A 57,671-nucleotide genomic window follows, 5' to 3' on the forward strand; every position below is an offset into this window, starting at 1 on the left:
TTGAATCTACGCTGGCAAGCTTTGGAGTGGGTGCAAAAGTAATAAATGCAAGTGTCGGGCCGACTGTCACAAGATTTGAACTCAAACCGGAAATCGGTGTAAGAGTCAGCAAAATCGAAGGTTTGTCAAATGAACTTGCTATGGCACTTGCAGCCACGCATATCCGCATTGAGGCGCCAATTCCAGGTAAGTCAGCAGTTGGAATAGAGATACCAAACAGCAAAATTATCCCTGTACCGCTCAGGGATGTTCTTGCAAGTGATGAATTCCAAAAGGGGAAGGGACATATTCTGGTCGCCTTAGGGAAAGATATCACGGGAAAACCAGTTGTTACCGATTTGTCAAAGATGCCGCATCTGTTGATTGCGGGTTCTACAGGAAGCGGCAAGAGCGTATGCATTAATTCCATCATCACGAGTATTATTTATAAGAGCAAGCCAAGCGACGTGAAATTAATGCTGATCGATCCAAAGGTCGTTGAACTCAGTGTCTATAATGGAATTCCGCATCTGCGTACGGAAGTTGTTACGGACATGAAGAAAGCACAGGGAACCCTGAATTGGGCCGTGCGTGAAATGGAATCGAGATATCAGCTTTTCGCCGGCAGTAAAGTCAGGAATATTGAAGGCTATAATAATCTGAATCCTGATAAGAAGATGCCTTATATTCTGATCATAGTCGATGAATTTGCTGATTTGATGAATGTGGCGGCCAAAGAAGTTGAAGTTCTGATCCAGAGACTTACACAAAAAGCGAGAGCGGCCGGAATCCATCTGATACTTGCAACGCAGCGCCCGTCTGCAGATGTCATTACAGGGGTTATCAAGTCTAATATTCCAAGCAGAATTTCCTTTATGGTTGAATCCAATCTGAACTCCAGAATCATCCTTGATGAAGGGGGCGCTGAATCATTACTCGGGGAAGGTGATATGTTGTTTAAACGCGCAGGCGCACTCAACCTTGTGAGAATCCAGGGAGCTTTCATTTCCGATGAAGAAGTTGAGAACGTTGTCAATTATGTGAAGAACGAGTGCCTGAAGCAGGAATCTGAGCCTGTAAAATATGAGCCGATTGATTTGTCCATTCCTGAAAAATCTTCGCCTGAGGCAAATGCGGAAGATATGATGGATGATCTGCTTCAAGAGGCTTCCGAATGGGTTCTGGACACCAAACGTGCATCGGTATCTGCCCTTCAGAGAAGATTCCGTATCGGATACACGCGTGCAGGCCGGCTTATGGATTCCATGGAAAAAATGGGAATCGTCGGACCTGCGGAAGGCGCCAAGCCGCGTGAGATCCTGGTGACTAAAGATAAAGTATCTGAAATGTTTATGAATATGGAAAATTCGAAGGATGAAGAACAACAATAGCTCTATTGCTGCGGATTGCTATTAGTAATTGGCTGCTGGAGATGGTATGATATAATTCTTATTGGGAATCGGGGTGAAAAATATGAAGCGTCTGCTTTCCGTTATCCTGTTTCTGATACTTGCGGGGGCAGCATTTCTGGGCATTTTCCAATATGCAAAAAATCAGGAAAACCTGAAAAAACAGAGATCGGATACTACGGAAAAAGTCGTAGTATATACCGATTTGCAGTCAGGAATGCTGGAACCGCTGAATGCGCCTTTTTATAAAGAAACCGGAATGAAACTCGATATCGTATATTTGACCTCGAATCAGATGGTACAGGGCTCTTCAGATTCTGATAAAATTCCCGATGTCTATATCACATCCCAGGATACTCTGGTCAAATTGAAAGATAATAAAATGTTAGAGCCATATTTTTCATCACGCACAGATACAGCTTTGAATGTTTTTCGAGATGATGATTCATACTGGACAGGCATCTGGATAGATCCGGTTATATTTGCAGTCAATAAGGATTTCTTTCTGAAGCATCCTGCATTCAGCTATACATGGACAGAGGTGTTTACCAGGAAATCGGTTCAGTTATCAATGACAGATTTCATTGCTGCAGATATGGCTGAAGACCTGCTTATGTGCCTGGCAGAACATTTCGGTATCAATGAAACCTTCCAGCTTTTATACCAGGCGCAGGGGCATGTGGTTCAGTACGGCAAGTATCTGTCTACCCCTTCAAGAATGGCTGCCATGGGAAAATGCGATATTGGTATCTCGGGGCTTAATGAAACGCTTCGTACAAGAAATGAGAACATGCCCGTTACTATTATTTACCCGGAAGATGGTTCTCCATGGTATCTTTATGGGGCAGGTCTTTCAAAAAGCAGTCTCAATCCGGACCGGGGCAGGCAATTCATAGAATGGCTGCTTAATCCGGAAGGATACAAGAAGATAATGGAACAGAATCAATATTATTATGTTTATGTTAATGATGAAGATATGAAGCCGGACGTTATTGGCGGCGATCTTCGCTTCTGGGATTTGAAGAAGATGTATTTTGATGAAGGGAAAAAGGATTTGCTCAACCAATGGGCTGACAAAATTCGTTTTGGAGGAACAAATAATTGACAGTTAAAACTTTAGGAGTTGTAAGCTTAGGCTGCTCTAAGAATCTCGTTGATACGGAAATGATGGTAGGCATTCTTGAAAAAGATGGCTATAAGATGGTAGATGATCTGGATGATGCACAAGTTATTCTTGTCAATACCTGTACGTTTATTGATGCAGCCAAAGAAGAATCCATACAGACAATTTTGCAGGCAGCCGAATATAAGAAGTCGGGAATTTGCGAAAAATTGGTTGTAGCAGGCTGTCTTGCACAGCAATACAAGAAGAGCCTCAGTGCTGAACTGCCGGAAGTGGATATTTTCATCGGAACCGAATCATGGCAGCTTATTTCCGAAGCATTAAAGGAATCCTATGCTGAACAAGGGGAAAATGTTTTCAAGTTCAACATGAAACCCTGCAATAATGAAGAGTCCATGCCGAGAGAAATATTGACTCCAAAATATTCTGCTTATGTGAAAATTGCAGAAGGATGCAGCAACGGATGCACATTCTGCTATATCCCATATGTTCGCGGCCCCATGAGAAGCCGCCCCGTCGCATCTATTGTGCATGAAGTCAGAAGACTGGCTGCTGATGGCGTAAGAGAGTTCAATTTAATAGCACAGGACTTAAGCTGCTACGGAAGAGATTTGAGTGAACCGGCAAGTCTTGCCAAGCTTTTAAAAGAGCTTGTAAAGATTGAAGGCGTAAAATGGATAAGACTTTTCTACCTTTACCCGACTTATTTTGATGATGAACTTTTGCAGATCATTCTGACTGAACCAAAAATCTGCAAATATGTTGATATTCCATTGCAGCATATAAGCAATAATGTGCTGAAACGCATGAACCGCAAGGATTCAACTGAAAGTATCAGGAATTTGTTGTCAAAGATACGTTCATCTTCTCCGCGCATGACAGTCAGGACTACTTTGATGGTCGGCTTCCCTGGAGAAACAGATCAGGATTTCCAGGAACTTTGCGATTTCATCAAGGAAGTAAAATTTGATGATATGGGTGCTTTCATGTTCTCGCCGCAGGAAGGCACACCGGCTGCAAGAATGGCAGACCAGATTCCTGAAGAGGTTAAGGAATCCCGTTATCATGAATTAATGTCTATTCAGGCTGGCATTTCTGAAGAAAACAATGAAAATCTGATTGGCACTGAAACGGAAGTCCTTGTCGAGGAACTTATTGATACCGGTGACGGGAATATCCAGGCAAAAGGACGTGCATCTTTCCAGGCTCCGGAAGTTGATGGAAATGTGTATATCGATCAGCCGGATAACCTTCAGCCCGGTGATTTCGTAAAGGTAAAGATTGTTGATGGCTATGCATATGATTTAATTGGAGAAAAGATCTAATGACCTTCTGAGAGGGAATCATGATAACTGAAATCATAACCACGGGCACTGAGCTGCTTTTGGGAGAGATCGTTAACGAAAATGCGCAGTGGCTTGCATCTTTTATGAATGAACATGGTTATACTGTGGCATATTTGACCACAGCAGGGGATAATCCGAAACGTCTGGAAGAGACATTCAAGACTGCTTTGGCAAGAGCGGATATTGTTATTACTTCAGGCGGACTGGGTTCAACTATGGGGGATATTACAAAGAAGGCCGGAGCTGACGCATTAGGGATTCCATTCATGCTAAATGCTGACGAATCCATTCGGCTTAAGTCATATTATGAACAGAAGAAGCGTAAATACCTTCCGTCTCTAGAAAGGCAGGCCTGGTTTGCCAAAGGGGCTGTTTTACTAAAAAACGAGTATGGTTCCGCTTCCGGTTCAGTAACAGAATACAATGGCAAATTGTTGATTCATCTGCCCGGACCTCCATTTGAAATGAAAATGATGGCACAGAATCAGATGATGCCATTCCTTGAGGAAAAGTTTGGAAATCAGGGGGTAATTCGTTCTGCTGAACTGCCGGTCAAAGGATTATCGGAAGCAGAAATAGAAACAAGGATCATCCATTTATTAAAAGCCCAGAATAATCCTACAATCGCGCTCTTGGCAAGACCGGGATATATTCTGGTCAGGGTGACTGGAAAGGGATGCAGTGCAGATGATGCCTATCATCTGATGGAACCCGTCATAAAGCAGATAGGAGAATTGCTGCCTGTCTCAAGTTATCATATAGAAAAGAACGCAAGGGAAGATTTAGTTAAGGAAATCCGAAACAATAAGCTGACGATAAGTGCTGCAGAATCTTGCACAGGCGGATTGATTGGGAAGCTTCTCACGGATCTGCCCGGCAGTTCTGATTATTTCAAAGGCAGTGCGGTGACGTACTGGAATGAAGCGAAAGAAAATATCCTGCGTGTCGACCCTGAAGTGCTTGAAAAATACACAGCAGTCAGTGAAAATGTGGCAAAAGAGATGGCTGAAGGAGCACGCAGACTTTATAAGAGTGATATATCCGTTTCTACTACAGGTTATGCCGGACCAGGCGCCGGAGAAAGGGGAGAACCTGCCGGGCTTGTTTATATCGGGGTTTCAGGGCCAATCGGGACTGCTGTTTACGAAGAACATTTTATGGGTTCACGTAAGAGCGTCCGTTATGCCGCTGCAGAGACGGCTTTCTATTATGCTATGAAATACATTAAGAAGTTAGTGCAGGAAGAGAGGGAAAAAGATGGCAACAGATAGTAATGCAGAAAAGAGAAAAGCTCTTGATAATGCAATCCATCAGATTACTCGTGAATTTGGCGCCGGATCGATTATGCGCCTTGGCGATATGGGGAATAAATTAGATATTGATGTTATTCCTACAGGTTCCTTAGCGCTTGACATTGCTGTCGGTGTTGGCGGATATCCACGCGGCAGAGTGATTGAGATTTATGGTCCGGAATCTTCCGGTAAGACCACACTGGCACTTCATGCAATTGCTGAAGCCCAGAAATTAGGCGGAGTAGCTGCTTTTATTGATGCTGAACACGCATTGGATCCAATGTATGCTCATCGGCTTGGCGTTGATACTAAAGATTTATTAATATCCCAGCCGGATAGTGGTGAACAGGCGCTCAGCATTTGTGAATCTTTGGTCAGAAGCGGCGCTGTTGATATCGTAGTCATCGACTCCGTTGCTGCATTGGTCCCGAAACAGGAAATTGAGGGCGATATCGGCGATCAGTCTGTCGGCCTTCAGGCAAGACTGATGAGTAAAGCTCTCAGAAAACTGACCGGCATCATAAGCAAATCCAAAACAATCGTTATTTTCATTAACCAGATTCGTGAAAAAGTCGGCGTTATGTTCGGCAACCCGGAAACCACCACAGGCGGACGCGCACTTAAATTCTATGCATCCATGCGTATTGAAATAAGAAGAGCGGAAGCCATAAAGAATGGTACGGATGTTATCGGCAACAGGACAAGAGCAAAGGTTGTAAAGAACAAAGTGGCTCCTCCGTTTAAGGTAGCTGAATTTGATATCATGTATGGGGAAGGCATTTCTGTAGAAGGAACACTTCTTGATATTGCTGTAAATATGGATATTATCCAGAAGAGCGGAGCCTGGTATTCCTATAATGGAAGCAGAATCAGCCAGGGACGTGAAGCAGCCAAGACATACTTGAAGGAACATCCGGATGTTGCTGCTGAGATTGATAAAACCATCAGGGATACACTTGTCGTTGAACCGGGCCATTTTGAAGATGGCGTATTATCTGAACAAGATGAAGAGGACAAATAAGACTGCATATGAATCAGCAATTCATTTATTGAATTACAGACCCCAAAGTGAATATGAACTTAGAACCAAACTGGCCCGCAAAGGATATGATCCTGATGAGATAGGCAAAGTCATGGATAAGTTAAAGCACTATGGGTATCTGAATGATTCTGAACTCGCGGATGATTTGTTTGATTCATTCCGGAACAGAAAATGTTATGGGGATACCTATATTCATCAGAAGCTTAAATCCAGAGGGCTCCATACTAATAAGCATTTAACACCTGAAGAAGAAATAGATATTGCAGTTTCCTTACTGGAAGAAAAAGGACGGATCAAACCGGAGTTATTAATTAATTACAGGAAGGCCGCCGCATTTCTTCTGAGGCGCGGACTCTCGCAAAGTGCAGTGATGACAGCTTTAAGAGAAGTAAGAACATTCGAATACGAAGAGTAGTCTCTTATAGTACCCGGTACATTCATAAAGAGTCCCGTCATTTTGGGGATTTTAGAAGTTTCAAATTTGAATTGATAAAGCCATGCTGAAATTCAGCATGGCTTTTCATATTTAGTAAATAGATATACGGCTGGTTTTAATCGTGATTTACGGGGGAAATTGTCTCTTGATGGAATAGTATTGATGAAATAAAAAAATAATCAAATAGTTTACTTTGACCTATTGACTTTTTGATTTATTGTTTTATAATATAGAAAAGAATCAATAGAAGGGAGGGCTGGCAAGCAATGAATAATTCAATGTTATCTGACAGGATTGAAAAGTTTATTTTGGAAATGCTGGGTAAACAGTCTACTGATGAAATTTTACTGAAAAGGAAAGATGTGGCCGATTTATTAGAATGTGCTCCTTCTCAAGTTACGTATGTAATTAATACCAGATTTTCTCCCGATAATCGTTTTGTCGTGGAATCAAGGCGTGGAAGCGGAGGATATATCAAGATATCGTTAAGGGAAGATAATGCACCTTCACATTCTAAGGATCAGGCTTCATCCAAGATCAGAAGCAGTACCAGCACAGGAGGGAAACAACGAACCAATGAAATTCATCCCAATAGTATTACAGAAATAGAGAATGGATTAGATAGCTATTTCAGAATGCTCTTAGATTATGAAATTATCTCATCTAGAGAATACAGATTAATTTGTACACTAACTCATACAATGCTGGAGTATTGTCCTGAAAGCCACCGTCGTGAGGCAGCCAAGACAATGATTCATAGAATTGAATGGGTCACGAAAGGAGAATAAAATGCTTTGTGATTCTTGTCATCAAAAAGAAGCTGTCATTCATATGACGCAAGTGGTTAATGGCAGAAGATCTGAACGGCATTTATGCCGGGATTGTGCCAGGAAAGAAAATTTGATCAACGATCCGTTTGATCTTTGGAATCAGGAAGTTTTTGCTCATCCATTTGATTCCTTTTTCGGTAATGACTTCGTCAATCCGTTCCAGCATGCAGAGCAGAACCTGCAGCCTGGTTTGTCATGTTCCAATTGCGGAAAGACTTATCAGGATTTCAGGAAAGATGGTCTGCTTGGCTGCGAGGAATGCTATAACCAGTTCCGTTCCAAATTGAAAAATTTCCTGAATAAAAATCAGGGAACCGATCAGCATATCGGAAAGGCTCCGGGCAAACAGGACGAGGAAAAAACGGAAGGAATGTCTGAAATCGATCGGCTGAAAAGCGAGCTCAAGAAGTGCATCAAGGAAGAAAACTATGAACAGGCAGCTGTAATCAGAGACCAGATTAATAAACTTGAGGGAGGAAGCTCCAAATGAAATTAGAGGAGTTTTTAGCCGGCCCGGCAGGCGGCTTGACTGATGGAAACCAGGATCGATCAGAATTTGGAAAGAGAATCTGCATCAGGAGAAATATAAGCGGATTTCATTTTCCTGAGAAGCTTTCCATGCAGGAAAGACAAAAGGTCTTGTCTGAAATACAAAGGGCTCTTGATGCAGCTGGACTTGATGCTGAAGAGTATCCGCTCTCAGGCATGGATTCAAACCAAAGGCAGGTACTGCTTGACAGAGGAATGATTCCGAAAAACAGTCTGCGGAATTTAAATGGAATCAGTTTGTTCCTGATTGGAGACGGACATATTTCTCTCCTGTCTAATGCATTGGATCATATATGCCTCAATGCAGCCGGTCATGCGGATTCCTTCTCTGACAGTTGGAAAGATTTAACTCAAATTGATGACAAATTATCTAGATCAATCCGCTATGCTTATGATAATCAATTCGGCTATTTAACAGGATCCATTTTTAATACGGGTACTGGATTAGCTGCTGAGGCAATACTCTTCCTTCCAGGCCTTACTGCTAACGGCAGAATCAGGGATCTGGCCAGGGCTGTTGAGCGTCAGGGATTTTCCATCAGGAGCCTGACAGGTAATGATTCCTGGAATAGTGCCTTTTATGAAATAAAATCTACACAGACGATAGGTGTCCAGGAAGAAAAGTATATGCAAAGGTTTGATTCGCTTCTTTCGGATATCAATGACATCGAAAGCCAGTACTGGGAAAAGATGTTCAAAGGTTCTGAGATAACGATCAGGGATCAGATCTGGAGGGCATTGGGAACTTTGAAATATGCCCGGCAGATTGACGAACAGGAAGCGATGAAACTGGCAGGTCTTATAAAAGCTGGCGTAAAAGAGAAAATGATACCAGATAAGAATGGGTTGTTGTTTCATCAAATTTTTTCCCTGATTTCAAATAACCAGGTCGCTTATACAACGCATAAAGAGATGGATGATGCTCAATCCATCAATGCATGGCGCGCTGCTTTACTGAGAGATGCAGTTAAAGAATTATAATGAAAGATTATTTACCCTTATAAGGAGGGATTAATATGGAAGATAGATATACTGATGGTGTTAAGAATGCCTGGAAATTTGCAGCACAGGAAGCTGCAAAATTGGGCAGTGATTACATCGGTACTGAGCATTTGCTGATCGGCATTGCTCATGAAGGAGATTCCGCAGGCGGAAAGATTTTAAATTCGCTGGGGATTACTGTAGGTACTCTGGAAGAGCTTTTGTCCGGCAGCAGAAATACATCCCTGTTCAGGAGATCTGAACTGTATGTTGCACCGCGTACAAAACGCGTACTGGAGATGGCTGTTGAAGAAGCCAATGAGCTTGGCAATTCTTATGTCGGGACGGAACATCTGCTTCTGGCAATCCTGCACGAAGGCGGCGGTCTGGCTGTAAGGATTTTAGAGCAGCTGGGAGTCACTGAAGATAAACTTCAGAAAGCATTTGAAGATGTGCTTTCTGAGGATAATTCCAAGGGTGATCAATCGGCTTCCCTTGGTGATTTGAGCGATTTTGCCATCGATTTGAATGAACGTGCCAAACAGGGGAAAATCGATCCTGTCATTGGCCGCGAGGAAGAAATCAACAGAGTTATCCAAATCTTGTCCAGAAGAAATAAAAACAACCCTGTGCTGATTGGCGAACCTGGCGTTGGTAAAACTGCTATCGCTGAAGGCCTGGCTCAGAGAATCGTAAACAATGATGTGCCTGAAATATTAAAAAACTGCCATATTATTTCACTGAATATGGCGGCAGTTGTTGCTGGTACCAAGTACAGGGGTGAATTTGAGGAAAGGCTGAAAAAGGTGCTGGATACGGTCAAGCAGCATTCTGATTGGATTCTGTTCATTGACGAACTCCATACACTGGTAGGAGCAGGTTCCAGCGAAGGCTCCATGGATGCAGCAAATATCATGAAGCCTGCACTTGCAAGAGGCGAGCTTCACTGCATTGGTGCCACCACTTTGAAAGAATATAAAAAATATATCGAAAAGGATGCCGCTCTGGAAAGACGTTTCCAGCCTGTAAAGGTCGGAGAACCAAATCCTGCAGATACTCTCCGTATTCTGGAAGGCCTGCGCGACAGATATGAGGCATTCCATAAGGCCAAAATTACCGATGAAGCATTGAAGGCTGCAGTTGAGCTTTCCGGACGTTATATTACGGATAGATTCCAGCCGGATAAATCAATTGATGTAATCGATGAAGCGGCTGCAAAAGTACGTATGGAAGCTTCTTCAGCACCAGAAGGACTCAAGAACAAAGAAGCCCAGCTTGCGTCCCTGCAGAAAGAAAAAGAAGCAGCAATCTCTACGCAGGATTATGAACGCGCTGCTATTTACCGTGACCAGTCAAAGAAGCTTGAAGCAGATATTGAACAGATGAAGAAAGAATGGAAAGGCGCTGACCATGATCATCTTACTGTAACTGAAGAAGATGTTGCAGAAGTTGTTTCCAAATGGACAGGTGTTCCGCTCCAGAATCTGAAGAAGAGTGATTCCGAACGTCTGCTTCATCTGGAAGATGAACTTCATAAGAGGGTAATCGGACAGGATGATGCTGTTCATGCGGTTGCTACTGCAATCCGCCGTGCGAGAGCAGGCATGAAGGATCCGAAACGCCCGATCGGTTCTTTCCTGTTCCTCGGTTCGACCGGTGTCGGCAAAACGGAATTGGCACGTGCGCTGGCTGAGACAATGTTTGGCAGCGAAAAGAATATGATTCGTTTTGATATGTCCGAATACATGGAAAAGCATGAAGTTTCTCGTCTGGTTGGTGCACCTCCAGGATATGTCGGATATGAAGAAGGCGGTCAATTGACTGATGCCGTCAGAAAGAATCCTTACAGTGTCATTCTCTTTGATGAAGTAGAAAAAGCTCACATGGACTTCTTCAATATCCTCCTGCAGGTATTGGATGACGGCCGCTTGACGGATGGTCAGGGACGTACGGTTGATTTCACAAACTGTGTCATCATAATGACAAGCAACCTGGGATCCAATTATCTCAAGGGACACGTAAAGAAACTGGGCTTCTCTTCTGATAGTGATGATAAGAAGGATGAGGATTTCGAATCGATCAAGGAAACGATCCTTGCTGAAGTAAAGCGTACCTTCAGACCGGAATTCATCAACCGTATCGATGAAATCATTGTTTTCCATCCATTGACGGAGGAAAACCTTTCCGCCATCGTAAATCTGCTTTTGAAAGATGTAGAAAAGAAACTGGAACATTTCAATGTAAGTCTTGAAATTTCTGATTCCGCGAAGAAGCTTCTGATCAAAGATGGTACAGATATCGAGTATGGCGCCCGTCCTTTGAAGAGGGTTATCCAGAAAGAAATCGAAGATCCGGTTGCCAATCTGATTCTGGAAGATGGGTTGGAAGGCAAGTCAGTACTTCAGATCAATACGGATGACAAGAATAAATTAACTTTTACAGCTAAATAATTTCAGTTATGTAAACGTGTTATGTAAACGTATAGTATAATGGATACAGGCCGCATTGCCTGTATCCATTTTTTTATATGAGGTATTTAGCATGAGTGGGAAGAATAATAAAAACATTAAATATAAATGTTCGAACTGTGGTGCAGAAACACTAAAATGGATGGGGAGATGCCCACAATGTGGGGAATGGAATACCCTTGAAGAGAAAATTGAAGTATCTGCTCCCAAAAATATAAGAATCAGCGGAGCTGAAACTATTTCAAAGGCTCCTGTCAGCCTTTCCAAAATCAATCTGTCGAACCATAACAGGATCAAGTTGGGCCTTTCTGAAGTAGACCGGCCGCTTGGCGGTGGTGTCGTACCAGGGTCCGTAATTTTATGGGGCGGTGAGCCGGGTATAGGCAAGTCAACACTTATCCTGCAGATATGCAATGCTATGGCGAAAACAGGGAACACCGTCCTTTATTGCAGCGGTGAGGAATCAGAAGAGCAGATCAAGCTTCGGGCTGAGCGTCTTAACATCAATGGAGATGCCTGCTATATTTATTCGGGTGGAGATCTTGAGGCAATTGTCAACGAAGCCAATGAAATCAAGCCTAATATGCTTGTTATTGACTCCATCCAGACCATGTACATTTCAGATAACGATTCTCCCATGGGGAGTCCCGCTCAGATACGGGATTGTACAGCTGCTCTTGTCAGGTTTGCAAAAGCGAACAATATAACAGTCATGATCATAGGCCATGTTACTAAAGAGGGTAATTTAGCAGGGCCTCGTATTTTGGAGCATATGGTGGATGTTGTTCTTTATCTGGAAGGTGACCGAAGCTATCAGTTCAGGGTTCTGCGGACAGTAAAGAACAGATTCGGCTCTACTGCAGAGTCAGGCCTTTTTGTCATGGAAGGAAAGGGATTGATAGGGATTCAGGATCCTTCAACATATCTGTTAAGAGACAGGGCTGAAATGGTGCCCGGATCTATCGTCATGGCATGTATGGAAGGCCTCAGGCCGATATTGATTGAAATCCAGGCGCTGACAACACATTCCGTGCTGGCCATACCACGGAGGATCTCTTCAGGATATGACTATAACAGGCTTGTTATACTTCTTGCTGTTCTGGAAAAGCGCGGGCATGTTATGTTTTCTTCGGATGATGTCTATCTTAATGTTGCGGGCGGATTTAAGGTGAGGGAAACGGCAGCTGATCTTGCTGTTGCACTCTCCTTGGTTTCAATGAAGAAGGAAAAGCCCATACCATCCGGGCTGATGGCCCTTGGGGAAATCGGGCTGACGGGTGAAATACTCCCTGTTTCTCATATAGGAATCAGACTCAAGGAGGGAATAAAGATGAATTTCAAACAATTCATTCTTCCTTCCAGAAATAAAAATGAGGTATTATCCCTTGAAGAAAGTGGTAAAATTGGTCATGGCCTGGATATTCATTTTGTTGAAAAGATTACGCAGGCTCTTGATTTTTTATAATGTCTCGTTTTTTCTAGCAAGAGTAGTGTAAATCGCATGCATATTTTGGTATAATAAAAAAATACATAAAACATACATAAGAATGAACTAAACTCATAAGATTTTTGTTTCAATTTGTTTATGACACTACTTTTTTTAATTAAGAGGAAATTTTAAGATGCCGGAAAAAATACTGAGAGCAATATTTGTCTTGCTTTTCACTGTCCTCGGAATCGTTTTATCGAGGCAGGGGGAAACAGTACTTGCATTGCTGCTGCCAAACTCAGTTCTGACTGAAACTATTTTAGGAATCACATTTATGTCGCTGGCTGCCATGCTGGTCGGCGGTATATTCGGGGCTATTATCGGGAGCTTTATTTCGCCATACCTGATCAAGAGCCTCTTTATGTTCACATCAACAGTAGAAAAATCGCTTTCAGCCATGTCCACGCAGGATCTCATTGCAGGGACTCTGGGGCTGTTTTTGGGTCTCATTATTGCAAACCTTGTCGGACTGGCCTTTGGGAGTGTTCCCTATATCGGACCATATGTCTCAGTAGCTCTGAGTATCATCCTCGGCTATCTTGGTATGCACCTGGTAGTCAGTAAAAAAAGTGAATTGGCAGGCTGGCTGCATTTGCATGCAGAAGGATCTTTTGATAAGAAAAAGAATAAAGATCATCATACAGGCAAGTTATTGGATACAAACGTAATCATAGATGGACGTGTAGCAGACATTTACAGATCAGGATTTCTTGAAGGGCCGATCATCGTCCCTGTTTTTGTCTTGGAAGAGCTGCAGAAGATTGCTGACAGTTCTGATATTCTGAAGAGAAACCGTGGACGCAGGGGACTCGACATACTCAATCATATGAGAAAGAACAGCAAAGATGATGTGATCATCGTAACAAATGATTTTGAGGATATTTCTGAAGTCGATTCCAAACTTGTGAAGCTGGCACGTGAGAAAAATTATAAAATAGTCACTAATGACTATAATTTGAATAAGGTAGCTGAGCTGCAGGGCGTTGCTGTTCTGAACATTAATGATCTGGCAATAGCCGTGAAACCTGCTGTAATTCCGGGCGAGCAGATTTTTGTCCAATTGGTCAAGAGCGGCAAGGAAGAAGGACAAGGCGTTGCCTATCTTGAAGATGGCACAATGATCGTTGTTGAAAACGGGAGCCAGTGCATAGGAAAAGAGGTTCCGGTCATCATTACATCTGTATTACAAACTTCCGCCGGAAAAATGATATTTGCAAAATTGGAAAGTGACGAATGAATAGTTTGATCTTAGTTGCTGCAGGTAAAGGTACCAGAATGAATGCAGCAAAAAATAAACTGTTTTTGGAATACCAAGGACATCCCTTAATTTATTACACACTGAAAAATATTCAGAAGAGCAGGCTGCTTTCTGAATTGATTATTGTAGTTCGCAAGGAAGAACTCAGCATTTTTCTCCCCTTAGTCGAATCTCTCAATTTCAAGATTCCTGTGAAATTTGCATCAGGCGGAGCCAAAAGAATTGATTCAGTTAGAAATGGTCTGGCACAGGTGTCTGATCATTCAGAAAAAGTACTGGTCCATGACGGGGCAAGACCTTTCGTGGATGGAGAAATAATCGATCTCGCGTTCATTTCTATTGATTCCCGTCATCCTGCCGTTATGGTTGGATTACCCTGCGTTGACACGATGAAGGCTGTGTCATATGACACTATAGTAAAGACGCTGGATCGTTCCAATTTGATCAGGGCACAAACTCCGCAGGGCGCTTATACAGATATTTTCCAAAGGGCAGTATCTTCTTTGGAAAATGACAGCACCATTACAGATGATGCTTCCATTTTGGAAAATGCAGGCATAAAGGTCAGCGTAGTGCCCGGGAAAGAATCATATTTTAAGGTAACAACACCAGAAGATTGGGATCGATTCAAGACAATGATGAATAAAGATAATGCATTTTGCCGTATAGGGCAGGGGTATGACATTCACCAGATGGATGAATCATCACCGCTTATCATCGGTGGTGTCAAAATAAGAGATCATCATGGATTAAAGGGGCATTCTGATGCGGATGTTCTGATACATGCCATTATAGATGCTCTGCTAGGTGCCGCTGGGCTGCGGGATATTGGGTATTATTTCCCTGATACTGATGACAGGTATAAGGGGATTTCCAGTTTGAAACTGCTTGAGAATGTCGGTAAAATGATAACTGAATCTGGTTTCCTGATTGGAAATATAGATACGACTGTTATTGCTGAGAAACCTAATCTGGCAGGATATATTGATGCTATGAAGGCTAACATTGCCGGTGTATTGGATATCCCGGTTTCCAAATTGGGGATTAAGGCAAAAACAAATGAAAAATTAGATGCAGCAGGCAGAGAAGAAGGAATTGCGTCTTTTGCATCTGCGATATTATTTAGGAGGGATTTTTAATGGAGAAGAAAGTTAAAGTTCGTTTTGCACCAAGTCCTACAGGACCTTTTCATATTGGCGGCGCCAGATCTGCTTTGTTCAACTGGCTCTATGCACATCACATGAATGGTACATTCCTGGTTAGAATTGAAGACACAGACTTAAAGAGATCTACGAAAGAATCCGAAGAAAACATAAAGGATTCTCTGAAGTGGTTGGGACTTAACTGGGATGAAGGCATCGATGTGGGAGGAGACAATGGCCCATACAGACAGACTGAACGTCTCGATATTTACAATGCAGAAGTTAAGAAACTGATTGATGAAGGAAAAGCCTACTACTGCTACTGCACAGAAGAAGAACTGGAAGAAAGCAGAAAAGAACAGATAGCAGCAGGCAAGACTCCGGTTTATGATGGACATTGCGAACATTTAACGCAGGAACAGATTGATCAGTATAAGGCTGAAGGTCGCAAACCGGTCGTCCGCCTGAAAGTTAGAAAAGACGGTGTGTTTGCATTTGATGATATGGTCAGAGGCCATGTTGAGTTCCAGGCATCCGGAATCGGTGATTTCATCATTGTAAAATCCGATGGCATTCCGGTGTACAATTTTGCTGTAGTTATCGATGATGCCAAGATGGGGGTTACCCACGTTATCCGTGCTGAAGAACACCTTTCCAATACACCCAGACAGTTAGCTATTTATGAAGCGCTGGGTTATGAAGTTCCTAAGTTTGGTCATATTTCTCTGATTCTGGGTGCTGACCATAAGAAGATGAGTAAGAGACATGGCGCTACTTCAGTGACTGAATATAGAAATATGGGATATCTCCCGCAGGCTATGTTCAATTACCTGGCTTTGCTTGGATGGGCACCGCAGGGAGAACAGGAAATTTTCTCAGTAGATGAATTAGTCAAGCAGTTCTCTATGAACCGTGTTTCCTCCAATGATGCTGTTTTTGACATTGAAAAGCTGAACTGGATCAATTTCCAGTATATGAAGCAGTTAACACCGGATCAGCTGCTGGAACTGACTCTGCCATTTATTGAAAAGGCAGGATACGTACAGGAATCTATCGATGCTGATAAGAAAGAATGGCTCAAAGCAGTCGTGTGGTATGTACGTGATCATTTGTATTATGGTGCTCAGGCTCCGGAGAATGTTAAGGTTTTCTTTGAAGATCTCCCCGTGCTTCAGGATCCGGAACTGCTTGCTGTCATGCAGGCTGAAACAAGTGCATTGATCATCAAATCCTTTGCAGAAGAACTGAAGCATCTGGAATCCTTCGATGCTGATTCTATCAAGAGTTGTTTTACCCGCCTGATGAAGGAAACAAAAGTCAAAGGAAAAGCTGCATTTGAACCAGTTAGAATTGCTTTGACAGGTGTTACCCATGGACCTGGCCTCTATGATATGATTGCATTATTTGGTAAAGAAAAGGCCGTCAAACGCTTAGAAGATGCTTTGGCGTATTGTTCTGACAATTAAGAATTTGGCTAAATCTTAGCTGCCAATTATTGATCTTGTTTATTGATGGTCAGATTTAGTCAGATATAAGGAGAAGTCTCGATGGATTTTGAACTTATTGAGCATGCCCTTCCCATACTGCTTCTTGGAGCAGGTGTGACGATTGAAATCACAGCGGTCAGCGTTGCCATTGGTTTCTTTATTGGCTTGTTTGTGGGCATTGCCAGAATTTCCCAGATGAAGATTTTAAGAATTCTGGCCACTATTTACGCTGACTGCATCAGAGGAACTCCTCTGCTGGTGCAAATCTTCCTTATATATTTTGCACTGCCAATTGTTACAGGGCACAGAGTTGAACCTTTTGCAGCTGCCGTTACTGCCTGTGGTATTAATAGCGGTGCTTATGTTTCTGAAATTTTCAGAGCAGGAATCCAGTCAATCGATATCGGTCAGACCGAAGCAGGAAGATCTTTGGGATTAACATGGTGGCAGACGATGTACTATGTAATACTGCCGCAGGCGGTCAGAAACATTCTGCCGCCGCTCGGTAATGAATTCATTGCGATGCTGAAAGATTCTTCTTTGGTTTCAGTTATTGGATTTGAAGAATTGACAAGAAGAGGACAGTTAATTATCGCTCAGACGTATGGATCCTTTGAAATTTGGACAACCGTTGCAATTCTTTACCTCATTATGACATTAGCAATTTCTCGAGTAGTTGCCGCTTTGGAAAAGAGATAATTATGCCTGAAACAAAAAATTTGATAGAGATCAACCATATCAGCAAGAAGTTTGGTGATCTTACAGTTTTAAAAGACATCAGCCTGAAGGTCAGGGAAAAAGAAGTTGTGGTTATCATAGGACCGTCCGGTTCAGGGAAAAGTACGCTTTTACGCTGCATAAACGGACTTGAAACACCGACATCGGGCGCTATTTTCTTTGATGGCCTTGAGGTTAACGGAGAAAAGAACATCAATTACGTAAGAACTGAAGTTGGTATGGTCTTTCAGCGGTTTAATTTGTTCCCGCACATGACAGTACTGCAAAACCTTATGCTGGCGCCTATGAAGGTAAGAAAGATTTCCTCTGATGAGGCGAAGGAAAGAGGTATGCTTCTTCTGAAGAAAGTCGGCCTTGCTGATAAAGCGGATTACAAACCGGCACAGCTCTCAGGCGGTCAGCAGCAGCGAGTCGCGATTGCCCGTGCTCTTGCGATGAAGCCGAAAGCTCTCTTGTTTGATGAACCGACTTCTGCACTGGATCCAGAAATGGTCCATGAAGTATTGGACGTCATGAAGGAAGTTGCTGAAGAGGGAATGACTATGGTCGTCGTTACTCACGAAATGGGATTTGCCCGTGAGGTTGGATCGCGCGTGGTATTTATCGACCAGGGCGTCATAGTAGAAGAAGGTACTCCGGAAGACGTGTTCAATCATACAAAAGAAGACCGGACAAAGGAATTCCTCTCCCAGGTTCTCTAAACAATCCTGCCATAATTTATTTTTATACCAAAGCCCAAATTTTTATAATATTTGGACAGCTATATTTCGGCTTTTAGATTGACGAAATTAAAAAATTATGGTATTGTTAAAACATGCTCAATCTGAGCAATGTAGTAATTTTTTTAGGAGGAATTTCCATGAAAGGTACAGTTAAGTGGTTCAGTGCAGAAAAGGGCTATGGCTTTATTGAAAGAGAAGAAGGCGGAGATGTTTTTGTTCATTTCTCTGCTATTCAGTCCGATGGCTTCAAGACACTGAATGAAGGTCAGAAAGTTGATTTCGAAATTATTGATGGTGCAAGAGGACCGCAGGCTGCAAACGTAAAAGTTGAAGGCTGATCACTTACTGAAGCAATAGAGCGAAAGTTTCTGAATCAAAGAATGGGAGTAAATCTTTAATGGATTTACTCCCATTTTTCATTTGTTTCATAAATATAAATTTATAGTATGCTAATTATGATTAAATAATTTTGATTTGAAAAAAATTATAAATATCGTATAATAAATACATAAGGATAAGCAATTCAGCTTATTAAGGAAAAGGGGGATCTTATTATGGAGTTAACAGTAAGAGGCAAAAATCTTGAGATCACCGATGCTTTACATACTTATGTAGAAAAGCATACGGGAAAGATTCAGAGGTACTTTGATAAACCCATTAAGATCAATGTTTTACTTCGCATTTCCAATATGACGAAAACTTGTGAAGTGACAGTGTTTGTTGATGGCGTAATTCTTCGTGGTGTTGAAAAGTCTGACGATATGTACAAATCGATCGACCTTGTTTTTGACAAAGTTGAAAGACAGATTCATAAATATAAGACACGCCTGGCAAAAAAATTCAAAGAAAGAAACACGCTCAGCAAACAGTTCATGCAGGAAGAAGAAGCTGTACAGCCTGTATCTGAATCTGCTTTTGAAATTGTTAAGACCAAACATTTCAACATTACCCCAATGTCTCCGGAAGAAGCAATTCTTCAGATGAATCTTTTAGGACATAGTTTCTTCATGTTCTTCAATTCCGAGACCGAAGGAATGGCTGTCGTTTATCGCAGAGATGACGGCAAGTATGGTCTGATTGACGCTAACAAATAAATTAGTAGAGATTAATGAAAAAGGGAGCGGAATATTCCGCTCCCTTTTGACTATATGGGGGTATTTTGATAAAATAAACAAGATGTACAGATGAATAGATATGCTGGAAGGATTAGATTCTTGAATCAATTTAAATAAGGAGCTGCTTCGATGTTTGATAAGTTTTTTGACAGGTTGTTCAATGGTTCAAATGAGAAAGAGATCAAAAAGATCCGCAAGATCGTTGAACAGGAAATAAATCCTCTTGAAGGTTCAATGAAGAAACTTAGCGATTCCTCGTTGGCAAACAAAACAAATGAATTTAAGGCAAGACTGGCGAAAGGGGAAACTCTTGATGATATCCTGCCGGAAGCTTTTGCTGTAATACGAGAAGCATCCCGCCGTGTACTTGGCATGCGTCACTTTGATGTGCAGCTGATTGGTGGTATTATCCTCCACAAGGGAAATATTGCTGAAATGTGTACCGGCGAAGGCAAGACCTTGGTTGCAACTGCTCCGGTATATTTGAACGCTCTGGAAGGCAAGGGCGTACACGTCATCACCGTCAATGATTACCTTGCTAAGCGTGACAGTGAATGGATGGGCCAGGTTTACAAATTCTTAGGACTCACTGTAGGCCTGATTGTACATGATCTTGATTTCAATCAGAGGAAGATTGCTTACAATTCAGATATCACCTACGGGACAAACAATGAATTTGGCTTTGATTATCTTAGAGATAATATGGTCACATCATTGGATCAGATGGTGCAGCGCCCGCTGCATTTCTGCCTGATCGATGAAGTCGACTCCATTCTGATCGATGAAGCACGTACACCATTGATTATTTCCGGCCCGGGACAGAAATCTACTGATAATTACTACGTAATGGCAAAACTTGTGCCGCAGCTGAAGAAGGATGAAGATTATACAATTGATGAAAAGCAGAAAACCGTTGCACCGACTGAAACCGGTGTTGCAAAAATGGAAAAACTGCTTCATGTAGATAATCTTTATGACGCAGAAAATCTGGAATTGAACCATCTCTTCGTTCAGGCTCTGCGTGCGCAGGCCATGATGGAAAGAGACCGCGACTATGTCGTCAAAGATGGCGAAGTAGTTATTGTTGATGAATTTACCGGCCGACTGATGTATGGCCGTCGTTACTCTGATGGCCTCCATCAGGCTATCGAAGCAAAAGAGGGACTGGAAGTACAGCGTGAAAGCCAGACTCTGGCAACAATCACCTTCCAGAACTACTTCAGAATGTATGATAAGCTCGCCGGTATGACCGGTACTGCAAAAACGGAAGAACAGGAATTTATCAAGATTTACGGACTTCCTGTACTTCAGGTTCCAACCAACAAACCGATACTGCGTAAGGATCTCCCCGATGTTGTCTTCAAGACAAAAGCAGGGAAGTACAGAGCGGTTGTCAAGGAAGTTCAGCGCAGACATCAGACCGGGCAGCCAATGCTTATTGGTACAACGTCGATCGAACAGTCCGAAGAACTCTCACATCTTTTGACCCAGGCAGGCATTGTCCACAGCGTATTGAATGCTAAATATCATGAACGTGAAGCAATGATTGTCGCTCAGGCAGGCCAGAAGGGGCAGGTTACCATCGCAACGAATATGGCAGGCCGTGGTACGGATATCCAGCTTGGCGAAGGTGTTGCTGAACTTGGCGGACTTGCGATTATTGGTACTGAACGTCATGAAAGCCGAAGAATTGATAATCAGCTTCGCGGACGTGCCGGCAGACAGGGCGATCCGGGTTCAAGCCAGTTCTTTCTTTCGCTGGAAGATGATCTTCTCAGAATTTTCGGTGGAGATAATATCAAGAAGTTCATGGAAAAGATGGGTCTTGATGATGATGAGCCAATCAACAGCAAGATGGTTTCAAATGCTATCCAGAAGGCCCAGAAACGTGTAGAAGCTCGTAATTTTGACATACGTAAGTACGTTCTTGAATACGACGACGTCATGAATCAGCAGCGCAAGGTCGTCTATGAACAGAGAAGAAGAATCCTTGAAGGTGAAGACATGAAGGATCAGATCATGAACATGGTCGACACGATCATTGAGAAAGGAATGGAAATTTATGCTGATCCTAAATTGTATCCGGAAGAATGGGATTTTGCCGGTCTTCTGAAGTATAGTGAAAAATACTTCCTGTCACCGGGTGAACTTACGGTAGAACAGCTTGAAGAAATGAGCCGTGAAGAAGTAGAAGACAAACTGAAAACATGCGCTCATGAAACATATGAATCCAGAGAAAAATCCATTGGATCTCCAATGATGAGAGAACTCGAAAAGGCTGTCATGCTTAAAGTCGTCGATTCCAAATGGATGGAACATCTCGATGATATGGACATGCTCAAGGAAGGCATCGGCCTGCGTTCCTATGGTCAAAGAAATCCGATCGTAGAATACAAAGTTGAAGCTTATGACATCTTTGAAGAAATGCAGCAGGCTATGATGGAAACAATCATTCTTTATCTGTATCATATTCAGATCAGGTTTGCTGAAGAGCCTCCGGCTGAAGCTGTAGAACAGGATGATCATCTGAAGGATGCAACACCCCATTATGTCAATGAAGACCCATCATATACAGACAATGAAAATGACAGCAAGGATTAAATAATTTACACACATAAAAAATATCAGGCATTGAATAAAGAGAGAGAGATGATATATCAGATGTTAGAAGATTTAAAGAAAACACTAACTGATTTACTGAGTCATGAGAGAGAAATAAGGGATTCACTTTGACTTACCTAGACTGAAAGAACGAATTAAGAGCTATGACGTCCAGATGAGCGATCCGACATTCTGGAATGATGCTGACAAAGCCAGAGAAATTTCCCAGAAGGCAACGGAAGCAAAGGATGCTTATGAAACATATACAAATCTGTTCCAGCGGGCAGAAAGCTTAAAGGATATCCTTGACCTGGCAATCGAAGAGGATGACCAGGAAATGGAGCCTGAGGTTGCAGAAGAATTAGCCGAGGTCAAGGCAATCCTTGATAAAAAGGAAATAGAACTTCTTCTGAGTGGCCAGTATGACAAGAATAATGCCATTATCACGTTCCATGCCGGTGCTGGTGGTACGGAAGCTCAGGATTGGACAGAGATGCTCATAAGAATGTATATCAAATGGGCTGAATCAGAAGGTTTTACGATAGAAGAACTCAATATGCTCCCAGGCGATGAAGCTGGTATAAAGAGTGCGGAATACATGGTCAAGGGAGAGTATGCTTACGGTTTCCTGAAATCCGAAAAAGGTGTTCACAGACTTGTCAGGATATCTCCGTTTGACGCTGCCAAACGACGCCATACTTCATTCTCTGCTGTTGATGTAATGCCGGAAATCAGCGATGATGTCCAGGTGGACTTGAATATGGCCGATGTCAGAGTCGATTACTATCGTTCGAGCGGAGCAGGCGGACAGCACATTAACAAAACAAGTTCAGCTGTCCGTATGACACATATTCCTACCGGTATTGTGGCAGCCTGCCAAAACGAACGTTCACAGTTCCAGAATAAAGAGCAGTGCTTAAGACTCCTTCGCGCAAAGCTTTATGAACTAGAATTGAAAAAGCGTGAAAACATGACAAAGGAAATTGAGGGCGAGCAGCAGCCTATTGAATGGGGCAGCCAGATTCGTTCCTATGTTTTCCAGCCGTACACACTGGTAAAAGATAACAGGACTGGTGTAGAAACAGGCAATATCCAGGGTGTCATGGACGGAGATCTGAATCCATTTATCGAAGGTTACCTGAAGATGAACAAGTTCAACTCCAAGGCACAGTAAAAGGTGGAAATAATGAAAGCTATGCATGGTGGTTTTGTTAAGGTTTTAACAGTTTTAATATGCATTGGTGCAATTGCTGCAGGGATGATCTCCCTGCAGCGTAATCATGTAGAAACTGCTGCAAGAACCGTAGAAATGGTTTATGATTACAATAATATTATCGACAGCGCATCTGTGGAGAAAAAAACACCGGATGAGCTTTTTTCGCTTTATAAGCAAAGTGGTATAACCTCTCTGGCAGTGTATGATGAGACTCCTGAGAAATTAGTTAATCATAACTATCTGAAGGTTTACCGTGGTTCTGATTTTGCTTTTAGAAATCCTTCTGAAGCAGGCATGATCGATAAAGATAAGATTTACATTCAGCAGGGTTCAGGAGATAACAGCGCCGAATATTTCGGCGAAGTAAAAGAGCATCTTAATGCACTTCTTCGTCCTGAAGATTTAGAGGAACATCAAATTGCAGGGACTGATACGCTTGAAGTGAACGGAGCATATGATAAATTTATGACCATGCCCCTTGGCATTTTCAAGCAATCTATAAAAAATGCAGCTGCAAAAGGATTTTACGTAGTAGTAAGACCATCCAATATCCCGCATGTAACACAAAATGATGTTCAGCTGTTTTTGGATGCTGTATCGTCTTCGGATAAAGTGAGTGCTGTTATATTCCAGGGGAAAGAAGCGTTGGGATATAAAAGCCAGCTTAAATATCTTGCTGGCGGTCTCCAGAAACTTAAAATTCCCGTTGTTCTTATAGAGGCTCAGAACCAGCTCGGTTTTGAACGTCAGGACGGTATTTTGGATCTTGCAAAATATATGGATTATGATGTCGCCCGCCTGTATGCCATGTCAAAAGACGAGCTGATTAAAATCAATCCGGATGAGGCTGCATCCAGATTCTATATTTCTGATATTGAACGAAATATAAGGATGAATCTTTTCCCGTCTTACAAGTTTGCTGCTGATGGCAAGACCTTGTCTGAGACGAATGCAGGATATATTTCTGATGTCAGGCAGAGGCTTGAAGAACATGGTTTCTCAGTCGGGAAAGCTTCCATCATGGAACCATATTTCCCTAATTCCATAGTACGCGCTATTGCTATGGCAGGCGCTGCATCATTATGTGTACTTGCATTTGTTCTGATATTTCCCGCAGCATTTAAATTCGGATATGCGATTGAAATCGCTGTACTTCTTCTTACACAGGGAATGTTCTGGCTGACGCATTCTGTCCTGCCTTTGCAGATGCTTGCCCTTGGATGTGCCGTCTGCACTCCGGTAGTTGTTGTGTCCTTGTTCCTTGAATATTGCATCAAGCAGAAGAACAAAGCTTTCTCCGAAATCAGCTGGGGTAAACTCTTTGTGGAGTCCGTTGCTATTCTGTGGATTGCAGGGATTCTTTCCCTTATCGGCGCTTTGTTTATCAGCGGTCTTCTCGGTGATATCAGATTCTTGCTGGAGATGCAGATTTTCAGAGGCGTAAAGGTAACCTTTTTGCTCCCGATCATCCTTGTGTCCATTATCTATATTCAGAAATTCCCCTTCTTCGGACATGTTGTTGCATCAGACAGAGACTTTGTTCAGTTTGTCAAGAAATTCTGCTCTATCCAGATAAAGCTGGGATTATTGGCCGGGCTTGGGATTCTGGCAATTGTTGGGTATGTTTTTATAGGCCGCAGTGGTAATAACGGAGCCCCGGTACCTGCTTTTGAAATCGCATTAAGACGCTTCCTGGAAGATACCATGTATGCCCGTCCAAGAGAGAAAGAGTTTCTGTTCGGACATCCTGCCATCCTGCTGTCACTGGCTGCATTATATAGGAAATGGCCACAGATTCTGCATTATCTCTTAATTCTTGCGGTAACGATAGGGCAGGGATCCATGGTCGAAACCTTCGCACATATGCGCAGCCCCTTCATTCTGAGCTTTATCAGGGGACTGGATGGACTGGCCGCTGGCACGCTGTCCATGGTTGCAGCACTTTTGGGTGTAATGATTCTGGCAAGAATTACGAAGTTTTTTGGAGAACGATATGGCAAATTATAAGATCGTAATCTCTGGCTATTATGGTTTTAATAACGCCGGTGATGAAGCCATGCTGTCAGCCATAATACAGTCACTGAGAGGTACCTTTGATACTCCGGAGATTACTGTTATTTCTGGTTCTCCAGCCAAAACATCCAGAGTTTTTGATGTTAAAGCAATTCCGCGCTTCGGCATGTTTCCTATCATAAAAAGTATATTCCGTTCTGATCTCATCATAAGCGGAGGCGGAAGCCTCCTGCAGGATGTGACCAGCTGGAAAAGCATGATTTATTATTTATCCATTATTACACTGGGAGTATTATTCAGGAAACGAGTCTTCCTTTATTCACAGGGGATAGGACCTGTCAGATACCGTGTAATCAGAATTGTACTGAAACATGTCCTTAATCATGTGGATGTTATAACGGTCAGGGATAAGGAATCAAAAGGGTTTCTTGAAAGATTGGGTGTCAAACGCAGGATATATACAACTGCTGATGCTGTCCTTTCACTGCATCCTCCTAAACTGGAACCCGGAAGAGCAATTCTTGATGAAGAGGGAATTCCTGCCGATAAGAAAATCATTGGCGTTGCTATCAGACGCTGGGATAAAAAATATTCCTGGACGAATGATTTGATTTCCTACATTAATAAGATTGCTTCGTTGAAAGATTATGCTGTTGTCTTTATACCGATGCAGTCACCTGATGACAGAGTGGCTTCCGAAGAAATAGCAGGAAATTTTGCTAAGGAAAATATTTTCCGTCTGCAGGGCGGATATACTCTGGACGAATTAATTTCCATTATCGGCAATTGTAATCTGATTGTTGGAATGAGACTGCATGCTTTGATATTTTCTGCACTGATGAGGGTTCCCTTTATCGGGATTTCCTATGACCCCAAAATAGATAACTTTTTGAGTTTGATTGGTCTTGAACCGGGCGCTTCAGTGCAACATCTGGATGCAGAAAAGTTGTATAATAAGACATGTCACATTCTTGAACACGGAATGCCTTCCGAGGTATGGGATTCTGTTCAAGATCTTCAACATTATGCAGGTGAAAATGCTAATATTCTGAAACGCTTTGTTGAAACAAAGGAGGAAACCAGATGACTCATCTGAGTGAAAGTGAAATTCAGGGCCTGAAGAACAAGGCTAAAAATTTGCGTATTGATATTATAAAAATGATAACTAAAGCAAATTCGGGACATACAGGAGGCTCCTTATCTGTCATCGATCTGCTGACTTTATTGTTCTTTAAGGAAATGAAAGTGAATCCGGCTCAGCCTCATGATAAGGAAAGAGACAGACTTGTCCTCTCCAAGGGTCACGCAGCTCCGGTTCTGTATGCTGTCCTGGCTGATAAAGGATATTTCCCGAAGGAAGAATTATCTCATTTAAGACAGGCTGGTCATATCCTTCAGGGGCATCCGGACATGAAGCATATTCCGGGCGTGGATATGACAACAGGTTCCTTGGGGCAGGGAATCAGTGCTGCATGCGGCATGGCTCTCTGTGCAAAAATAGATAAAGCATCCTGGAGAGTCTATGCAGTTCTCGGCGATGGAGAATTAGAAGAAGGCCAGGTCTGGGAAGCTGCAATGTATGCAGGAAATTACAAACTGGATAATCTGACTGCATTTGTTGATAATAACGGCCTGCAGATTGACGGGCCTATTACAAAAGTCATGTCTCCGCTTCCTATTGCTGATAAATTCAAAGCTTTTGGATGGAATGTGTTATCAGTCAATGGACATGATATGGCTGAACTTCATGATGCCATTGAAGAAGCAAAAGCCACAAAGGGCAAGCCGACAATGATAATCATGAAGACTGTCAAGGGCAAAGGAATCCCTGAAATTGAAAATCAGGTTGGCTGGCATGGCAAAGCACCGTCAGAAGAGGAATGTGAAAGATTTATTAAAGTTCTGGAGGCAGAATAATGGGTAAAGCTACGCGTGACGCTTATGGTGAAGTTTTAAAAGAATTAGGTGGAGAAAATCCGGACATTGTCGTATTAGATGCTGATTTATCTTCATCAACAAAAACTCAGGTATTTGCTAAAGCCTACCCTGATCGTTTTTTCAATACCGGTATTGCCGAAGCAAATATGATGGGTGTAGCCGCAGGCTTGGCTGCTGCAGGGAAAATTCCGTTTGCATCCACATTTGCGGTTTTCGGGGCTGGCAGAGCCTATGAACAGATCAGAAACTCTATCTGCTATCCTAAATTGAACGTTAAGATCGCTGTAACACATTCAGGTCTGACTGTTGGCGAAGATGGTGCTACCCATCAGATGCTCGAGGATATTTCTCTGATGAGAGCATTGCCTAATATGACTGTAATTGTTCCTGCAGATGGTGAGGAAACAAAAGCTGCAGTACGCTGGGCAGCTTCCTATCATGGTCCTGTTTATATCAGGATGGGCCGTGCCAAATGCGAAGACATCACACCGGTTGGCCATGTTTTCAAGCCGGGATGCTGCACTACTTTAAGAGAGGGCAGTGATTTGACGATTATCGCCTGCGGAATCATGGTCGAAAAGGCAGTACAGGCCTCTGATGAATTATCAAAGCAGGGAATTTCTGCCAGAGTTCTTAACATGAGCTCTATTAAGCCGATTGATGAAGCTGCCATTAACAAAGCTGCTTCTGAAACTGGTGCCATTCTTACATGTGAAGAACACACAGTCAAAGGCGGCTTAGGCGGGGCCGTTGCTGAAGTTCTCTGCCTGAATAAACCGGTTCCCATGTCTATGATCGGTACGAATGACACATTTGGCGAATCTGGCAAAGCAGAAGATTTATTAAAGAAATACAATCTGACTTCAGATCATATTGTAGAAGAGGCAGTAAAACTTATCACTAGGAAGTGAGGATTTTTAATGATTACTTTTGATCATGTGTCATTAAATTATGATGCCAGACATACTGCTTTAAGCAATATAAATATACATATCGACAAAGGCGAGTTCGTTTTTATCGTAGGCCCCAGCGGAGCTGGGAAGTCAACCTTTGTTAAGATACTCACTCATGAATTAGTTCCTGAAACTGGTTCTGTCATTGTAAATAATATCAAGATCAATAAGCTCAAACCCAGCAAAGTACCTTATTACAGAAGAAGTCTTGGAATTGTATTCCAGGATTTCAGACTGCTGTCCGAAAAAACAGTCTTTGAGAATATAGCTTTTGTACTGAGGGTTACCGGTGCAAAATCGAAAGACATCAAGGAAAGGGTTAATAAGGTTCTCGACCTTGTAGGACTTCGTGGAAAGGAAAAAGAGCTTCCGAGCAAATTATCCGGTGGTGAACAGCAGAGAGTTGCTATTGCGCGTGCTTTAGTTAATCAGCCCACATTACTTATCGCCGACGAACCGACGGGCAATCTGGACCCTAAGACATCCGAAGAAATTATGAAGCTTTTTACCGAAATCAATCATATGGGAACAACTATCATCATGGTTACCCATAACAAAGATCTGGTTAATGCTATGCATAAAAGGGTTGTAAATATTGAGGAGGGACATATTGTCAATGATGTGAAGAAAGGTGGCTATGATCTAAATGTTTAGTTCTTTATCTTATTTTTGGGGTGAAACATTTAGGTCCCTTTTAAGAAACAGATTCATGGCCCTGGCTTCCATTCTGACAGTGACGCTCTCCATGTTTATACTTGGGGTATTTCTTGCTGCTGTTCTGAATATTAACCATATGGCGTCTTATCTGGAAAATCAGGTAGAAATGACGATATATCTTAAGGATGGTCTTAATACCAATCAGGTAATGGATGTTGGGAAACAATTGAAAGCTCTTCCTGGACTCAAGGAAATTACATTCACGAACAAGGACCAAGCCATGGCTGAATTCCGCGAAAGGATGAAAGATCAGCAGGGGCTTCTGGATGCAATCAACGGCAATCCGCTTCCTGCCTCTTACAAGACGTCTTTTGCCACTCCGAATCAGCTGAAAGAAGCTGCACAAACAGTCGCAAAATATAAGAGTGTGGAAAGTGTGCAATATGGACAGGATATTATTGAACAGCTTTATAAAGTTGCTCAGGTAATAAGAATCAGCGGCATAGTTCTTATTGCATTCCTTGCAGGCGCAGAACTGTTTATTATTTCCAATACCATCCGCCTTACAGTCTTTGCAAGAAGGCGCGAAATACAGATTATGAAGTATGTCGGCGCTACTAATGGCTTCATCCGCTGGCCATTCCTCTTCGAAGGCATGATTATAGGCCTGATTGGTTCCGGTATTGCTTCTTTCATCTTATGGGAAGGCTATAAATTAGCAATCAATGAAATGACAGAGGCAGGGCTTGTATTTATTCCTATCATCCCTCTCTGGCCATTCATGATGTATACTACCTTAATCATTTTGGCTATTGGTATAATTATCGGCATGCTGGGCAGTGCAATTTCACTTCGTAAATATATGAAGGTGTAATTAATGAACAGAAAAAATCAATTTGCTTTATCGATTATCATAGCCTGCACCTTAGCCGCGTCATCTTATCAGGGGACTTTTGCCGATGATCTTGATGATCAATTACAGGATATTCAAGGTCAGATAGATGAATCACGTAATTCTCAAGCAAATTGGCAGGAGATTATTGACCAGGTAAATGTAAAGCTGAGAGCGATCCAGGTAGATCTAGATGCTGCAAATGCCAGACTCAAAGATATACAGAATCAGCAGGCACAGATCAATGCTCAGATAAAACAGACCCAGGAGGAAATCAGAAAGGCACAGGAGCATTTGCTCCAGCGCCAGAAGGTTCTGAACCAGAGAGTCCGTTCCATCTATATGCATGGCCAGCTGAACTACCTTGAAGTTATAACTGGTGCAAAGAGTTTCAGTGATTTTGCAAACCGGCTGGAACTTTTAAAACGTGTCATCAGGTCAGATTATAATTTAATATTGGAAATCCAGAATCAGAAAGCCCAAATCGAAGCTAAAGAAGAACAATTGGAAAAGGATAAGGCAAGATTAGACGCACTCGCTCAAGAAGCTCAAAAAGCACAGAGCCAGATTGCAGCTAAGAAAGCTGAACAGCAAAAAGTTCTTGATGATGCTAAAGACAATAAAGCTGCAGCTGCTCAGATGGAACAAGATTTAATTGCTGAATCTAAGAGGGTTCATAACTTGATTCAGGAACGTCTCCGCCAGCAGGAAGCTGCCAGACAAGCCGCTTCGCAGTCCGGGGGTGAAGCACCATCCTATACGCAGGGCAGCGGAGTTCTCAGCTGGCCATGCAACGGTCCAATCACTTCTCCATATGGCTACCGTGTCCATCCGATATTTGGAACGACAATCTATCACTCCGGAATTGATATAGGTGTAGATTATGGCACTCCGATTCATGCCGCTGACAGCGGAACCGTTATTTATGCCGGCTGGATCAGCGGTTACGGGAATGCAGTCATCATAGACCATGGAAACGGAATGCAGACACTTTATGGACATAACCAGTCGCTGAATGTTTCTGAAGGTCAGAGCGTTTCAAAAGGCCAGGTTATTGCCTTTGCTGGTTCTACGGGTAATTCCACGGGACCTCACTGCCATTTTGAAGTGCAGGTAAACGGTTCAGCCGTTGACCCGATGGGTTATTTATAATGTTTAAGTTCCACATGACATGGAAGGGCATACTGCTCCATATTGTTCTTTGCCTGGCACTCTGTATCATGCTTCTTACGGGTGCGCTGTACTGGTTTACGGATGATCCTCAGGCATTTATTGGATTCCTCCGTAATTACCGTACGGTAAAGTCGGATTATTATGAGCCTGTATCTGACAGAGTCCTGTTTGAAGGCGCTGTAAACGGAATGGTGAAATCACTGGGAGATCCATATTCAACATATCTTACTGGTGAAAAGCTGAATTCCTTCATGCAGGGGATAAACGGAGAATATCACGGTATCGGCATCATTATCGGTTTTACAATCGATAAAGAACCTGTGATATTATATGTCATTCCCAATAGCCCTGCTGCCTCAGCCGGGCTGAAATCCGGAGATGTCTTGAAATCTGTGGATGGGAAGAGCATTGATGGATGGGAACCGAATGCCATCTCCCAATCAATTCAGGGAGAATCAGGAACATCTGTCAAGATTGGATATACCAGAGGCAGTGAATCTTTTTCTGCAGATATTACCCGCTCTGATATTAATATCCCCAGCGTTTCGTCTTCTATGGCAAGTCCTGATACAGGATACATTCATATATTCATCTTCGCCAAGAATACACCATCTGAATTCAAGCAGGCATTAGCCGACCTGAAATCAAAGGGTATGCAGAAGCTCATCATTGATTTACGCATGAATCCAGGTGGTTCCATCGAATCCGTAGTGGATATTGCTAATCAGATACTGAGCAAAGGACCTGTCCTGAGTTATATCCCTAAAAATGGAGCCCCTAAGCAGTATGATATAGAGGGAATTTCAAATCCTATGCCGATGGCGATCCTTGTCGACAAAAACAGTGCCAGCGCTTCTGAAATATTAGCTGGTGCCGTTCAGGCCAGACACGAAGGTCTTATTATCGGCGAAACCACCTTTGGCAAGGGAACCATACAGGATGTCATTCTTGAAAATGATCAGAATGCTGCATTGAAGATCTCAATCGGCGAATACAAGACTGCTGATGGCAAAAAGATTAACAAGGTCGGAATTATGCCTGACATAAAGATTTCCCAGGATGGAAAAGCCTTTGAGGCCGGACATGACTCCGTGTTACAGTTTGCTGTCGAAAAACTTCAGGATACATGATAAAAAGCTGCAGCGATCATCTTATATCGTTGCAGCTTTTATATATTATGAATCTTTATTTTCCAGCTTCGGTTTATATTGAAATTTACTATGCAGAAATTTCTATTATTAATTATTTAGGCATGACAGATGATATTCAAATCAGCTATAATAGAAGCTGAATGATTATATGTTTTTATTGAAAGAATCAAGAGGTTTCATATGTTTATCGATAGAGCAAAAATTATTGTAACGTCAGGTGCCGGCGGCGACGGAATGGTTTCTTTCCGTCGTGAGAAGTATGTTCCGCGTGGAGGACCGAGTGGTGGAGACGGCGGGAAAGGCGGTTCTGTCATTGTCGTCGCAAATCCTGATTTGAATACTCTCGTCAATTTCCGTCGTCACAGGCATTTTACAGCCAATAAGGGTGAAAATGGCGGTGCAAAGGAAATGTTTGGCAAAAATGCCGAAGATGTCATCATTGAAGTTCCTTTGGGAACGATGATTTATGATAATAAAACTGGCGAACTTCTTGCGGACATGACGCAGGAAGGCCAAAAAGCAGTTATTGTCAAAGGCGGACATGGCGGAAGAGGCAACTCTCATTTTGCAACAAGTGCTGTCCGTGCTCCGACATTCGCCGAAAAAGGGGAACCAGGAGAGCAGAAAGAAATCAGACTGGAACTTAAGATTTTAGCAGATGTGGGTCTTCTGGGATTCCCAAGTGTCGGCAAGTCCAGTTTCCTTAGAAAAGTTTCCGCTGCCAAGCCTGAAGTTGCAGCATATCACTTTACTACACTTTCCCCGATCCTTGGCGTGGTAAGTCTTGACGACGAAAGAAATTTCGTTGTTGCAGATATTCCGGGACTTATTGAAGGCGCAAGCCAGGGTGTCGGCCTTGGGGATGAATTCCTCCGTCATGTAGAACGCACAAAGGTTTTGATCCATATTCTGGATGCTGCCGGAAGCGAAGGCAGGGATCCTTTTGATGATTTTAACATTATCAATAACGAGCTTTCATTGTACAGCCCGAAGCTCCTTCAGAAAAAACAGATCGTTGCAGCCAATAAGATTGATTTGATACAGGATCCCAAAGTGCTTGATGATCTGAGGAGCAAAATCGAAGCGAAAGGTTATACTTTCTTCCCGATCAGTACACTGACAGGAGAAGGAATCCGCCCGCTGCTTGAAAGCGTCTGGAACCTGCTGCAGGAAATACCGGATGTCCAGAATGAGGAATCCGAAAAAGTTATTGTCTATGAAGAACCGAAAGAAGAATTCACTGTCGAAGTTAAGGACGGCGTATTCTATATAACCGGGAAGCGTATTGAAAGGCTCGTAAGCATGACAAACTTTGAGGATTACGTTTCTTTGAGACGTTTTGATCGTGCGTGGAAATTTATGGGCATCGATAAGCTGCTCAAAAAGAATGGCATTCAGGAAGGCGATACCGTCAACCTTTATGGAACTGAATTTACGTTCTCTGACAATAGAAATCAGGAAGAAACAGAAGAATAGTCTTAGAGGAGTGTCTTAATATGCTTACCAGCAAACAAAAACAATATTTGAAAGCACTGGCATCTAAAATGCCGGCAGTTCTTCAAATTGGCAAAGAGGGTAATACTGAAAGCGTCTTAAAGAGTGCGGAAGATGCTTTACTGGCCCGTGAATTGATTAAAGTTAAAATCAACCAGAATTCAGATGAAGATATCAAGGAAACCGCCTCTTATATTGCAGATAAACTTCAGTGTGATGTTGTCCAGGTGATTGGAAGGACCTGCATCCTTTTTAAGCAAAAAGAGAAGAAGTCACATTATGAGCTGCCTTGAAAATGAGCATCGGTCTTTGCTTAAGAACAAGAAAAGAATAGTAATCAAGGTTGGAACCAGTTCAATAACCTATGATAACGGCAAAATCAATCTGCGTTTTATTGATCACCTGGCCCGCCAGATATCCGATTTGAAAAACAGCGGACTGCAGGTTATTTTAGTGACCTCTGGTGCCATCGGAGTAGGACTTCCCGAACTCGGCTTTGAGGAAAAACCGGATTACCTGCCATACAAACAGGCCGCCGCAGCTGTCGGACAGGGAATACTTATGAATATTTATGAGCATACTTTTCATGAGTATGGCCAGGTTGTAGCACAGATGCTTCTTACCAAAGGCGATGCGGTAAATTCCAGCAGATACCTGTATATGAAGGGTACATTGGTTTCACTTCTTGAGCTTGGTGCGATTCCCATCATCAATGAAAATGATGCCGTTACAGCTGATGAGATAAAAATCGGAGACAATGATACACTGTCAGCTATTGTTGCCAGCATATCTGATGCAGATCTGCTGATCATCTTATCTGATATTGACGGGCTTTATGATGCTGATCCGCGGACACATGAAAATGCCAGGATCATTCATGAAGTACCTGAGTTCACACGCAGCTTATTCAGCATGGCAGGCGGCACGGGAACGGCCCGGGGTACAGGCGGAATGTATACAAAGCTGCAGGCAGCTGAAATATGCGTCCGCTCAGGAATTGACATGATTGTAGCCAAGAGTGATGAACCTGAAATCCTTTACCGGTTGATTGAGGGAAAGCAGTTAGGCACGCTTTTCTATGCTGAAAATGTCCACCCGCAGCTGAAGAAGCGCGATATCATTATCGGTACCGCTGTTAAAGGAAGAATCTATGTAGATAAGGGATGCAGTGAAGCCATCCTCCAAAAGGGATCGAGCCTTCTTCCTGTAGGAATAGTTGGTGTTGAAGGACAGTTTTCTGATGGAGATACGGTTGCCGTATATTACGGCGATACAGAATTGGCGCGCGGAATAACGCACTATGATAACTCAGATATAGAAAAGATCAAAGGCTGTCATTCAGAAAAACTAGAAAGTCTCTTGGGATATGCACCGCCATATGAAACAGTCATTCATCGAGACAATTTGTTGATCATGAGATGATAAAATGAGTATATTCACGAAATCAAAATGGATTTTGTTTTATTACACGAAACACCCAAAGGGAAAATTTGAACTACGCCATATCTTGGAACTAATTATCACATTGCTGATATTCATTTCACTTACGGAAGTGGTGTTGTATATATGTCTAAACGCATAGGGATATTCGGCGGCTCTTTCAATCCGATACACATCGGTCATCTTGTTATAGCAGAAGCTGCATGGCAGGAGTTCGATCTTGAAAAAGTGCTTTTCATCCCATCTGGTGATACGCCTAACAAAGATATGCACCATATAGATAAATATTTAAGATACAACATGGTTCAGAAGGCAATAGAAGGAAATGAGCATTTTGATATATCTCCTATTGAAAGAGACCGCGAAGGTCCCTCTTATACGGTAGATACGATCAGGCTGCTGCGGATCTCATTGAACCATGACTGCCAAATTTTTTTCATTTGCGGCACTGATGCTATTGTCGATCTGCCGAATTGGAAATATAATAAGGAACTCCTTGATTCATGCGATTTTATCGCTGCGAGCCGGCCAGGGAGCGAGATACAGTTAGAGGAATCAATCCGCTTCTTTGGCGAAACCGGAATAAAGAAAATTCATCCCTTAAATACGCCTGAACTGGATATTTCCTCTACGAAATTAAGAGAATTAATTGCAAACAAGAAATCAGCCAGATATTTTATACCTGACAATATACTAGCTTATATTAAGAAATATCATCTTTATGAGGCGTGAGAGGTATATGGACTTAATAGATATTCAAAAGGACTTAAAAAAGGTACTCAGTGCGAAAAGATATCGTCATTCTGCCGGTGTTGCCGACTCGGCCAAGGCATTGGCCGATAAGTATGGTGCAAGTGCTGAGAAGGCATACATAGCCGGATGGGTTCATGACTGTGCAAAGGAATTATCTCTTTCAGAAATGCATGATATAGTCAATGAACATTCACTCAGACTTGATAAATATGTAATGTCCAGCAAGGCGCTGCTTCATGGGCCAGTTGGCAGTATTTTGTGTGAAACCAAGTATGGAATAGATGATAAAGACATCAAAAATGCAATTTTCTATCATACGACAGGCCGCACAAATATGACACTTCTGGAAAAAATCATTTTCCTGGCTGATTATATCGAGCCATCCAGAGATTTTCCCGGAGTAGATACTATCAGGAAGCTTGCGGGGAAGGATCTTAATCAGGCAGTTCTTTCTGCTTACAACTCAACAATCAAGCATTTAATTGATCAGGATGCTTATATATATGATTTAACTTTCCTCGGCAGGAATGATATGGTTCTTTTGATAGATGGTGAAAATGATACGGCCAGATAAAAAGAGAAAAGGAAAACTTAAAATAGGGCGCATACTGCTTGCCGTCCTGCTTTGCATCGCCTGTGTCTTTCTGGGCATATCCGCTTTCAGCAAAATAGGATTTTCAAGCAGGATTTTAGGTCAAAAAGACGCAGGGCCTTCCTATTACCTCGTTATCGGAACATATGATAAAGAGAATACCGATGCAGATCTTATACTGCTTGTTGCATGGAATGAATTCAATAAGAAGGTTTCATTTATATCCATACCGCCAAATACCCAGATCGGACGTCCGGAGGGCAAAAGTGTACTTCTGAATAAGACGTATTCAGAAGGCGGCGCTGAGGAAACGAAGAGTGCGATAGAGAATCTGCTGCATATCAGGATTAATAAATACGCGGTACTCAATACTTCTGACTTTGAAAATCTGGGCATCACAGAAAAAGGTGTAAACCTTTACGTTGAAAAGGATATGAGTCATTCTGACAAGGACGGAGAGCCTGATATAAACATACGCAAGGGATATCAGAAACTTGATGGCAATCAGGCACTTGGCTATTTACGTTTTATTGATGCTCAGGATGGCGAAATAGGGCGCCTGCAAAGGCAGGAAAGATTGATCAAGGCATATATTGCCTCTCTTCAGAATAATCCCTCCTTATATAACTGGGTTGAGGCCAGATACCATTGGGACAGCGTTGATAGTGATATAACTCCTTCTGAGATGGCTAAAATCATCTATAAAGTCTCTGGTTATGAATCCTCCGATTTCAAATTTATCATTCTTCCAGGGGAAACACAGACGAAAAACGCTCAAAAAGTCTGGGTTATGAACCCGGTAGAGGCTCAAAAGATCATTGCAATGACCATGGAGCAGGATAGTTAATTATATTAAAGGAGATAATAATGAATAACGTTTTACAAACAATATGCGATGCATTGGCAAACAAAAAATGTGTTAATACAAAAGTACTGGATGTACGTGAATTAACTACGATCGCAGATTATTTTGTTCTTACTTCTGCCAGAAATAAGAAAAATACACAGGCTGCAGCAGATGAAGTCGAAGAAAAACTTAAGGAAACAGGAATTATCGCTATAAGAAAAGAAGGCTATAACGAAGGCGACTGGATCCTTCTCGACTTTGGTGATATTCTTGTTCATATCTTTATCGATGATGAAAGACGCAGATTTGATTTCGATACTTTATGGAAAGATGCACCTGCTGAAGAATTCCATGAAGCAGAAGTGCCGGAAAATGATGCTGGCAGCAATAAATTGCCATGAGGAATAGTGATTTGAAGGCAATGGTAAATTTAAAAGAAAATACAATTGAAGAACTTACCGTAGTACGTCTTTCGGATATGGGCGCATTTTTAGAAGCTGGAACCGGTAATACAAGCGATGACATACTGCTGCATAACAATCAGCAGACTCACCCGGTGGAAGTAGGCCAGAAAATTACGGTATTCTTATACCATGACCCTCATCACCGTTTGACGGCAAGTATGCGTCTGCCGCAGATTCCACTGGGCGGCATAGGTTATGTCTGTGTTCTTTTGACCACCAGATTTGGTGCATTTGTCGATGTCGGTACGGAACGAGGTATATTCCTTCCGTTCTCGAACATGATTGGACGAGTGGAAAGGGACCAGTATATCTGGGTTAAATTATACAAGGACAAATCTGACCGTCTCGCTGTGACTATGCATGTAGAAGATGAAATGAGAAGAATCGCACTGCCCTGCCTTGAGTATAAGGTGGGTGACTCCATTACAGGGACCATCTATAACCTGACTCCGGAGGGTGCATTCCTTATCTCCAAAGATCGTCATATTTTATTTTTACATAAATCTGAACTCCGTGACGATATAAAAATGGGAAGCGAGATCAAAGGAAGAATCGTATTTATCAGGAAAGACGGCCATGTAAACATATCCCTGCGTCCGCAGAAGGAATCCGCGATAGGTACTGATGCCGAAGCACTCCTGAAAAAGCTCGAGGAAAATGGGGGAGAATTGTTCATTACAGATTCTTCAGATCCACAGGAAATTAAAGATATGCTGGGTGTCAGCAAATCCGCATTTAAGCGTGCAGTTGGAAATCTGTTAAAGAAGAAATTGATTGATTTAGGTGAAAATTCGATTCGATTAGTAAAATAGAATGTATGACAGCATAAAAAGGGCTGTGACGAAATGATTACACATTTTGTCACAGCCCTTTTTGGCTGATTAGTTATAGAAACAGAATGCCTTACATGTGTCTGTATAAACCGATAACCTTGCCTCTGATGATAACATCTTTAGAAATAATCGGTTTATAAGCATCGTTTTCCGGCTGAAGCCTGATATGATCTGCTTCCCGGTAAAAACGCTTGACAGTTGCCTCATCATTGCCGACGAGAGCAACAACGATATCTCCGTTTCTCGCATCATCCTGTTCGGATACAATCAGATAATCGCCTTCCTTGATACCGGCATTAATCATGCTGTCTCCTCGAACGACAAGAATAAAGCAATTATTATCTTTCCCAATGAGCTCAGACGGCATAGGGAAAATTGATTCCAGGTGTTCATCAGCAACGATTGGTTCACCTGCACGAACAGCTCCAACCAAAGGCATAGGGATCATCTTCTTATGACGCCAGGAAGCATCATTGACAACTTCGATAGCTCTGGAACTGGCCGGATCCCTTTTTATAACGCCAAGTTCTTCCAGGCGGGCGAGATATCCATGTACTGTTGAAGTGGAGCGTAATCCAACAGCCTGACAAATCTCACGAACAGTAGGCGGAAATCCGTCTTCCCAGACCTTCTGTCTGATAAAATCCAATATACTCTGTTCTCTACTTGTCAATTCTCTATCTTTTTTACCGAGTCTTTTAGCAGCCACTTTTTATAAACGTCCCTTCTAAAACAAACTTTCTTATTTATATATAATATGAATATTTATTTGCTATTATTATACAATACCATATTTTCAAAATCAAACAAGAGTTCACAGAAACGTCAGAATTCAATATATCTAATGTTCGGAACATATTAAAAATTATCTAAATTTTAATTTTATGTTCGATTGTGCGAATCTTTGTTTTGGTGTAGTATCTTATATAGAAATAACGTTCTAAAGAATAATAGTTTGTTTTGAGATTTTAGGAGGCTGCTATTATGCATAAAATAATTTTCTTACTAATTACTACCGTATTATTCTGCGGCTGGGGTGTAAATGCTTCAGTTGCTTCAGTTGCACCTTTGTATGAGACCGTAACCGTTGAGTCCAATGATACTCTTTGGAGCATTGCGGCTTCCAGAACAGATGATACTAGGGATATAAGAGAAGTCATCTATGATATCCAGAAATTAAATGGAATAAAGGATCCGGGGCAGATCCAGCCAGGTGATAAAATCAAGGTAAGAACATCTGCTATATAAAAGTGATAGTTCTTTAGAAATTAAAGCGTCAGTACAGAATCTATTCAAATAGAATCTATACTGACGCTTTTTTTCTAATCAGGCATGTACTTACAGTTATTTTTTATTGAAAATGGCACTGATTGGGTTGTTGACGAACAAATCAGCTTCATTAATATATCTTCTAACCATTTCAACTGAACGATGCCGGGTCTGCCTCATAATCAATCGTTCTTCAACACCATTCAAGGCAGCATATGTGGCAAACCCATGCCTAAGGCTGTGTGCTCCATATAGATCAGGATTCAGTCCAATCATTGCCACATACTTTTTCACGATTAAATTAATGCTCTTGGAGCTAAGCCGGTTTTTAGAGGCCGTATTATTCTTGAGAATAGAGCGGAACAGGGGACCATCGACCAGATTCGCAGCGGTAATCCACTGCTCGACGGCTTTAACACAGTCAAAATCGTCGTCACTGATGCATGGGATACCGACTTGCTGGCCCATTTGCTGCTGATCCGTTTTGGATTGTCTGACTGTCACAATAATACCCTGGTGAACCCTTTTAATATCTGTTACGTCTAAACCAGAGATTTCGCTTCTGCGGAATGCGCCCATAAATCCCAGCAATAAGACTGCCTTATCTCTTAATCCGCCCAGATTTTTTGTATCAATACATTTGATCATATCACACAGCTGATCCCAATATATCGGGGTTTTCCCGGTCTGGGCGCCGCCCTTGAGTCTGGTCAGGCCGGTTAAGGCCTCCTTGACGATCCATTCCCGGCAGGGGTTTTCGACCTTTATACCGGAAGTAATAGCTGCGTTATAGTTTTCCGAAATGGCACTGACCCTTCTCCTGATGGTAGCCGTTTTGGCGTAATCTGCTAAATCATTGATATAGTTGACAATTGTTTCAGCAGTTGCGGGAAAGGACGTTTGCTTATGGTATTTGCACCAATCGCAGAAATCATCCCAATCAGACCTGTATGCATCAATCGTATTCTTAGCCTTTGTACCGGCCAGAGAGTTCAAACTTTTTGCAGACAACTCTTCCTGCATGATTTTTGATTTTTGAAAATCACTGATATAAAAATTATTGCCATCCATTTATTGTAATCCGATCCTTCCAGTAAAATGCATATTATTATTATATGCTATCACATATCATATCCAAAAGAAATTCAAAAAAATAGGTGGTACCATTTAAATGTAAAGGAATGGAAATATAGGAAGGGTTTTGTGGCTTAGATGATTTAAAGGGAGACTTAGTCATGATCTTGCATGGATATTCCCAGGATTCAAATCAATAAAACTCCCAAATTAAATGACCACCTGTATTATCAGGTGATCATTTAATTCGAGTCATTATAAAAAATAGAATTGGTTGTTGTATCCAAATAGGAAATCTATCCTTATCCCGTTTTTTAGCAACAGAACGCCAAAAAGAACGAATAAGAGGGGTAAAAGCATTATAGAAGAAACCGGGCTGTTTTTGGGGGATTTTGTAGGTTCCGATAATTTAATGTTATCGGAAGTAAAGATCAATCTATCCCTACCCGTCAAATTCAGCCTGCAAACGAGAATAATTTATCCGTAACTCTGGAAACTTCGCGTTTCATTCTTTCAACATCAATGGTGAGCAATTCCTTATGGCGCATTACGACTTTGCCATTAATCATTACGGTATCGACATCCATTGAGTTTCCAGAATATACAGCCAGCGAAATGCTGTTAAATCCGGGCATCCAGTTGAAGCCTTCACGATTTACGAGAATGATATCTGCAAGGCTTCCCGGTTCAAGAGTGCCAAGATTGTCATAGCCCAGGCATTTAGCACCATCAACAGTAGCCATGTTCAAAGCTTCCAACGCATTGATGGCTAATGGATCGTTGTCCTTCACCTTATGAATGAGTGCTGCCAGACGCATTTCTGCAAACATATCAAGTTTGTTATTGCTGGAAGCCCCATCGGTTCCGAGCCCCACCGTTATACCGGCTGCCCTCATCTTGGTCACTGGCGCGATTCCTGATGCAAGCTTGAGGTTGCTTGTCGGGTTATGTGCTACATGTACATCTTTCTCCTTCATGATCTTGATATCAGCGTCATTTACATGTACACAGTGTGCTGCCAGGGTTGGAAGGTCAAATAATCCCAGATCATTCATTAAAGCAATTGGAGTTTTTCCATATTCCTTCAGACAATTGTCAACTTCACCTTGTGTTTCGGACAGATGGATATGAATGGGCATGTTGTATTTCATGCCTGCATCCCTGACCTTCCTGATGTAATCAGGCGGACAGGTATATGGAGCATGAGGTCCGAGCATAACCTTAAATCTTCCGTCTCCTGCATTATCCCAGTTTTTATAGAGCTCAATGTTCTCTGCCAGTCCCTTGTCCCCATTGGGTCCGATTCCGGCCAGTCCTCTGGCCAGGTTCCCTCTCATTCCAGCCAGGTCGGCAGCTTTTGCACAGGAATCCATGAACATATACATATCGCAGAAAGCTGTTGTTCCCCCGCGGATCATTTCCGCGAAGGCGAGCATGCTTCCCCAGTATACAATATCATCATCAAGATGATCCTCAGCCGGCCAGATCTTATTCTGAAGCCAGTCCATCAGTTCCATATCATCAGCATAGCTCCTGAATAAAGTCATTGCCACATGAGTATGCGTATTGACAAGGCCAGGAAGGCAAAGCATATTATTCCCTTCGATAACTTCATCATAGGCTGCCGGATCAGGATTATCGGGAAAATCTTTGATATACTTTCCATCAATTACGATGTTCTGGTTTTCCACAATGGAATTGTTCCTAAAAACTGCTGCATTTCTGATAAGTGTTGACATATTCCCTCCTAGTCAAGTCCCAGATATTTTTTCTGTTCTTCAGATAAGCTGTCGATCTTATAGCCCATAGACTGAAGTTTGATTTGAGCAACTTTGGTATCAAGTTCATGAGGAAGTGTATATACTGCCGGTTTCATATCCCTGCCATGGCCTAAAAGGTACCAGACTGCCAATGTCTGCATAGCAAAGGACAGATCCATGATTTCAGCCGGATGTCCATCGCCGGCTGCCAGATTGACCAGGCGTCCTTCTGCCATTAAGAAAACAGTCTTGCCATTTGGCAGTACATATCCTTCAATATTCTTTCTGGCTTCATATTTCTTTGTACAGATGCGCTCAAGGTCAGCACGGCTGACTTCGCAGTCGAAATGGCCAGCATTAGCACAGATAGCGCCATCTTTCATCTGCATGAAGTGTCTTTCTGTAATAACATCGATATCGCCGGTTACAGTCAGGAAGATATCCCCTACTTTTGCAGCCTCATCCATAGGCATGATTTCAAAGCCATCCATGACTGCTTCAATAGCCTTGATCGGATCGACCTCAGTTACGATGACATGAGCGCCGAGTCCTTTTGCACGCATGGAAACGCCCTTGCCGCACCAGCCGTACCCGGCAATGACTACGGTTTTGCCGGTAATTGTCAGATTTGTGCTTCTGATAATCCCATCCCAGGCCGACTGTCCTGTCCCGTAACGGTTATCGAAGAGATATTTGCAGTAAGAATCATTTACCGCAATCATTGGGAATTCCAGCTCGCCAGCCTTTTCAAGGATTTTTAAGCGATGAACGCCGGTTGTGGTTTCTTCAGAGCCGCCGATTAAGTTGACCTGGGCGTCCTTGCGGGTCGTATGAAGCAGATGAACAAGGTCGCCGCCATCATCGATGATGATATCAGGTTTATGATCGAGTGCCTTATTTAAGAAAAGCGTATATTCCTCATCCGTGCAGCCATGCCATGCATAAACGGTGATTCCGTTATCAACCAAAGCAGCCGCAATAGGATCCTGTGTTGAGAGCGGATTGCTTCCTGTACAGATAACATTGGCACCAGCAGCCTTTAGGGTAAGTGCCAGGTAAGCAGTTTTAGCCTCAAGATGAATGGACATGACCACAGTCTTTCCCTTGAAAGATTGATCAGCGGAGAATTCTTCTTTCAGTGTATTTAAAACAGGCATAAATTTCTCTACCCAGGCAATACGCTGTTTGCCTTCCTCAGCTAAATTAATATCGCGTATCATTGATTCGTTCATTGTATTAACCTTCTTCCTTGTAAAATCTTTTAATATTGTCTGTATATGGCGGGACTATAACGCCTTTCTCAGTGATAATCCCAGTTATCAGATGATTGGGAGTCACATCGAATGCCGGATTGAATACAGGAACATCCTTGGGGGCCAGCTGGATTCCCTTGTATGTTCTTACTTCATCCGGATTTCTTTCCTCAATAACAATTTCGCCACCGCTTTTGATAGAGGTATCAAATGTGGAAAACGGTGCAGCCAGATAAAATGGTATGTGATGATAAGAAGCAAGAACAGCAAGTCCATAGGTACCAATTTTATTGGCGCCATCTCCATTAAGAGCGATCCTGTCTGCTCCGACGATAATGGCATCAATATGTCTGGTATTCATAACCATGGCAGCCATATTATCCGTAATCAGACAGCACGGAATTTCATTTGCCATGAGTTCTGTTGCGGTTAAACGTGATCCCTGCAAAAGTGGCCGCGTCTCATCGGCATATACACATGAAATCTGGCCTCTTTCGTTAAGCTCCTTTATAACACTGAATGCCGTGCCGTCCCCCGCCGTAGCAAGTGCACCCGTATTGCAGTGTGTCAGAATGTTAAGGGCAGTTTTGCCTTTAAATAAATCAGCTCCGTGTAAGCCAATACGCCTGCACATATCCCGGTCGGAATATTCAATGTCTTTCGCTTTTTTCAGCAATTCTGCCCCGACTGTTTCCAGGCGCTCTGAATGAGAATAAACTTCTTTCATTTCAGAAATTGCCCAGGACAGATTAACGGCTGTAGGACGAGCTGCTTCAAGTTCGTCCAGCGCTGCATAAAAACGTTCCGTCAAAGCACTGTCAGAATATGCCCTGCATTCCCTGAAAGCCAGGACAGATGCGTAACCGGCCGCAACGCCAATGGCAGGCGCTCCTCTGACAGCCAGTTTCTTGATGGCAGAGATGACATCCTTATACGAATAACAGTCGATATAAACAATTTCATCGGGTAATTTTGTCTGGTCGAGAAGAATCAGGTGATCTTTATCCCATTTCAATGACCAAAGACCTTGTTTCATAACTGAAATCCTCCAAAGTCTTTGGCGGCATGTCTGCAGTCGCAGTCGGTATCAGGATCAAATTCCTGAGAAAGGATCGTAATGATCTTAACAAAACTCTCAATATTCTGATTCATGCATTCAACAACTTCGCGATGTGTCAAAGATTGTTTCGAAATGCCTGCAGCGAAATTTGTTACCATGGAAATGGTAGCGTAGCACATTTCAGCTTCTCTGGCGAGCTGGCACTCCGGCACATTTGTCATGCCGACAACATCAGCTCCCCACATCCGATATGCTTTGATTTCAGCAGGAGTTTCAAATCTGGGGCCTTCTGTACAGATATAGGTTCCTTCTGGATGAATGATGATTCCTTCACGGTGTGCAGCATCCAGGATGGCAGCGCGAAGATGCGGGCAATATGGATGTGTCATATCAATATGAGCAACTCCATGCAGTTCGCCGTCATAGAAAGTACCGATTCTTGATTTCGTCTGATCGATGAATTGATCAACCAGTACCAATTCTCCGGGCTTGTAGTCGGGATTCAGAGATCCAACTGCTGTTGTCGATACGATGGAAGATACTCCCAGCGCTTTTAAAGCATAAATGTTGGCCCTGAAGTTGATTTTATGCGGCGGGATTGTATGATTCACGCCATGTCTTGCCATAAAGACAATCGGCTTATCCTTGAAATATCCTAATTCATATTTCGCTGTCCCATATGGAGTTTCAATCGTTTCGCTATGTAGATCAGTTAATATTTCAGGATTATAAACACCTGTACCACCAATAAATGCTAATTTATTCATTGAATACCCTCCCCTTCATCGTTAAACCATTTAACTAAAGTTGACCTTGGTATATGATATTTCTTACCACAATAATGGCAGCAAACTTCTGTAACTTCGTCTTCCAGCAATTCATTTCTTTCCGATTCAGGAAGCAGAAGCAGCGAATTTCTTATATGATCCAAATTGCAGGTACACTGGAATTTAATGACCGATTCGCCAATGGGAAGGAAGCCTTCCTTTTCTATCAGGCAGCTTAAAGACGATGCATCCTCTTTATCTCCAAAGATTTTCCATCCCGTGCTGTTCAGGATAAACAAATCATCATATAATTCCTTATTTGCCTGAGGAGTCATCTGTGCCAGGAAGCAGGCAACTCTGTCAAGCTTTCCGTCTTCTCCTAACTGAAATTGGATATCCAGATACGAATCCGTTTGATCTGATTCGTTCAGATAAGAAGTAAAACATTCAGAGATACTATTGCATGATGCGTTTACTGTGCTGATATATGGCTGTTTCAACAGGGAATACCTTGTGATGAACAGCTGCGCATTTTCACAAACAAGCCTTTTCTCTTCAGCAGGATCATATTTATCGAAAGCCCCTGCTTCGGGATTTTCTATAAATCCTCTTACATAATGACCTTCATAAGCATCAGCCCGGATAATTCCCAATGGTGAATGCGTAACCCACTTCAGAGAGATTCCTTCGTGATTTTTGAAATCAGTTGCCAGTGCAGCAGTTGCAGCGAGAATTTTGCCAATGATTATTTCAGAAAATAATGAAAGATTGTGTATATCCCCAGCTTCTTTTGCTGCATCGGTAACATCTGCAACAGTGATTCGGAGTCCTTCATGATTAAGTAAGTGTTGGATAGAATTTTTAGTGATCAATTCTTTTTCCTCCTAAAACCAGTCCCAGAAATTATCAATTGATATAGACCGGATTACAATACTCTTAAAGTACCAATCGTATATATTTTACCATTATCACATGACAAAATAAAACCTGTACCTCTGATTTAAATCAATAAGGTACAGGTTTTATTTTGATCGGGGAATAATTACACCTTCAAAGACTCAATGGCATCTTTTCTGTCTGGCTGATTAAATACCGATGAACCAGCAACAAGTATATCTGCTCCGGCATTTTTCAGTAATCTGGCATTGTCCTTATTAACGCCGCCATCAATCTCTATTAAAGTGGAAAGCTCCTTGTTTATGATGAAATCCTTCAAACGTCTTACTTTATCAAGGGTATAAGTAATGAATTTCTGACCGCCAAGACCCGGATTCACGGACATGATAAGCACATAATCCAATAGTGGAAGGACTTCTTCTATAGCTCCTATCGGCGTACCCGGATTCAGCGCGATACCTGCTTTGATATTCCTTCCTTTGATGTTCTGTATCATTCTGTCCAAATGAGAGACTGCTTCTACATGGAAGGAGATGTACTGGACAGAGATAGATTCCAATATATCCAGATAATCCTGAGGATTATAGGTCATGAGATGTACATCAAGCGGCAAATTGGTTACTGAACGGATAGACTTAACCACTGGCGGGCCAAATGAAATATTTGGTACAAAATGGCCATCCATAACATCCAGATGAAGAAGGTCTGCTCCGTTTTGCTCCACATCGCGGATTTCATCTTCGAGTCTGACAAAATTGGCAGCTAATACTGACGGTGCTATTTCCATAAGAACTATCTCCTGTTCTTTTCTGAATTCAATTCACTAAGAAGTTTGATGTAATCATTATATCGTTCCATCTGGATATCTCCGTTTTGCACGGCATCCCGGACGGCACAGTCTGGCTCCTTGTTATGTATGCAGTCATTGAATCTGCATTTGCCCAAATAAGGCCTGAAGTCCTTAAAAAGATAGGCTGTCTCTTCCGGCATCAAGTGATTAAGATTAAGCAGCGTGTATCCGGGGGTATCCATAAGAAGACTGTGATCGGAGTATTTGACGAGTTCCGCATGACGGGTTGTTGTTTTTCCCCGTCCTGAATGACTGCTGACTTCCCCGGAGATAAAATGAGAGGATCCCAGAATATAATTCAGAAGACTGGATTTCCCGACACCTGAAGGACCGGAAAAAGCAATGATTTTCCCCTTTAAAAGCATCTGAACATTTCCAAGTCCGTATTTTGTTTCTAAAGAGGTACAAATACAGTCATATCCGGCATTTACATAGTAATCCCGGACAGAAAGCGCATGAGATGGATCCAGATCATATTTATTAATAATGATTGCCGGATTTATCCCAGCATATTCCGATAGGACGATCATCTTGTCCAATAGATATTGATCCAGATCAGGACTTTTGATCGCAGAAACCAGGATAAGCTGGTCAACATTGGCTATAGGCGGACGATGAAGAACCGTCAACCGGGGATGTACATCCTTAATCAGCATCTGCCCTGAATCATCCATCTCGCAGTCAACATAATCTCCAACCAGTATATCGGTTTTCTTTTTTAACTTTCCTCTGGACCGGCAAGATGCCGTCTCATTATTATCCAGTAAGACATTAAAGTAGCCATTTTGGTTCTTAAGTACAATGCCATTCATAGCGGACTAAAGCTCCCTGTCCTGAACGACAGAACCATCAATAACAACCTGGACCCTGACATTGCCTACACCAGAGACATCCTTATTGATTGTGCTTCCAGCATTAACCTTCGCATTATAGACCGTATGCTTTCCGGTATCATCAGTTACATAGATTTCTACCTGACGTGCATTGCCTTCTTTTGGAATTGTAATATTGACTGTCCCGTTTTTCTTCTGGCTCTTGGATTTTGATCCAATCGTAAGATTTACAACATTGGAATTCGTCTGTTCCCCACCGGCCGGATCCTGCGAAACTACAACTGCATTGGGATCATCAGCTGCTGTACCGTCAGAAGAGGTTATTGTACCTACGGAAAGTTTCATGGAAAGCAGGGAATTACGTGCATCAGATAACGACATTCCAGTCAAATTCGGAACACTTACCTTTTGACGCATGTTGATAACTATATTGATCCGCGTCCCCTTCGTTGCCTTTGCGCCGGAATCCGGGCTCTGGGAAATAATAACATCGGAAGGCTTGTCCGGATCATTTCCATTTTCAACTGCTCCCAAGGACAATCCCATCTTATCCAGACGTTCTTTTGCCTGCTCCAAAGTCAGACCCTTCAGGTCTGGAATAAGCATGGTCGAACCGCCCTTGCTTACGGTCAGATGAATGATCCTCTGTGCTTTCACATTGGTACCGGCCGGAGGCGTCTGTGAAATAACCTGACCGGAAGGTACATCATCACTGGCGATTTCATCTACAGAAACCTTCAGGTTCAGCTTTTTCAGAGATGTTTCAGCGACCTCTACCGGTTTTCCCACTACGTTCGGAACGGAAATGTTTTCAGCACTCCAGAAGTTTCCGAAAGTAAAGAAAGCCCAGGCAAAACAGATCGCAAATAAAGCTACCATCGCAATCCAGATGTACTTCTGCGGGAGATTGGCAATAAAAGTAGCCACTTTCCCGTCCTTTTCCAGTACGATGGGTTTTTGTTTTGTAGGAAGAGGACGAGTCAGCGCAGTAAAATCATGAGACGCCGGCTTATTATAGATTGAAGTCGTAAATCCCTGTGCGATTTTCAATTCTGAAATGAAATCAGAGACGGAATCATATCTTTTATCTGGATCCCGCTGAAGGGCTGTAAGAAGGCATTCTTCCAGCATTGGCGAAATGGCCGGATTATATTTTGTCGGCCTGGGAATATCGCCCTGCATATGCTGAAGAGCAATACTTACCGCTGTCTCACCTTCAAACGGCAGATGATGAGTCAGCATCTCATAAAGAACAATACCCAAAGAGTAAATATCTGTCTTAGCCGTTATCTTATCACCGGCAGCCTGTTCAGGCGACAGGTAATGAACGGAACCCAGGATGGACTGTTTATCTATAACAGTAGATGAGTTGATTGCTCTTGCAATGCCGAAATCAGTTACTTTGACCTTTCCATTGGTGGTCAGCAGTATATTATGCGGCTTGATATCACAGTGAATAATGCCATTCGCATGTGCTTCTTCCAGTGCATTGCCGATACTGATAGCAATTCTGACAGCTGTATCAATGGGAATATTAGGGTGTGACTGGATATATTGCTTCAGTGTCTCCCCTTCGACATATTCCATAACGATATAGTGAATATCGCCATCACAGCCGACATCATAAATTCCTACAATGTTTGGATGTGTTAATTTTCCTGCGGATTGCGCCTCATGTCTGAATCTTACAATGAAATCATTATCCTCAGCAAAATTGCTATGCAGAATCTTAACGGCTACGATGCGATCCAAAAGGATATCTTTGGCCATATAAACATCAGCCATGCCGCCAGAGCCGATTTTCTTTATAATTTCATATCTGCTATCTAGAATTTTTCCGGTCATAAATTACTCCAATGTTTCTGTAAACTGAACCAGAATAAGAGACACATTGTCTTTTGCTCCTGCATCATAAGCTTTTTCCATTAAATCCTTGTCTAACTTTTTTAAGTCATCCTGTGTTCTTCTTGGATTATCAGCAATAACAGACCTGATGACGTTATCATCAATCATACCCGTCAAACCATCTGAGCAAAGCAGAACCAAAGAATCATTATCCAACTTAAAATGCCCGGTATCCACAGTCAAAGATTTTTCAATTCCGACTGCCCTGGTAATTTCGTTTTTCCGGGGATGAAAACGCATATCTTCCCTGGATATTTTTCCTTCATTGACAAGTTCCATAACAAATGAATGATCCGTAGTGATTTGTTTCAGTATATTATCGTGCCAAACATATAAACGGCTGTCTCCTACATGAGCCCAATTCAAGGTATCTCCGATCACTGAAGCAGCTATCATTGTTGTACCCATAGAAAGAAACTGATCGTCATCCTGCTTCCGGTCCAATATGGCCTGGTTAGCCAGCAGTATAGATTCCTTTAAGCTGGATTCAGAGAGTTCAGCAGGGTCAAGGCGCTCCAAAAAATTACCAGCACTCTCGACAGCAAGTGTGCTGGCAATCTGGCCGCCTTCATAGCCGCCCATACCATCTGCCAATATATAAACATTTTCTACATCCAGATTGATCGCGTCTTCATTAACTTTTCGGACTAATCCGGTTCTTGAATCACCCAATGTAAGTATCATAGAAACCAATGCCTGTCCATGTTTTCTGCAAATATGCATGAAACCTAAAAAATTATAAAGCAATCCATTAAATAGAAACTTTCGTAAGATACGTTTGAAACTATTTCTTCACTAATACTATCATTATGCAATACCATAGTCAATTTTAGCAGAGCGGCATATGAATAGAGATGAATAACAGTCCCGCTCAGTTCTTCAGATATCTTCTCTTCAGCTGGCCGCAGGCTGCCTGAATCTTATCACCCATCTGTTTCCTGACTGTTGTCGTCCTGCCATGCTTTTCCAAAATCATTTGGAACTTTTTCACTTCATCAGCTTCCGGCGGATATAACTGAATATGTTCAGTGCCATTAACAGGAATTAAATTAATGTGACAGTTCAGATTTCCTATAAGTCTGCATAATTCATTTGCGTTATCCGCAGAAGCGTTCACATCTTTTATAAGTATGTATTCGAATGTAACCCGGCGGCCCGTTTTGTTATAGAAGTATCTGGCGGCGTTAATTACATCCTCAATTTTATAAGAGTTGCTGATAGGCATGATTTGATTTCTTATCATATCATTCGGCGCATGCAACGAAATTGCCAAAGTGATCGGCAATCCTTCTTCCGCCAGACGATAGATCTGTGGAACGATACCACAGGTTGAGAGAGTGATATTTCTAAGACTGATGTTCAAGATGTCGGGATCATTGCAGAGTCTGATGAACCGCAGCACATTTTCATAGTTTGTCAGAGGTTCGCCTGCTCCCATCAATACGATGGAATGTACAGGAATATCAAAATGCTGCTTGAAAGCAAACACCTGCGCCAGTATTTCTGAAGCATCAAGGTTACGCTTCATTCCATCAAAGGTGGAAGCACAGAAGATGCATCCCATCGCACATCCTACCTGCGTAGAAACACAAATGGAATTGCCATAATCATGATGCATGCAGACGGTTTCAACCAGGGAGCCGTCAGAAAGCTTGAGCAGGAGTTTAGTCGTGTTTTTATCATCCGACTGCAACTGATTGATAATCTGCGGTTTGCTGATTACTGTATTTTCCTTGAGCCATTCTCTCATTGCACCCGGCAATTGTTTCATCTCATCAAAATCATATACATATCTGTGGTATAAATAATCCTGAATCTGCTTGGCCCTGAATCTGGGAAAACCATTTCTGACAATCCAATCTTCTGTTTCAGCAAGAGTATGGCCCCAAATATTCCAACTCATATTATCTCCTTTTCATTTTAGCGATAAAGAATCCATCGCTATGACATTCATCCGGCCAAAGCGTTGCCATACCGTTTTCATATTCTTTTCCATTTGGCAATTGGAAACCTTCTAATTCAAAATCCGTAAAGTTGTCTATAAACCACTTAACAACAGATTCATTTTCCTGTTTATTCAGTGTACAGGTACTATAGACCAAGACCCCTCCATACTTAACATAATGAGCTGCAATAGAAATTAACTTTTTCTGCAGGATGGGGAATTCCTCTATATCGGCCTCTTTCCTATTCCATCTAATTTCCAGTTTATGTCCAAGTACACCCAGACCGGAACACGGGGCATCCAAAAGTACTTTGTCATACTCTTCATTGCAGGAATCATTCAGGACGGTTGAATCCTGAACTTCTGCGTGAATAATTTTGATGCCTAACTTATGTGCACTTTCTTTTATTAGCTGAACCCGGTGGTCATATAAATCCCATGCATCAATATGGCCCTCATTGTTCATTAATTCAGCCATTTCCGTCGTTTTGCTTCCCGGGGCGGCACACATATCAAGAACCCGCTCTCCTGGTTCAGGAGACAATACAACTGGCGGAATCATTGATGAGACAGATTGAACAGATGCATAGCCCTTGTTCAGGATTTCAGCAAAAAACTGGTCAGCCCCATGTTTAAGGATGATGGCTGGCGAATAAATATCACTCTGCTGGGCTTCGACACCTTTTTCAGATAACAGCTTTAAAACGGATTGTGTATCAGTTCGTAAAGTATTAACACGTATGGAAGTATCAGGTACTTCGTTAAAGGCCTTCAATATTAAATCTGTTTTTTCAGGTCCTAATTCTTCCTGCCATTTTTGTACCAGCCATCCAGGCATATTATAGAAGAGTTCATCATACAAAAGCGGATTGCTTTCCCGTTTTGGCAGTTCAAACTGTTCCTTCTTCCGGAGGAAATTTCTAAGCACACCATTGATGAACCTGACATTCCCGGGGTGTGTGATCTTCTTTGCAATTTTAACAGTTTCATTGACTGCGGCAGATTCCGGAATCCTGGATAAATATATCAGCTGATAGAGCCCGATACATAACAGGATCCGAACTGCAGGATGTATCTTTTTCACAGGATGGCTGCTAAGACGGCTGATAATCCAGACAAGATAGTTGTATTTTCTAAGAGTGCCGTAAACCAATTCTGTCAATAAATGCGCCTCAGGCCCCTTCAAATGATTCTTTTTGAGTGCCGTCTGAAGTCTTAGATTCGAATAAGCGCCTTTTTCCAAAATATCATAAAGCGCCTGATATGCCAGAACCCTTGCAGAAGGAGCCTGAGCATTAGTATTCAAATGATTCATCCGTGGTCACCTTGTACCCGTTAATAAAGTCTGATGCGCTCATCTTTTTATGATTTTCGGGCTGGATCATGAGAAGCCCTATGGCACCGTCACTGCATTTAACATGAAGCATTCCGTCGGAAAGAGAGAAGATCTTCCCTGGGGCATCATTAGAACTTGATTCAAGCAGAACAGCCTCGTGAATTTTAATCCGCTTTCCCCTGAAGAAAGTATATGTACCCGGATTTGGATACATTCCCCTGATCAACCTGTCTATCGTGCGGGCAGAATCATTCCAATTGATATGTCCCATTTCCTTCGTCAATTTTTCAGCATATGTTGCTTTGCTTTCATCCTGTTTTACAGAAGCAGCCAGTTTAGCCGGCAGATCATCCAAAACATCGATCAGAAGCTTTGCCCCGACATGGCTCAGTACGTCAAAAAGATCTTCCGATGTCATATGCGGAGTAATGGATACGCTTTTTTCCGCAATAATATTGCCAGTATCCATTCCTGCGTCCAATTGCATGATCGTTACTCCGGTTGTTTCTTCTCCATCAATGATCGAACGCTGAACAGGTGCAGCGCCGCGATACTTCGGAAGAAGCGATGCGTGCACATTAATCACGCCATACTTGGGAATATCAAGAACAGCCTGCGGCAAAATCTTTCCGTAAGCTATTACAATAATCAGATCAGGATTCAGAGCCCTTAACACATCAAGCTCTTTTTCATCCTTCAGGGAGTTAGGCTGATAAATAGTAATATCATGTTCCAATGCGAATTGTTTTACCGCAGAAAACTGTACTTTATTTCCCCTTTTATTGACCCGGTCCGGCTGCGTATAAACAGCTTCAACCGCATATCCCTGTTTATAGAGTTCATTTAATGATGGTATTCCAAAATCCGGCGTTCCCATAAATACGATTTTATAATTATTCATCTGTCTTAGGTCCTTTATGAAGTGAAAGAGCCTTTTCAATGAAAAGGATGCCATTTAAATGATCGGTTTCATGCTGGATGCAGCGTGCTAATAACCCGGATGCCTTTTTCGTTTTTTTCTTGCCATGTATATCCTGATAATGCACGATGACATTCGAGTAGCGTTCCACTTCCCCAAAGAGTTCAGGAACGGATAAGCATCCTTCTATGTCGATATTCTTCTCATCCCCGACGGGGCTCCATTCAGGATTGATGTAAGCTTCAAAGCCTGATTCACCGTCATCAGCAACAAACACCCTTTTAGACACTGCAATCTGCGGAGCCGCAAGACCCACACCGTTAGCTTCATACAAGGTCTTTTTCATATCAATAACCAGGAATTTCAATTTTTTATCAAACACTTCAACAGGAGCTGCCACATTCTTTAATATCGGATTTCCCGCACTAATAATTTTACTCAACTTATGATACCTTCTTTCTTTTAATCCTTGTGTAAATCCAATTATTTAATTCCTTATATTGGATCTACGTCTATAATTATATCATTTTCTTTGAATATTACCGAATTTCTCATCAAATTTTTCAAATCCACAAAATTACTGCCTTTTATCAATATGGATATGAAATATAAGTTTCTGACCCGTTTGATTGGTTCCGGGAAGGGTTCCGTAAAGGATACTTTTTCTTTCAGATTCTTATTGGCCTCACAGAGGAACCGGTAAATGGTATTTGCCTGATTGACCGCAGTATCGTAATCTTTATTGAAACATGTAATTTTCAATAATTTCAGAAATGGAGGGTAACCAAGCATTTTACGGAATACTACTTCCTGCTCATAAAATTTCTCATAATCCTGCTTGGCGGCTGTTTCAATCACATAGTGTTCAGGATTATAGGTTTGCAGGATAACTTCCCCGCGTTCTTTTCCCCGGCCAGCTCTGCCCGCACACTGGGTGATCAGATTAAAGGTCTGTTCGGACGCTAAATAGGTCGGCATATTCAGGATGCTGTCCGCAGATAAGATTCCAACAGTATTGACATTAGGAATATCATGCCCTTTTGCGACCATCTGTGTCCCAAATAATATATCTATTTTATCATTTTTATCATTTTTGAAATCATTTAGGATTCTTTGTGCACTATTTTTTCTTGATGTACTGTCAAGATCAAAACGCTGACATCTTGCCTGCGGAAAATCTTCCTTTAACTCTTTTTCGATTAACTCAGTCCCCCAGCCCAGATAGCGGATTTTTCTATTCCCGCATTTGGGGCATTTATATGGAGGAATACTGGTCGTGCCACAGTAATGACACTTCAATAAGTTCTCTTCTCTATGATATACAAAAGATACATCACAATTAGGACACTTAAAAACATATCCGCATGATGAGCATATTAGCGTAGATGCAAATCCTCTTTTATTTAATAAAAGAATCGCTTTTCTTTTATTCTCCAGTGTCTTTTCAAGCAGCTCCCTAAGCGGCATGGAAATTAATCTTCCGCTGTTACTGTAATCTCCTCTCATATCGTAAATCAATATTTTGGGCAAAGGAGTGTTGAATACCCTGTGTTTCAATTCAATCAGCCGGATCTTCCCGCTTAAGGCCGCATAGTAAGTTGCTATTGATGGCGTCGCCGCACCCAGAACAATAGGGCAGTTAGAGATCTTGGCTATCATCTTGGCTACATCTCTGCCATTATATCTTGGACTTTCGCCCTGTTTATAGGAAGAATCATACTCCTCATCGACTACAATCAGTTTCAGATTTTTAAATGGCAGGAAAAGCGCAGAACGTGATCCAATAATAATACGGCTTTCTCCGTTGACGATTCTCTGGCGATTGTTGTATCTCTCTCCTTTTGATAATTTGCTATGCATAAAGACGACATCATCGCCGAATACAGATGCAAAATAGGCAGTGAGCTGATTAGTCAATGAAATCTCCGGAACAAGTATCAATGCTGATCCGCCATTTTCAAGAGCATGTTTCGCACACTGAAGGTATACCTCGGTTTTTCCACTCCCGGTGACACCTTTTAATAAAACTCCTTCGTAAGAAGATTTATCAATAAGTTTAGAAATCTCATTGATAGCCTTAAACTGTTCTTCCGTTGGCTTTTTTTCATTGCCTTTGGTATTTGAATCCGTTATCAGGGAATAAGTATCCTTTGCTTTATAAATTACTTTTGCAAAGCCTTTATTGCAATATGCACGGACGACCGCATCAGAAATCCCTTGTTCTTTTAAACTCCTGACGGGGATTGCCTTTTCGGTTTTAAGCAGCCTCCAAAGCAGTCTTTGTTTGCTGCTGCGAGTCAGATCTTCTTCTTTGGGAGCAGAGACAACTTCAACCCATCGCTCAACAGGTGCCGCATGTACGCTGGATAATAGTTCCCTCCTGATTAGATAAGATTGATCAAGACATTCTTTAAGATGATCCCCGAAAATAAGCTCAGCGTCTTTTTCATGCAGTGATTTGATGGAATGATCTATCAACGATGAAAATGCCGAGTCTGCCGGTATATTATCCCACAAAATTTCATACGTATATTCCCTTTGAATACCCACCTTATCAATCAGGAAAAGTCTCAAAGCCTCAATCAGAGGACATATATAATAAGAGGCTATCCAATAAGCCAGAAGGAGCATCTGCTCAGTAAACCAAGGCTCAGTGTCAATGATATCCAATATATATTGAAGTTTATAATCAAACTGATCTGGGTCGGCATCGGTTATAGATAGAATGATTCCTTCTTCATGCTTGCCGGCAAAGGAAACGAGACATCTGGTACCAGCCTTAACGGATGCAAATTTTTCTGGGACGATATAAGAAAACGTTCTGTTTAAACGCTTGCTCACTCGATTGATAATCACTTCAGCAATGATTGTTCTCATAAAATTTTATCTCCGTTCAATCGACTCAAAAAAATAGTGGTTACTCTTTAAGAGTAACCACTATTTTATCATATTTCAAGAACCCTTGATATTAATTATAAGCCAGCTTCTCTTCTAAGAACGTCTGCCTTATCGGTGTGTTCCCAGGTCAGATCAATATCAGTTCTGCCAAAATGTCCATAAGCTGCTGTTTTCTTGTAAATCGGGCGTCTCAGATCCAGCATATCAATAATTCCGGCAGGTCTTAATTCAAAATTCTTTCTGATGAGTTCAATGATTCTTTCATCACTGATTTTTCCGGTTCCGAAAGTGTCAACAAAAATGGATACCGGTTCAGCTACGCCAATAGCGTATGCCAATTCAATTTCGCATTTGTCAGCAATCCCTGCTGCGACAATATTTTTTGCAACATAACGTGCCGCATAAGCAGCTGAACGGTCAACCTTTGTCGGATCTTTACCAGAGAAGCATCCGCCGCCATGACGCGCCATGCCGCCGTAGGT

At 42.2% G+C, this 57,671-nt stretch carries 54 protein-coding genes (2 of these 54 cut by a window edge); 37 read left to right on the top strand and 17 right to left on the bottom strand.

All coding sequences use genetic code 11. The features are described 5' to 3' along the window. The 36 genes from OIM03_06035 to OIM03_06210 form a co-directional block, all read left to right on the top strand. Nucleotides 1-1,370, top strand: the 3' portion of a protein-coding gene (locus OIM03_06035) for a DNA translocase FtsK (protein ID HJI73833.1). 1,126 nt of this gene lie to the left of the window's left edge; only the last 1,370 of its 2,496 coding nucleotides appear in the window; its start codon lies beyond the left edge, outside the window; its stop codon occupies nt 1,368-1,370. A gap of 82 nt (nt 1,371-1,452) precedes the next feature. Further along, complete coding sequence (locus tag OIM03_06040) at nt 1,453-2,493, top strand: extracellular solute-binding protein (GenBank protein ID HJI73834.1); 1,041 nt, start codon at nt 1,453-1,455, stop codon at nt 2,491-2,493. Beyond that, nucleotides 2,490-3,836 (top strand): 30S ribosomal protein S12 methylthiotransferase RimO, encoded by a 1,347-nt coding sequence (gene rimO, locus OIM03_06045; protein HJI73835.1) that lies wholly within the window; start codon nt 2,490-2,492, stop codon nt 3,834-3,836. The genes OIM03_06040 and rimO overlap by 4 nt, the downstream gene beginning before the upstream one ends. A 20-nt stretch (nt 3,837-3,856) precedes the next feature. Then, nucleotides 3,857-5,128: a competence/damage-inducible protein A gene (locus OIM03_06050; GenBank protein HJI73836.1), complete on the top strand. Its 1,272-nt coding sequence runs from the start codon at nt 3,857-3,859 to the stop codon at nt 5,126-5,128. Then, nucleotides 5,115-6,170, top strand: coding sequence for a recombinase RecA (gene recA, locus OIM03_06055; GenBank protein HJI73837.1), 1,056 nt, complete (start codon nt 5,115-5,117; stop codon nt 6,168-6,170). The genes OIM03_06050 and recA overlap by 14 nt, the downstream gene beginning before the upstream one ends. Next, the gene (locus tag OIM03_06060; protein ID HJI73838.1) at nt 6,154-6,606 is read left to right on the top strand and encodes a recombination regulator RecX; all 453 of its coding nucleotides are present in this window, start codon (nt 6,154-6,156) and stop codon (nt 6,604-6,606) included. The genes recA and OIM03_06060 overlap by 17 nt, the downstream gene beginning before the upstream one ends. Before the next feature lie 287 nt (nt 6,607-6,893). Next, nucleotides 6,894-7,415 carry a CtsR family transcriptional regulator gene (locus OIM03_06065; protein ID HJI73839.1) on the top strand — a complete coding sequence of 174 codons (522 nt, stop codon included), beginning with the start codon at nt 6,894-6,896 and terminating at the stop codon, nt 7,413-7,415. 112 nt (nt 7,416-7,527) lie between these two features. After that, a complete protein-coding gene (locus tag OIM03_06070) occupies nt 7,528-7,947 on the top strand; it encodes a UvrB/UvrC motif-containing protein (GenBank protein HJI73840.1) in 420 nt (139 codons plus the stop codon). Then, complete coding sequence (locus tag OIM03_06075) at nt 7,944-8,987, top strand: hypothetical protein (protein ID HJI73841.1); 1,044 nt, start codon at nt 7,944-7,946, stop codon at nt 8,985-8,987. The genes OIM03_06070 and OIM03_06075 overlap by 4 nt, the downstream gene beginning before the upstream one ends. A 35-nt stretch (nt 8,988-9,022) precedes the next feature. Further along, a complete protein-coding gene (locus OIM03_06080) occupies nt 9,023-11,437 on the top strand; it encodes an ATP-dependent Clp protease ATP-binding subunit (GenBank protein HJI73842.1) in 2,415 nt (804 codons plus the stop codon). 91 nt (nt 11,438-11,528) lie between these two features. Further along, nucleotides 11,529-12,920, top strand: coding sequence for a DNA repair protein RadA (gene radA, locus OIM03_06085; protein ID HJI73843.1), 1,392 nt, complete (start codon nt 11,529-11,531; stop codon nt 12,918-12,920). A gap of 157 nt (nt 12,921-13,077) precedes the next feature. After that, a complete protein-coding gene (locus tag OIM03_06090; GenBank protein ID HJI73844.1) occupies nt 13,078-14,181 on the top strand; it encodes a PIN domain-containing protein in 1,104 nt (367 codons plus the stop codon). Further along, nucleotides 14,178-15,341 carry a 2-C-methyl-D-erythritol 4-phosphate cytidylyltransferase gene (gene ispD / locus OIM03_06095; protein ID HJI73845.1) on the top strand — a complete coding sequence of 388 codons (1,164 nt, stop codon included), beginning with the start codon at nt 14,178-14,180 and terminating at the stop codon, nt 15,339-15,341. The genes OIM03_06090 and ispD overlap by 4 nt, the downstream gene beginning before the upstream one ends. Continuing rightward, the gene (gene gltX / locus OIM03_06100) at nt 15,341-16,810 is read left to right on the top strand and encodes a glutamate--tRNA ligase (GenBank protein HJI73846.1); all 1,470 of its coding nucleotides are present in this window, start codon (nt 15,341-15,343) and stop codon (nt 16,808-16,810) included. The genes ispD and gltX overlap by 1 nt, the downstream gene beginning before the upstream one ends. Nucleotides 16,811-16,891: 81 nt before the next feature. After that, nucleotides 16,892-17,530, top strand: coding sequence for an amino acid ABC transporter permease (locus OIM03_06105; protein HJI73847.1), 639 nt, complete (start codon nt 16,892-16,894; stop codon nt 17,528-17,530). A gap of 20 nt (nt 17,531-17,550) precedes the next feature. Then, on the top strand, nt 17,551-18,270 hold the full coding sequence (locus OIM03_06110) for an amino acid ABC transporter ATP-binding protein (GenBank protein ID HJI73848.1): 720 nt from the start codon (nt 17,551-17,553) through the stop codon (nt 18,268-18,270). 158 nt (nt 18,271-18,428) lie between these two features. Further along, a complete protein-coding gene (locus OIM03_06115) occupies nt 18,429-18,629 on the top strand; it encodes a cold-shock protein (GenBank protein ID HJI73849.1) in 201 nt (66 codons plus the stop codon). Nucleotides 18,630-18,845: 216 nt separating this feature from the next. Further along, on the top strand, nt 18,846-19,385 hold the full coding sequence (gene raiA, locus OIM03_06120; protein ID HJI73850.1) for a ribosome-associated translation inhibitor RaiA: 540 nt from the start codon (nt 18,846-18,848) through the stop codon (nt 19,383-19,385). Between the two features lie 150 nt (nt 19,386-19,535). Next, entirely contained in the window at nt 19,536-22,007 is a 2,472-nt protein-coding gene (secA, locus tag OIM03_06125; protein HJI73851.1) for a preprotein translocase subunit SecA, read from the top strand. Nucleotides 22,008-22,128: 121 nt separating this feature from the next. Beyond that, nucleotides 22,129-23,181, top strand: coding sequence for a peptide chain release factor 2 (gene prfB, locus OIM03_06130; GenBank protein ID HJI73852.1), 1,053 nt, complete (start codon nt 22,129-22,131; stop codon nt 23,179-23,181). Nucleotides 23,182-23,193: 12 nt separating this feature from the next. Then, nucleotides 23,194-25,230 (top strand): DUF5693 family protein, encoded by a 2,037-nt coding sequence (locus OIM03_06135; GenBank protein ID HJI73853.1) that lies wholly within the window; start codon nt 23,194-23,196, stop codon nt 25,228-25,230. Further along, nucleotides 25,217-26,323 carry a polysaccharide pyruvyl transferase CsaB gene (gene csaB, locus OIM03_06140; protein HJI73854.1) on the top strand — a complete coding sequence of 369 codons (1,107 nt, stop codon included), beginning with the start codon at nt 25,217-25,219 and terminating at the stop codon, nt 26,321-26,323. Before OIM03_06135 ends, csaB begins: the two co-directional genes overlap by 14 nt. Continuing rightward, complete coding sequence (locus OIM03_06145) at nt 26,320-27,153, top strand: transketolase (GenBank protein ID HJI73855.1); 834 nt, start codon at nt 26,320-26,322, stop codon at nt 27,151-27,153. Before csaB ends, OIM03_06145 begins: the two co-directional genes overlap by 4 nt. Continuing rightward, nucleotides 27,153-28,085 carry a transketolase family protein gene (locus OIM03_06150; GenBank protein HJI73856.1) on the top strand — a complete coding sequence of 311 codons (933 nt, stop codon included), beginning with the start codon at nt 27,153-27,155 and terminating at the stop codon, nt 28,083-28,085. Before OIM03_06145 ends, OIM03_06150 begins: the two co-directional genes overlap by 1 nt. A gap of 9 nt (nt 28,086-28,094) precedes the next feature. After that, the gene (ftsE, locus tag OIM03_06155) at nt 28,095-28,781 is read left to right on the top strand and encodes a cell division ATP-binding protein FtsE (GenBank protein HJI73857.1); all 687 of its coding nucleotides are present in this window, start codon (nt 28,095-28,097) and stop codon (nt 28,779-28,781) included. Beyond that, nucleotides 28,774-29,658 (top strand): permease-like cell division protein FtsX, encoded by an 885-nt coding sequence (ftsX, locus tag OIM03_06160; GenBank protein ID HJI73858.1) that lies wholly within the window; start codon nt 28,774-28,776, stop codon nt 29,656-29,658. The genes ftsE and ftsX overlap by 8 nt, the downstream gene beginning before the upstream one ends. A 3-nt stretch (nt 29,659-29,661) precedes the next feature. Further along, entirely contained in the window at nt 29,662-30,828 is a 1,167-nt protein-coding gene (locus OIM03_06165) for a peptidoglycan DD-metalloendopeptidase family protein (GenBank protein HJI73859.1), read from the top strand. 68 nt (nt 30,829-30,896) lie between these two features. Then, nucleotides 30,897-31,979, top strand: coding sequence for a S41 family peptidase (locus OIM03_06170; protein ID HJI73860.1), 1,083 nt, complete (start codon nt 30,897-30,899; stop codon nt 31,977-31,979). Between the two features lie 201 nt (nt 31,980-32,180). Beyond that, nucleotides 32,181-33,476, top strand: coding sequence for a GTPase ObgE (gene obgE / locus OIM03_06175; protein HJI73861.1), 1,296 nt, complete (start codon nt 32,181-32,183; stop codon nt 33,474-33,476). Nucleotides 33,477-33,496: 20 nt separating this feature from the next. Next, nucleotides 33,497-33,787 (top strand): ribosome assembly RNA-binding protein YhbY, encoded by a 291-nt coding sequence (gene yhbY / locus OIM03_06180; protein ID HJI73862.1) that lies wholly within the window; start codon nt 33,497-33,499, stop codon nt 33,785-33,787. Beyond that, a complete protein-coding gene (gene proB, locus OIM03_06185) occupies nt 33,774-34,916 on the top strand; it encodes a glutamate 5-kinase (GenBank protein ID HJI73863.1) in 1,143 nt (380 codons plus the stop codon). Before yhbY ends, proB begins: the two co-directional genes overlap by 14 nt. A 144-nt stretch (nt 34,917-35,060) precedes the next feature. Next, nucleotides 35,061-35,666, top strand: a complete 606-nt coding sequence (gene nadD / locus OIM03_06190) for a nicotinate-nucleotide adenylyltransferase (protein ID HJI73864.1) — start codon at nt 35,061-35,063, stop codon at nt 35,664-35,666. A gap of 7 nt (nt 35,667-35,673) precedes the next feature. Continuing rightward, nucleotides 35,674-36,261 carry a bis(5'-nucleosyl)-tetraphosphatase (symmetrical) YqeK gene (yqeK, locus tag OIM03_06195; GenBank protein HJI73865.1) on the top strand — a complete coding sequence of 196 codons (588 nt, stop codon included), beginning with the start codon at nt 35,674-35,676 and terminating at the stop codon, nt 36,259-36,261. Next, nucleotides 36,236-37,126 (top strand): LCP family protein, encoded by an 891-nt coding sequence (locus OIM03_06200; protein HJI73866.1) that lies wholly within the window; start codon nt 36,236-36,238, stop codon nt 37,124-37,126. The genes yqeK and OIM03_06200 overlap by 26 nt, the downstream gene beginning before the upstream one ends. Nucleotides 37,127-37,146: 20 nt before the next feature. Then, nucleotides 37,147-37,527: a ribosome silencing factor gene (gene rsfS, locus OIM03_06205; GenBank protein HJI73867.1), complete on the top strand. Its 381-nt coding sequence runs from the start codon at nt 37,147-37,149 to the stop codon at nt 37,525-37,527. Between the two features lie 20 nt (nt 37,528-37,547). Beyond that, nucleotides 37,548-38,402: a S1-like domain-containing RNA-binding protein gene (locus tag OIM03_06210; GenBank protein HJI73868.1), complete on the top strand. Its 855-nt coding sequence runs from the start codon at nt 37,548-37,550 to the stop codon at nt 38,400-38,402. 91 nt (nt 38,403-38,493) lie between these two features. On the opposite strand, the gene lexA is transcribed toward OIM03_06210, so the two are convergent. Then, nucleotides 38,494-39,132, bottom strand: coding sequence for a transcriptional repressor LexA (gene lexA / locus OIM03_06215; GenBank protein HJI73869.1), 639 nt, complete (start codon nt 39,130-39,132; stop codon nt 38,494-38,496). Between the two features lie 275 nt (nt 39,133-39,407). Here lexA and OIM03_06220 point away from each other — a divergent pair, with 275 nt between their 5' ends. Next, entirely contained in the window at nt 39,408-39,671 is a 264-nt protein-coding gene (locus OIM03_06220) for a LysM domain-containing protein (protein ID HJI73870.1), read from the top strand. A 96-nt stretch (nt 39,672-39,767) separates the two neighbouring features. On the opposite strand, the gene OIM03_06225 is transcribed toward OIM03_06220, so the two are convergent. The 16 genes from OIM03_06225 to metK form a co-directional block, all read right to left on the bottom strand. Further along, the gene (locus tag OIM03_06225; GenBank protein ID HJI73871.1) at nt 39,768-40,763 is read right to left on the bottom strand and encodes a site-specific integrase; all 996 of its coding nucleotides are present in this window, start codon (nt 40,761-40,763) and stop codon (nt 39,768-39,770) included. A gap of 458 nt (nt 40,764-41,221) precedes the next feature. Beyond that, nucleotides 41,222-42,505 carry an amidohydrolase gene (locus OIM03_06230; GenBank protein HJI73872.1) on the bottom strand — a complete coding sequence of 428 codons (1,284 nt, stop codon included), beginning with the start codon at nt 42,503-42,505 and terminating at the stop codon, nt 41,222-41,224. Between the two features lie 8 nt (nt 42,506-42,513). Beyond that, nucleotides 42,514-43,758 (bottom strand): adenosylhomocysteinase, encoded by a 1,245-nt coding sequence (locus OIM03_06235; GenBank protein HJI73873.1) that lies wholly within the window; start codon nt 43,756-43,758, stop codon nt 42,514-42,516. Nucleotides 43,759-43,762: 4 nt separating this feature from the next. Next, entirely contained in the window at nt 43,763-44,815 is a 1,053-nt protein-coding gene (gene mtnA / locus OIM03_06240) for an S-methyl-5-thioribose-1-phosphate isomerase (protein ID HJI73874.1), read from the bottom strand. Then, the gene (mtnP, locus tag OIM03_06245) at nt 44,812-45,606 is read right to left on the bottom strand and encodes an S-methyl-5'-thioadenosine phosphorylase (protein ID HJI73875.1); all 795 of its coding nucleotides are present in this window, start codon (nt 45,604-45,606) and stop codon (nt 44,812-44,814) included. The genes mtnA and mtnP overlap by 4 nt, the downstream gene beginning before the upstream one ends. Continuing rightward, the gene (locus OIM03_06250) at nt 45,603-46,478 is read right to left on the bottom strand and encodes an Hsp33 family molecular chaperone HslO (protein ID HJI73876.1); all 876 of its coding nucleotides are present in this window, start codon (nt 46,476-46,478) and stop codon (nt 45,603-45,605) included. The genes mtnP and OIM03_06250 overlap by 4 nt, the downstream gene beginning before the upstream one ends. Before the next feature lie 170 nt (nt 46,479-46,648). Then, nucleotides 46,649-47,290, bottom strand: a complete 642-nt coding sequence (gene rpe / locus OIM03_06255) for a ribulose-phosphate 3-epimerase (GenBank protein ID HJI73877.1) — start codon at nt 47,288-47,290, stop codon at nt 46,649-46,651. Between the two features lie 5 nt (nt 47,291-47,295). Then, a complete protein-coding gene (rsgA, locus tag OIM03_06260; protein HJI73878.1) occupies nt 47,296-48,165 on the bottom strand; it encodes a ribosome small subunit-dependent GTPase A in 870 nt (289 codons plus the stop codon). A gap of 6 nt (nt 48,166-48,171) precedes the next feature. Then, on the bottom strand, nt 48,172-50,031 hold the full coding sequence (pknB, locus tag OIM03_06265) for a Stk1 family PASTA domain-containing Ser/Thr kinase (GenBank protein HJI73879.1): 1,860 nt from the start codon (nt 50,029-50,031) through the stop codon (nt 48,172-48,174). 3 nt (nt 50,032-50,034) lie between these two features. Beyond that, a complete protein-coding gene (locus tag OIM03_06270) occupies nt 50,035-50,775 on the bottom strand; it encodes a Stp1/IreP family PP2C-type Ser/Thr phosphatase (GenBank protein ID HJI73880.1) in 741 nt (246 codons plus the stop codon). A 187-nt stretch (nt 50,776-50,962) separates the two neighbouring features. Continuing rightward, nucleotides 50,963-51,994, bottom strand: a complete 1,032-nt coding sequence (gene rlmN, locus OIM03_06275) for a 23S rRNA (adenine(2503)-C(2))-methyltransferase RlmN (protein ID HJI73881.1) — start codon at nt 51,992-51,994, stop codon at nt 50,963-50,965. Nucleotide 51,995: 1 nt separating this feature from the next. Next, nucleotides 51,996-53,351: a 16S rRNA (cytosine(967)-C(5))-methyltransferase RsmB gene (gene rsmB / locus OIM03_06280; protein ID HJI73882.1), complete on the bottom strand. Its 1,356-nt coding sequence runs from the start codon at nt 53,349-53,351 to the stop codon at nt 51,996-51,998. After that, the gene (gene fmt, locus OIM03_06285) at nt 53,332-54,273 is read right to left on the bottom strand and encodes a methionyl-tRNA formyltransferase (protein ID HJI73883.1); all 942 of its coding nucleotides are present in this window, start codon (nt 54,271-54,273) and stop codon (nt 53,332-53,334) included. Before fmt ends, rsmB begins: the two co-directional genes overlap by 20 nt. Beyond that, complete coding sequence (def, locus tag OIM03_06290) at nt 54,266-54,733, bottom strand: peptide deformylase (protein HJI73884.1); 468 nt, start codon at nt 54,731-54,733, stop codon at nt 54,266-54,268. The genes fmt and def overlap by 8 nt, the downstream gene beginning before the upstream one ends. Before the next feature lie 53 nt (nt 54,734-54,786). Beyond that, nucleotides 54,787-57,168, bottom strand: a complete 2,382-nt coding sequence (gene priA / locus OIM03_06295; GenBank protein ID HJI73885.1) for a primosomal protein N' — start codon at nt 57,166-57,168, stop codon at nt 54,787-54,789. 95 nt (nt 57,169-57,263) lie between these two features. Continuing rightward, a protein-coding gene (gene metK / locus OIM03_06300; GenBank protein ID HJI73886.1) for a methionine adenosyltransferase crosses the window boundary here: on the bottom strand, nt 57,264-57,671 show its end. Its footprint extends 777 nt past the window's final position; the window shows 408 of its 1,185 coding nt (coding positions 778-1,185); its start codon lies off the right edge, out of view; its stop codon occupies nt 57,264-57,266.

Source organism: Veillonellaceae bacterium (assembly GCA_025992895.1).
Lineage (GTDB): Bacteria > Bacillota > Negativicutes > Veillonellales > Dialisteraceae > Dialister.

Bases quoted from the DNA above. Each gene is read 5' to 3' on its own strand.
- rpe (HJI73877.1), bottom strand. From the start codon at position 47,290: ATGGAAATAGCACCGTCAGTATTAGCTGCCAATTTTGTCAGACTCGAA.
- ftsE (HJI73857.1), top strand. From the start codon at position 28,095: ATGATTACTTTTGATCATGTGTCATTAAATTATGATGCCAGACATACT.
- priA (HJI73885.1), bottom strand. From the start codon at position 57,168: ATGAGAACAATCATTGCTGAAGTGATTATCAATCGAGTGAGCAAGCGT.
- OIM03_06220 (HJI73870.1), top strand. From the start codon at position 39,408: ATGCATAAAATAATTTTCTTACTAATTACTACCGTATTATTCTGCGGC.
- OIM03_06075 (HJI73841.1), top strand. From the start codon at position 7,944: ATGAAATTAGAGGAGTTTTTAGCCGGCCCGGCAGGCGGCTTGACTGAT.
- OIM03_06145 (HJI73855.1), top strand. From the start codon at position 26,320: ATGACTCATCTGAGTGAAAGTGAAATTCAGGGCCTGAAGAACAAGGCT.
- OIM03_06165 (HJI73859.1), top strand. From the start codon at position 29,662: ATGAACAGAAAAAATCAATTTGCTTTATCGATTATCATAGCCTGCACC.
- OIM03_06080 (HJI73842.1), top strand. From the start codon at position 9,023: ATGGAAGATAGATATACTGATGGTGTTAAGAATGCCTGGAAATTTGCA.
- OIM03_06150 (HJI73856.1), top strand. From the start codon at position 27,153: ATGGGTAAAGCTACGCGTGACGCTTATGGTGAAGTTTTAAAAGAATTA.
- mtnP (HJI73875.1), bottom strand. From the start codon at position 45,606: ATGAATAAATTAGCATTTATTGGTGGTACAGGTGTTTATAATCCTGAA.
- rlmN (HJI73881.1), bottom strand. From the start codon at position 51,994: ATGAGTTGGAATATTTGGGGCCATACTCTTGCTGAAACAGAAGATTGG.
- OIM03_06105 (HJI73847.1), top strand. From the start codon at position 16,892: ATGGATTTTGAACTTATTGAGCATGCCCTTCCCATACTGCTTCTTGGA.
- secA (HJI73851.1), top strand. From the start codon at position 19,536: ATGTTTGATAAGTTTTTTGACAGGTTGTTCAATGGTTCAAATGAGAAA.
- OIM03_06210 (HJI73868.1), top strand. From the start codon at position 37,548: ATGGTAAATTTAAAAGAAAATACAATTGAAGAACTTACCGTAGTACGT.
- nadD (HJI73864.1), top strand. From the start codon at position 35,061: ATGTCTAAACGCATAGGGATATTCGGCGGCTCTTTCAATCCGATACAC.
- rsmB (HJI73882.1), bottom strand. From the start codon at position 53,351: ATGAATCATTTGAATACTAATGCTCAGGCTCCTTCTGCAAGGGTTCTG.
- raiA (HJI73850.1), top strand. From the start codon at position 18,846: ATGGAGTTAACAGTAAGAGGCAAAAATCTTGAGATCACCGATGCTTTA.
- fmt (HJI73883.1), bottom strand. From the start codon at position 54,273: ATGAATAATTATAAAATCGTATTTATGGGAACGCCGGATTTTGGAATA.
- yhbY (HJI73862.1), top strand. From the start codon at position 33,497: ATGCTTACCAGCAAACAAAAACAATATTTGAAAGCACTGGCATCTAAA.
- OIM03_06230 (HJI73872.1), bottom strand. From the start codon at position 42,505: ATGTCAACACTTATCAGAAATGCAGCAGTTTTTAGGAACAATTCCATT.
- ftsX (HJI73858.1), top strand. From the start codon at position 28,774: ATGTTTAGTTCTTTATCTTATTTTTGGGGTGAAACATTTAGGTCCCTT.
- obgE (HJI73861.1), top strand. From the start codon at position 32,181: ATGTTTATCGATAGAGCAAAAATTATTGTAACGTCAGGTGCCGGCGGC.
- OIM03_06200 (HJI73866.1), top strand. From the start codon at position 36,236: ATGGTGAAAATGATACGGCCAGATAAAAAGAGAAAAGGAAAACTTAAA.
- OIM03_06235 (HJI73873.1), bottom strand. From the start codon at position 43,758: ATGAACGAATCAATGATACGCGATATTAATTTAGCTGAGGAAGGCAAA.
- OIM03_06060 (HJI73838.1), top strand. From the start codon at position 6,154: ATGAAGAGGACAAATAAGACTGCATATGAATCAGCAATTCATTTATTG.
- mtnA (HJI73874.1), bottom strand. From the start codon at position 44,815: ATGAAACAAGGTCTTTGGTCATTGAAATGGGATAAAGATCACCTGATT.
- rsfS (HJI73867.1), top strand. From the start codon at position 37,147: ATGAATAACGTTTTACAAACAATATGCGATGCATTGGCAAACAAAAAA.
- OIM03_06050 (HJI73836.1), top strand. From the start codon at position 3,857: ATGATAACTGAAATCATAACCACGGGCACTGAGCTGCTTTTGGGAGAG.
- ispD (HJI73845.1), top strand. From the start codon at position 14,178: ATGAATAGTTTGATCTTAGTTGCTGCAGGTAAAGGTACCAGAATGAAT.
- rsgA (HJI73878.1), bottom strand. From the start codon at position 48,165: ATGAATGGCATTGTACTTAAGAACCAAAATGGCTACTTTAATGTCTTA.
- OIM03_06135 (HJI73853.1), top strand. From the start codon at position 23,194: ATGAAAGCTATGCATGGTGGTTTTGTTAAGGTTTTAACAGTTTTAATA.
- csaB (HJI73854.1), top strand. From the start codon at position 25,217: ATGGCAAATTATAAGATCGTAATCTCTGGCTATTATGGTTTTAATAAC.
- gltX (HJI73846.1), top strand. From the start codon at position 15,341: ATGGAGAAGAAAGTTAAAGTTCGTTTTGCACCAAGTCCTACAGGACCT.
- OIM03_06065 (HJI73839.1), top strand. From the start codon at position 6,894: ATGAATAATTCAATGTTATCTGACAGGATTGAAAAGTTTATTTTGGAA.
- radA (HJI73843.1), top strand. From the start codon at position 11,529: ATGAGTGGGAAGAATAATAAAAACATTAAATATAAATGTTCGAACTGT.
- OIM03_06225 (HJI73871.1), bottom strand. From the start codon at position 40,763: ATGGATGGCAATAATTTTTATATCAGTGATTTTCAAAAATCAAAAATC.
- proB (HJI73863.1), top strand. From the start codon at position 33,774: ATGAGCTGCCTTGAAAATGAGCATCGGTCTTTGCTTAAGAACAAGAAA.
- OIM03_06040 (HJI73834.1), top strand. From the start codon at position 1,453: ATGAAGCGTCTGCTTTCCGTTATCCTGTTTCTGATACTTGCGGGGGCA.
- OIM03_06170 (HJI73860.1), top strand. From the start codon at position 30,897: ATGCTTCTTACGGGTGCGCTGTACTGGTTTACGGATGATCCTCAGGCA.
- OIM03_06115 (HJI73849.1), top strand. From the start codon at position 18,429: ATGAAAGGTACAGTTAAGTGGTTCAGTGCAGAAAAGGGCTATGGCTTT.
- pknB (HJI73879.1), bottom strand. From the start codon at position 50,031: ATGACCGGAAAAATTCTAGATAGCAGATATGAAATTATAAAGAAAATC.
- recA (HJI73837.1), top strand. From the start codon at position 5,115: ATGGCAACAGATAGTAATGCAGAAAAGAGAAAAGCTCTTGATAATGCA.
- OIM03_06090 (HJI73844.1), top strand. From the start codon at position 13,078: ATGCCGGAAAAAATACTGAGAGCAATATTTGTCTTGCTTTTCACTGTC.
- yqeK (HJI73865.1), top strand. From the start codon at position 35,674: ATGGACTTAATAGATATTCAAAAGGACTTAAAAAAGGTACTCAGTGCG.
- OIM03_06270 (HJI73880.1), bottom strand. From the start codon at position 50,775: ATGATACTTACATTGGGTGATTCAAGAACCGGATTAGTCCGAAAAGTT.